Raw genomic sequence first — 49,922 nt, forward strand, 5'->3', positions numbered from 1 at the left:
TTGATTGGGAGAGACATGGAGTGCTAAGAGACACACTGGCTGCCAATAAAGAGATCGCAATCGTTCTTTTTAAACAATACATCTGTGTTTCCTTCTTTCATAAGGATAATTATTGAGTTGAGTGTAGGGGATATTGTTAAAAGTAGTAATTGTTTTTGCTTAGATAGGGCAGAGAAGAGTTCCAAATTCAAGCTGAAACTCAAGGTCTATTCCCATTTAGGTGTTGAGAGCAACATCTCTCAAATAATCCAACAAAAAATGGGACAAACGTGGGCGGATAGAGAGCAGAAATAGCGAAAAGTTCTGTTCGCTGCAGCCTTAAATGAATTAAAAAGTCTTGCAGCCATTCAATAAGAAGATGAGAGTGAAGAAAAAGGCGGTCTTGTGAACCACCTTTTTCTGCTTTTGTTAGAAATTAGACAATCTTAGTATTGGTCAAAATTCTTTTGAATTTCTTTAGGATCTTTTGTTTGTGTTAAGGAGAGCATCAAGAGAACACGTGCTTTCTGAGGATTCAAAGAACCGGAAGAAACAAAGCCGTACTTGGCGTCATCTACTTCTGCGTCCTTAGTTGTGGATCCTGTTGGAACACGAGAAGAACGAACTACTGCGATGCCGTCTTTAGCTGCTTTTTCGATGATTGGGAAAGTAGACTTATGAAGGTTGCCGTTACCGACACCGGCGGTGACGATACCGTCATACTTAGCATCTACCAAAGCTTGAGCCTGGATGCCTTCGACTCCGGCGTGCTGATAAACGATACCGACCTTAGGCAGTTTTTCCAATTTATCTACATTGAACGGAGTGGCTGTTGTGTGGGCTTTAACCGGAGCAGCATCCCAAAGGACTTTGCCGTTATGGATAGTAGCAAGTTGGCCGGCATTCGGGCTCTGGAAAGTTTCAACGCCGGTTGTATTGGTCTTAGTCACATCACGGGCACCGAGAACGCGGTCATTCATTACAACCATAACGCCTTTGCCACGTGCAGTTGGATCACCTGCAACTGCTACGGCGTTGTACAAGTTGGCAGGACCGTCAGCAGAGAGAGCGTTTGACGGACGCATTGCGCCGACGAGAACGATAGGCTTATCGCATTTAGCTGTCAGCTGAAGGAAGTAGGCAGTTTCTTCCATGGTGTCAGTTCCATGGGTGATTACGAAACCATCTTTCTTACCGCATTCTGCATTAATTTTCTTGGCCAATGTCAGCCAAACTTCATCGCTCATGTCTTGAGAGCCGATTTGAGCAACTTGTTCGCTGGAAACGTTGGCGATGTTAGCTAATTCAGGAACAGCCTGAACTAAAGCATTGACGCCTACCTTAGCAGCGGAATAGTTTGTCTGATCTGCAGCTTTAGATTGACCGGCAATAGTACCGCCTGTTGCATAAACAGCAACATTAGGTTGAGCAGCATAAGCTGCACCGAAAACAAGAGATAAAGAAGCGGCAATAAGTGCCTTTGTGAACATCGTAGTCCTCCTCTATGTGGAAATAATTTCTCATTCGTCTAAGTGGTCACGAATGCGAAACGTGAATATTTGTATATTTTTTTAAAGTTTATTACGTACAAATCTGAAATAAAATCACATAAATACGGTATATACGAACAAATAAAAAGGACAATTGTTGGATATTTCCTTAGAAGTTCTGTTCTTTCAAAGGCTTGCCACTCAAGGTCTATATATTGTTAGTTTCGAGATTCTTCTTGAGGTCAAAGCTTCTTTTTACTTTGTTGTTTTGTCGCAAAGATTAAAGAATTTCCTTCTAAACCTCAGAAATATAGAAGACGGTTTTTGCGCCGATTGCTGTACTTTTCCTGCACTTTGTGGTTACGTCTAAAATTTAGAGCTTATTTTTTTCGGACAAGTTAAGAGAGCCTGCGAAATGAAAGAAAGCCAGAGAACTTATGTCGCTATAGACCTTAAGTCTTTTTATGCATCGGTCGAGTGCTATGAAAGAAATTTAGATCCATTGACGAGTTTTTTGGTTGTAGCAGATCCTTCCAGAACTTCAAAAACAATCTGCTTAGCCGTTTCTCCGGCTTTGAAAGCTTTTGGGATTCCCGGAAGACCACGTTTATTCGAGGTTCAGAAAAAGGTCGAAGAAATCAACAAGGCACGAAAATTCAAAGCTGGTTTTTCCGAATTTGAAAGCACGGCTTTTGATAAAAAAGAGTATGAAGCAAATGAGACGAGTAAATTGGATTTCGTTATCGCTCCTCCGCAGATGTCTCATTACAGGGCCACCAGCGTGAAGATCTACGAAACCTACCTGGAACTTATTGCACCCGAAGATATTCACGTTTATTCAATTGATGAAGTTTTTATCGACATCACGCCTTATCTGGAAACCTATAAAACAACTGCACATAATTTGGTTCGTGAATTAATCAGAAGAGTTCTGAAAAAGACAGGCATTACAGCAACCGCAGGTATCGGCCCGAATTTATATTTGGCCAAAGTAGCCATGGATATCGAGGCAAAAAAATGTGAACCGGATAAGGATGGTGTTCGGATTGCAGAATTGAATGAGACGACCTACAGACGTAATCTTTGGAGCCATGAGCCAATCACGGATTTCTGGAGAGTCGGAAAAGGTTATGCGGATTCTCTTGAGAAAATTGGTTTAAGGACAATGGGAGATGTTGCTCGATTTTCTATTAAGAACGAGAAAAATTTGTTTGAATTGTTCGGAGTGAATGCAGAACTTCTAATTGACCACGCATGGGGACTAGAGTCTTGCACAATGAAGGACATTAAGTCATTTGAACCCGATGGAAAAAGTATTGGTTCAGGTCAGGTTCTTCAGGAGCCATATTCTTTTGAAAAGGCCTTGTTAGTAACCAAAGAAATGGCAGATGCTTTAGGTTTAGATCTTTTTTCCAAAGATTATGTAGCCACAAAAATAGTTTTGACGATCGGTTACGATGTAGAGAATTTGAATGAGGCCGAAAAAGGCAGCGGATATCAAGGTCCAATTAAAGTAGATTCTTACGGCCGGAAAGTGCCCAAGCCGGCCCATGGAACAGTATCTCTTTCCCGAGCAACCTCATCTTCTTCGGAAATCAGAAAAGAAATGGAGAAGCTTTTCAAACGTATTGTGAATCCTAGTCTTTTGATTCGCAGAATAACGATGTCCGCGGCTGTAAGTCCTAAGAAATCGGTTTGTGAGGAGTCGGAGGATACGGCTCAGTTAGATTTGTTCGACGGCACGGAAATGGCAGAACTCTTCGACCATCAAGACGATAAGAGGGCAGCGAAGGAGAGAAAGATGAACGAGGCAATATTAGCTTTACGAGACAAATTTGGAAAGAATGCTATTGTCAAAGGAATGAACTTGGAAGAAGGCGCGACCGGCATTCTGCGCAACAATCAGATCGGCGGACACAAAGCATGATCAAAGACTATAGTGACATTATTGACCTTGAGCGTCCGGTTTCGCGTTTTCCAAAAATGTCTCGGCAGGCAAGGGCAGCACAATTCGCACCGTTTGCGGCTTTGACGGGTTATGAAGATGCCGTTAAAGAAGCCTCGCGCTTTGTCGCAGAAAAACCTCTTCTGGACGACCAGGAAATAGAAAGAATAAATCAGACCCTGAGGGAGGCCATCGAATTTGACGATGCGGTGGATCTAATTATTTTTGAACCGGACTCACACAAATCCGCAGGAAGAGTCAGCAGAGTAACGTCCCGCATAAAAAAAATAGATGAGACTGAGCGGAAACTGGTGCTTGAGAACGGCAGACAGATCATTTTAGAGAACATAGTTGGCATCAAAACCGAGGACTCTTCTCTTGATCAGGTGCCTTGGTAATCACGTTTCTTCTAGGATGAAGAATGAGTGGATGCTTTTATCCAGAGCTCCTTAATGATTGTTCGACCTCTCTTTATGGTACAACACCATTAGCGGAGAGACCGCTGAGAAACCTTTTATTTTGAAGATTACTATTTCATTTCGATGACATTGGACAGGTCAACTTCAAAGGAAAAATCCGGGTCAATGATAAAAAAGCCACCGGAAGATTCTTTGCAGATTCGGCCTTCAGCAGGGGAAAATTTTCCTGTCTTTCCGATCAGAATCATAGAGTTACCGCAATAGACATTTCCAAAAGTATCTATGCTGAGGTAGCCTTGACATTCTTTTGAGATGGTTCCGATGAATTCACTTGGATGTTCTGTCCAAACTTCGCCCCAGAGGTTTGCATAAATGGGTCTGCAGAATTGAGAGGAAGCGTATGAGGACTCCAGTGGTATGGAGGCTAGAAGGAAACCGACTGTCAGAGAAGCTATCTTGGACATCAAGGCTTTTGAGAACATAGTGAAGCACCTTAATTCAGTTAGTCTTTGACTGCAGTTCTATCATAGTTGACGTCAGTTCATGTCCATCCAATTAATAAAAACTTTTTAAATCTTGTAAACCGGATAATAGCTAATCGGTTAACTTAATCACGTCTGATAAGTTGATTTTGAACGGTTGATCTTTTACGTAAAAGTCGCCGAAAACTCCTCGACAAATGGGCCCTTTCCCGGAAGGAGGTTGATTAAGCTGTCCAATTGAAAAAGGAGAATCACCGCAATAGACGTTTCCAAATACATCCACATGAAGGACTCCTTTGGTATTGCATGAAGACTTTCCGATTGAGAATGGAGAACCTTCGACGAAAATTGTTCCAAAAGAATCGGAATAAACCGGTTTGCAGTCTGAAGGAGAGGCATGGGCTGGACAACAGGCGACAGAAAATAAAAAAGCTCCAACGGTTGCTGCAAGAAGTGTCTGAAAGAAAGTGGGTTTTGGAAGCACGGCAATCCTAATTGAAAGACCAAAATATAAAGGAAGATCTTATCAAGTGCTCTTACTTTTCAAACCAGCCTTTTTCCAAAATTAGAGATCACAACAAGAAAATTAATGGAAGAAGTTTCCTTTATACGATTTTCAATGAGCTTGGTAAAAGAATGGTTTAGAGGCTCAGAAATTTGTCCAGCTCCTACAATCAAATTATCAGAGTGAAGAACAAGAAGCTTCGGTTAATTCATCCGGAAGTGCTGTTGATGTGAAATCAGAGCTTAGAGAGGGATCCTTTATGGGAGGAGGCGCCGATAAGTCTGCGCTTAGGTTCTAATTAACCCAGAAAATAAATTGGCATCCTTTCTCGGTACCTCGATAAGGATGCCAAATTTTTCTGAAGGCTCTTTTGCTAATTGGAAGCGATGAGCCGAAAAACCTTATGACGACTAAGTTATTTTCCTTCTCTCATCACACTTAAGATAACTCCCTTCTGCCAATTAAAGTAAGGGTTGTACATCAATCTAGCTGTAATTTTGCCGTCCGGTGCGCTTTCCCAGGTCGAATACCAGACATTCTTGGCTTTTTCACACTTCGCTATTTCCTTATCGGAAAGGTCATCTCTGCATACTCTGGACTTTCCGTGTCTACCGTACCAAGGATTTTTGGGGGAGTAGGCCAAGGACATATGCGAGAAGCTTGCAATTCTTTCCTCAGGAATGTAGTCGCTTTTATAAATAATTCTCGGATCGCTCCCGTCTCCTTCAGTACCGTACCAAATGAAGCGGCTCTTTGGATTAGTAAATACTTTGGGAAGAATATGAATAAGTTCCTTGGCGTTAATTACAGAGTCGTGTTCCGTCATCATGACAATAACCGGCTTCGAATAGGTTTTATCTTTCATTGATTCCTGGACGTTGACCATGGATTGACGAAAAGCTTCTATTGCTTCTAACGGAACAGTTTCATAACGGAATGGCGCCACGCCTTGAGTATCGTTGTCAGGTTCTTTATACCAGTCTGTGAATAAGTTAATGAGAGGGATGAAAGCAATCATCTCCGTTTGAATCTCGAAAGCCGGAGAAAATAACACCAAACCTTTAACTTCCGGCCGTTCGAAAGCTAATTTTGTGACTAAGTTACAACCGGTAGAAAAACCGCCTAACCATACTTTTTTTGAAGATTTGGAAAGAAGATTTAATTGTGCCTCAACCGTTTTCCTCCAATCCTCATAATCAGTGTCCAGCATATCGGCAGGCTTGGTTCCATTTCCCGGAAGAAGGATGGCTCTGACTAAATATCCGTTGCGTGCCAATTCTCGGCCGATATCTCTAAAAGTCCATGGCGAATCTCCGAGACCATGAACAAACAGGATTGCTTCCTCATTACTTTTCAATGGCTTAAATTCAAAAGGAGCATTAGCAGTCAGTTCAAATTGCTTATCTTTCAATACAAAGTGGCGGTTTTCGGAAATAAACTCTTTGCACTGTTTTTGATAATCGGCAAAGGAAGTTCCCGAGTAAGGCAATTTTGCTTCGTTCGGCGGATTGACCGAACAGCCCGCCAGCGTAAAAAATAGAAAAGTGAAACTAATAAGTTTGTTCAGAAAAGGGCGGACATCTTTCATTCGCAATACCTAAAGGTTCTTCTTATTTATGAAAAAGGATTACTTAAATCATAAATAAGAGAAAACCCTTAGTATGTAAATAATGTCCGAAAAGGGCAAGAACCTTAATAAAAGTGAAGAGCCTTAGGCATAAAAGCGTTTGAAAATGAGGGAAGTGTTAACTCCTCCGAAGGCAAAATTGTTGCTCATTATGTAATCAGTGTCCAAACGGCGCGGCTCATTCATGATGTAGTCAAGCTTGCCGCAATTTTCATCCGGTTCTTTCAGATTGGCAGTGTGGGCGAACCAACCTTCATTCATCATTTGAATAGCAAACCATGCTTCCAACGCACCGCAAGCACCCAACGTATGACCCAGATAACTCTTTATAGAAGAAATGGGAGTCCCAGCGCCAAAAATTGCTTCAGTGGCTAATGATTCGGCAATATCTCCTCTGGAGGTAGAGGTGCCATGGGCAGAAATGTAGCCAATGTCTTCAGCTTTAAGTTGAGCATTCTTCAAAGCGTTGGCAATACAAATTTGAATTGTTTCTTTCTTCGGCTGAGTGATATGGGTGGCGTCACAGTTGGAAGCAAAGCCAACTACTTCAGCAAGAATATTCGCTCCTCTGTTTTTTGCATGTTCAAGCTCTTCAAGAATGAGTGCACCGGCTCCCTCACCGACAACTAATCCATCGCGGTTTTTATCAAAGGGCTTTGGAGTTTCTTCAGGTTTTTCATTCAAGGTGCTGGTGGCAAATAAAGTGTCAAAGGATGCAGCCATGGACGGGCAGAGCTCTTCCGCTCCGCCGGCGATCATTAGATCCTGCATTCCGAATTTAATGGCTTCATAGGCATATCCAATAGCTTGGCTCCCGGATGTACAAGCGCTGGAGGTAGGAATCACTCTGCCGGTTACACCGAAGAACAGACCGGCGTTTACTGCGGTGGTATGCGGCATAAGCTGGACATAGGTAGTTCCTGAGATGCGGGATGTATCTCCTCCGTCAAGCATTTTTGCGTAAGCCACTACCGGTTGGGTACTGCCAAAACATGAACCAAAAGCAATTCCTGTTTGTCCGTTGGTAATAACTTCATTGCCGAGTAAGCCTGCATTTTCCAGGGCTTTTTCGGTTGCGCGAGTGGCTAACAAAGAAACTCGTCCCATTGAACGAATCTTTTTTCGGGTGTAATGGGCCGGAAGTTCAAAGTTTTCGATTGGAACAGCAAGCTTTGTATTTAAACCTTTAAAGTACTCCCACTCCTCCATATATTTGACGGCATTTTTTCCCTCAAGAAACCGTTCTTTTATGGTTTTCCAGTCTTCTCCGAATGCAGTAATACCGCCAGCACCGGTAACAACAACCCGTCTAGCCATTAGATCATTCCTCCATTAACACTGATGACTTGTCTTGTGACATAAGCTGCGGAGTTGCTCAAAAGATAAGAGACAAGGCCTGCAACTTCTTCCGGTTTTCCCATCCGCTGCATAGGAATAAGCTTCATGGCATGTTCAATAGCCCGAGGATCCATGTCGATCATATCTGTGTCAATCAATCCAGGCGCTACGCAATTTACCGTAATTTTTCTTGAGGCTAATTCCACTGCAAGGGCTTTGCTTGCTCCAATCAGACCGGCCTTCGCCGCACTATAGTTAACTTGTCCGCGATTACCAGTCATGCCTGACACTGAACTAATGACAACAATGCGGCCTCCGCTTCTCAGGCGAATCATCGGCATTACACAGGGATGGATGACATTGTAGAAACTGTTCAGATCGGTGTTGATGACATTGTCCCAATCTTCATTTTCAAGGGCCGGGAAAGCGGCATCTTTTTTTGTTCCGGCACTGTGAATGATCCCCCAATAAGCCCCATTTTCTTCAATATCTTTTTCCAGAGCTTTTTTTGCGGCTTCACGATCACCGACGTTGAATCCAAGAGTAGAAGCAGGGCAGCCCATAGAAGCAAATTTTTGTTGGAGTTGTCGAGCTTTTTCTTGAGAAGAGTTGAAATGAAGAACTAATTCATAGTCCGGATTATTTGCTAGTTCCCCTGCAATTGCACTCCCAATTCCTCCCGTCGACCCGGTAATCAGTATTCTTTTTTTCTTAGTCATTTTCGGATATAAATTTAGTTACTGAACAGCTTATCGTATTCAATTTTTGTGGGTTGGTATACAGTGATTTTCCCATGGGCCAAGGTTTCGCCTTTTTCAGAGAGGACAGAGCCGTCAAAGGAAGCAAGATTTTTATCTTGAATAATCTTTTGGATTTTGATGGTGAGAACTTCATTCGACGGCGTTTTATCGACGAGAAGTTCGGCTCCTCTAACACTTAACAAAAATCCAACATCGGATAGTTCCATGTCGTCTTTTCTATAGTAGCCCGCCCAGACTCCTATTGCTTGAGCCATCATTTCGATAAGAAAAACATTGGGAATAATTCCATCCTCGTCTTTGAAAAGTTCGAGTCTATCGGCTTTTTTGCAATCACAGCGGCTCTCCGCATGCTCTTCGTCTATTTCCACGAGCTCATCGATAAATCTCATGGGGAGACGATGAGGAAGCCAATTATCAAGTTCATTTTCCGTCATAATGTCCCAATATTAGAGAAGTATTGTTTCCTCCGAAAGCGATATTGTTGGACATCATGTAATGGCCTCGGAGCTTAGTTGGATTTTGAAGAAGGCCGAGTCCGCTGAAGGCTTCGTCCATTTCGCTTTTGTCCTCAAATTGCGAAGGCAACACTGTTTGAGGGTTGTCTAAAAGCGCACAAAGTAGGGCTGCTTCAGTAATTCCGGCAGCTCCCAAAGTGTGACCGGTAAGGTTTTTTGTAGAACTACACGGAACAGAACCAAAAAGATTTCTAACCGCAGCTCCTTCTGCAGAGTCATTTAACCTTGTGGCCGTCCCATGAAGATTCACGTACGCAATGTCAGAAGTTTGCAGCTGAGCCATTGCTAAGGCTTCTCGCATAGCTGTTTCTATCCCGGCTCCCTGAGGGTGAGGAGATGAAATGTGATAGGCGTCGGAAGTCTCTCCCCATCCGGCCAATACAAGATTGGAGGGCTCTTTTGAAAGAACGAGAACTCCCGCCCCTTCTCCGATAGTGATTCCCGCACGTTTTGATGAGAAAGGACGGCATTTTTGGCGCGACATTACTTCCAGAGAAGTAAATCCATGAATCGGAAGTTTGGCTAAGCTGTCAGCCCCTCCTACAATAGCAGCGTCTGCCATTCCCGATTGTATTAATCGAGCTCCGGAAATAATAGAACGTGCGCTGGAAGTGCAGGCTGTACTGATAGTGTAGGCAGGTCCGCAGAGTCCCAAATACGCCGAAAGAAATCTTGAAGGATCTCCTAATTCTTGTGCCCAACCTTGAAAATCTGAAGGCGTCGGCTGCTTTGAAATGACGGCATTTACATATTCGTTTGCTTCATTTGAACCGGAGGTACTGGTTCCCATAATGACAGCAACCCGATTTTTAGAAAACTTACCAACTAGAGAATGAAACTTGTCAGAGTCATGTTGTAAGGCCGCAAGAATAAGGCGGTTATTTCTGGAATTGTGACGCTTAAATTCATTGGCAATGACAGGAAGTTCTCCAAGAACATTCCCATAAAAAGCATTCTTATTGCTTCCTAACCAATGGGTGCTTTCTCTCATCCCCGGGGCGTGATTATCAGACAAATTTTTCAAAATGTCTGGAATTGAGTTTCCAAGGGCATTTACAGAGGAGTAGTAATTTATAAAAATCATTAAAAATAACTTCTAAAGAGATAGGAAATTATTCGAGAGCCTAAGGTTACATTGAACTATCAAGAACTTTCAAGTTAATTAATAGGCAGGTCTTGTATTTCAATTTCATATGAAAAAGAATGATTGGAAATCCTGACGATTTCTCCTTTTCTTCCTTTAGGCCAATTAAATGTCTCAATCGGATTTTTGTCACTGTCAAAGATAACCATTTCGTTTTTATCTTCTTTGACCGTCCAATGATTAGGAAGGCTGCTCTCCAACACTTTCGGCGGAATCCTTACAGCGATAGAGTCAAAGAGAATTTCCATGATGGGTAAAGAATGCACCATCGGGACTTTTTCTTGGTACTGTACTTTTTGGCCGTTGTAGATTATTTGGAAAAGTTCTAATCCGGTAGGCATCAAGCCATCCAAAGTAAGAATTCCGTTTGAGCATTTTTCTACCACCATTAATGTTCCTTTTTCTTGTCCCCATTTGAACTTTAATAAAGAATGCTTTAGAAAGTCCGTAGAACAAGTTGCCGAAGGAAGCGCTGAGGAGATGTCCTTTGTTAAGCGATGCTGAAGCTCCAAAGAATTATTGGTCGTCGAGCATCCGGCAGAAAATAAAAAAGGAAGCAATAGAAAAGCACAAGACAAAAGATATTTTTTATTCATTATTTTTACCATTCAGTCTATGTTGCGCAGACAATAAGACCATTAAGTATGAGGTTGCAATTCCTACACAAACAATTAAACCAAAGTTTTTGATTGCTTCTGTTTTACTGAGTACTAAAACGCCTAAAGATATTAATGTAGTAGCTGCAGATACAGAAATGGCTAAGTAGGTGGATCGATTCACTCTTTCTCTGTTAGCCGAAAAAATCTGATAGTCGGCCCCAATTCCTAAAATAAGAATTAAGGCAAAAACGGAGAAGAGATTGAAGGGCATTCCTGTCAATCCCAAAGTTGCGAGGGCCGCAGCTCCTGATAAAACAATTATTCCCGTTTGGATAATGGATTTTTTCCACCCAAAGAAGTACCAAAACAGAGCCATAAATCCAAAAACTAAAAAGCAGATAAACCAAGAGAGGACCATCCTTTGGGTTCCTAGCCATGTCTGAATATCCTCTCTTTGAGTGATTGGAAAACAAGACGAGAGCTTGGAGCATATAGTTTGTAACCTTTCCTTAGATGTCTCTATAGGAATATAAAACGCCTGTTCATTTTTTAAACTTAAGAGGAACGGCTTCCATACTTGTCCTAAATGAGAATTGAGCCAGCCTTTTGCATCGAGGGTATCGGGAAGTGGAAATTGAGATAACTCAACTCCTGTGTCCTGAAGTTTTTGAGCTACTTCAGGAAAAAGCTTCTCCAGCCGATCTCTAACCTGAAGCTGGCTTTCTAAAGAGAGGAGAGCCGGGTAGATGAATTGACGGCGAGAAAGTTTGCTCTCATTAATCACCAAGGCCGCTTTTTCAATTTGTTGTATAAGTGCATCTTCGGATGGGGCGGTTACAACAATTCCTTTTTGTGAGAAGTTCGCTCCGGTGAGCTCTTTAATTTTGTTTTCCGACTCAGATAAAAATTGGGAGCTTTGATAAAGTCTGATTAAATCATCATCAACTGATAATTTTGGTAAACCTAGAGCCAATAAGAAGATGAACACAATCCCGACGAAGGCTTTAATGGAATTGCTGGAAGAGCAAAACAAGAAAAATGAATTAGTAGCTTCAGAAGTTTTCGAATTGGCTGCCGGCTTTATAGAGAAGAGCGGAAACCAGAGCCAAACTGTTAAAAATGAACCAATCAGTCCGAAGACAGCAAATACACCTAACTGGCGGAGACTGCTAAACGGAGAAATTACCATTAATCCGTAAGCAAGAACTGTGGTTATCAATGCCTGTAAGAGAGGCTTCTTTAATTTTTTTTTGATTGATAAAGGAGATTCTTTTGCAGAGGCGTTTTGTCTGGCTAAGAGATAGTGGGTTGTGTAATCGGTAGAAATTCCGATTAAGCTTATGCACATGACTAAAGTTATGGCGTGTACCGACTCAAAGAAAGTAAAGGTTGCGGCTAGTCCGAAAATCGTGCCGATACCAACTGAAAGCAGGCACAAGAGGATAGGTTTGAGTGTTCTGAAAACAAACAAAAAGAGGGCCGAGAGAAGAAGGACGGATACAATGCTTAAGGTTTGAACGTCTGTCTTAGCAGTATTTTTAGCTTCCTCTTGATGAAAGATACTCCCGAGAAAACAAACCTCAAGATTCGGGTTAAGGCGCTGTTTTTCTTTAATTAATTCGTTAATGGATGAGATCCATCGGCTAATTTCTTTTTCACTTAATGAGGACTTCAAGCGGACATTCAGAACGGCCCAAGGAACGTTTTGTGAGTCAACAGAAGTTAGAAAGCCTTCTTGCGGAGTTAGCTTTGAAGACGGATTATTTTTAGCGGCTGCTCTAGTAAGAAGAAAAGGGTCATCAGTCAGCTCTTTTAAGGATGGCGCGGCAAACGCAGAGAATAGTTCGCTGAGGATTCTTTGACTAATCTGGTCTGCAGAAGCGGTTAAATAGAATTTTTTATCGGGAGCAGATAAGAAGGCTAGCCTGTGCTTGATAAAGAAGCTAAGAAAATCTGCCTTCTCTTGCTCTGTCACGGAGGAGGAGACGGATTCAACAACAGGACTTGATTTTAAGAAATCATCTAAAGAGAGCGTGAAGTCTTTATTATCTTTAACCGCAAAAATAACTGTCCTCGCAAGTGAGTCTTGCAGGGCAGAGTGAATTTGTTTGAGCTCGGTGGAATTCTCCTGTTGCGGGAGCAGATCGAAAATATTTGAAGAAAGATTTCGATCGTATACACACAGGGCTGTATAAATGAAGGCAACAAGCGAAAGCGCTAACCACAATAAAGCAACAAATTCCCGTTTATGGAACTGGCTTTGCAAGGTTGAAGTCTTCTCGTTCATTTTTACCTATCGGGGTTACGGTTCCGAATGTAATCAGTGTGTTGGCTCCTGAAATTTCTTCAATTTGAATATCTTTTAATTGTTTTCCTCCATCAACGGAAATCTCTTTGACTATTTTCGATAAAGGCTCAATTTTGGGAATTAAAGTCATTTTCCAAATCTGTGAGTTTCCCGAGACCGTCACGGAAAAGTTTTTCTCCAAATTGGCCTGATTACCCTCAAAAAGTGATTTCAGCGTCGAAACCATCTTATAAACCTCCGGATTCTCAGAAGCAGTGATTTCTCTGGGCTCTTCAGATTGAGTTTGTAGAAGGACAGACTTGTCAGTAATTAAAGTCTTTTGAAGGAAAGGCTTGGTCTGAATCCAAGCCAATCCTTTGGAGTCCGATAAAGAGAGATGGCCGGAGGATTTGAGAATCAGTCCTTGAGAAAGGGTTTTCGTCTGAAAAAAATCCGCAGAACCTTGACGCAAATGCTCAAAGGCATCCATGACGTATGGAGGGAGCAAATTTGAGGCAAAAACCAGAGAACTCATCGTAAGGCCAATGGCCGCAATAAATTTTTTAAGCATAAGGACTTTCCTTTCCTAATACTTCAAATAAAACCTTAGGACTTGTCAAGCAGCCTTGCTTTTTCTTTAAGTCAAAGGCCATTTGCCGCGACATTCCTGTGGTGAGGATCTTATTTGTCTCCTGGTCTCTGATGAGGTATTCAATTTTTATTTCGTTTTCGTATTCGACGATTTCTGCCGATACCAGAAGAGAGCTTTCCAGCACGGCCGGTCGCCGGTATTTGATTTTGACTTCGATAATCGGCCAGACATATCCGCTTTGCTTCATTTCGGTATAGCCAAAGTGAAGATCTTTAAAAAGGGCTTCTCTGGCCTTTTCAAAAAATTTTAAGTAATTCCCGTGCCAAACCACTCCCATCGGATCTACTTCATGGAAGGATGGGTTAATAATTATTTCTTTTTTAAGACTAATTTGGGTTTTATTTATTGTCATTGTGCAGATCCCAAAAATCATAGAAATTAAACCATTGAAGCGGATAAGAGACTGCCTTTTCTTCTAATTCTTTAACATACATAGAAGAATACTGACGGACGGCATTGATTCTATCTTTTCTTGGAAGGCTAACTTTATCGGTTAAGCGATGGGCCGAGATGAGAATACTATCTTTGTCTCTAACGGCAAACATTGTGTATACGGGACATCCAAGAAGAGAGGCAAGCACGTAGGGACCGATGGGGAAAAGAGCTTTCTTTCCTAAGAAGGTCTCTTCTATTACGCGCTTATCATCGCTTTCTTTCAAACCTAAAGGGATTCTGTCGGCAGCGATTGCAATCCAGGCCCCGGCTTCTATTTTCTCTTTTAAGGAAATAATGGTGCTCAAGTCAATCTCATCGATTTCTATCAAATTTAATTGACTTTTCGGAGCACTTTTTTTCATAAAATTTTTAAAGTTTTTAGCGTTTTTATCAAACAACAAGATGTAGATTTTTTCGTGATAATCAATCTCTCCTATTGCACGCATGGCTTCTACAGATCCCAAGTGAGAAACTAATAATAAACGGCCTTCGCGTTTTTGATGAGTGAGCAGGTTGTTGACGGTATCCTCATCTGCAAACTTCACAGGAGTGTTCAGCTTGGCTCCTTCTGTCCACACAATGATCTTGTCGAGCAGGGCATCTGCGAAAGACAAAAAGTGATTTAAAGAAGAAAAGGGCTTTTTCTGATGCGACGGATGAGAATAATCGAAGACTCGTTGTTGAAAATCTTGGCTTGCTTTTCTTTGATTTTTGCCAAATGCCCAAAAGCAGGTAACCACAGGGGCACAAAAGAGTCGAAAAATCTGCCTTCCTCCTAATTTATAGACAGCCAGGAGAAAATTGACTCCCAGGACTCCTTTTCTTTCTTGAATTTTCGCCCAGTGAAGAGAAGGACTCTTCTCCGAGCGGCGAGCAAGATTACTTCTAACGTGCGTAAGAGACTCGAAAAATAACCTGGTGTGCATCTTACTGATTAGCCAGTTATCTCTAAGAACTTTGAAGTTGCTTACTCCGTCCTGCGGATACGTAACACGGACGGGCAGAAAGATCATTTCCATCCCTGACCAGTAGAGACGAACTAGGATGTCGGTATCGAAATCCATTCCCATCCCGATTTTGGAAGATTGCGCAACTTCTAAGGTTTTACGGATGGGATATATGCGAAACCCGCACATGCTGTCCTTTAGAGAGAAAGACAGCGTTTCGACAGCTACCCAAAAATCAGTAATTTTTCGTCCAAGTTCTCGGCTCTTTGGGACTGATTGATCATAGATAGGGTAGCCGCATACACAATCCTCAGGATGGCTTTCGGACTTGCTCAAAAAAGAGGGAAGGTCTTCTATTGCATGCTGACCGTCAGCGTCGATTTGGGCTGCGTGGGTGAAGCCTAGCTCTGAAGCCTTATGCAAGCCTGCGATAACCGCCCCTCCTTTTCCTTTATTTTTCTCCAGTGCGACTAGTGTAACGTTCGGAAAGCTTCTGACCGCTGATTTGATTTCTTCAGCCTCGGCGCTTGGACTTCCATCATCAACAACAACACAATCTTTAATAAAGGGCTGAATTCTGGCCAGAACGTCTGCAAGCACTCTTGAATGCCCATAGCATGGGACAACGGCGCAAAATTTTACTGCGTTAGAGGGCATTAAGAAACTTTTCCTTGGCTGACAGTTATCCATTCATTGTTCTTAAAAGATTTATAAGTGAAGGATAAATATTTTTCATCAAAAGATAAATGAAGGCGGATTAAATCCCGAGGAATCATTGGGACGGTAAATTTAATTTGGCGAATGTTTTTCACTGTTCGTTCGCAAAGCCCGTAAGCCCGAGCAAACCGAGTGACCCAATCTAGTTGAGCAACCCCAGGCAAGATCGGCTGAACGGGAAAATGTCCCTTAAACCAAAGAAGAGTAGGGGCAAGAACAAATTCCAAGACAATTGAATTCTCAGTTTTTTCTATAACAGCGACATCTGCCGGGATAAGGCTATTCATCAAAAAATCTCCTGAGTTCTCGTATCAAAATTTTCCCTTGATTATTTTGAGGCCATGATGGTGTAATGCGCCAGAAACGAGGCAAAGCTAAAAGAGGAATCTTATCTTTCAACTCATTTCTTAGAGACAAGATTTTAGCTGCAGGAAGTCTTGAGACCTCTTTGACCATGGGGTCAAGCAGTACGGCACCTAAGAATGTTCTGCCATCCCTTTCCAAAGGAACTACTTTACAGGGCCTTGAATAAAACTGAGTGATTGTTTTTTCAACATTAGTCAGATTTATTCTTTCTTCTCCGATTTTCAGAATATTGTCTTTTCTTCCTTTTAATAGAAATTGCCGAGGGGTATGAAAGTCATATTCGTCCTCAAGAATAAGAGAAGGCAAGACACGACCGGTTGAAACCAAACGGTTCCCAACGATAGAGAGATCCGAGAAAAGAGTCCACAAAGAACTCAGTTTTCCATCGTGAGTAAATCGATAAGCAATGACGCCGGCCTCTGTACTTCCATAAATTTCCGTAATCTCGCATCCTAGCCAAGTCTTCACTAGGGAGGCGGCTTTTTCCGTGAGAGGAGCGCCGGCTGAAACCACTCTTTTTATAGGGGGTGGAAGAAGGGCCGGATCCAGATTCGAAAGAAATGAGGGAGTGGAAATAAAAAAAGAATTAACCTTAATCTTTGAACAATCTTCGGGTACTTTTATTCTCTTGTCATAAATAGCTAACCCGTGAGACATGGCAAGCCATATATTGAATGTAAGACCATATTGATGTTCGGAATCTGCTGTAGAAGCGACCGCTTGAACTTCTGACTTCGGAAGTAAACAAGTCGTTTGAGCGGCTTCTAAATCAAGTTGGCCTATGGTTTTGGTAATTTTTTTCGGAGCACCGCTTGAACCTGAAGTAAACAGTTCAACAATGTTGTTTCTAAAATCGGACTGAGTTGGAGTTTCAGAAGAGCTATCAGTCAGAATCTCACGCAGGTCTTCTTCCCTTACGCATAATTCTGCCAAGGCATGTCTTTCCTTTTCGAGAATGGCATTTTGGGGAATAAGAACCGGAACATTACCCGAAAGAACAATGCCCATGAAAAGGCATAAAAAACTATAGTTGCTTTCCGTCGTAATCAGGATTCTGGCTCCGGAAACCTCAGAAAAATGCTTGTATACCTTACGGACATCCAGACTTAACTCTTTACGGGTTCGTTTCGGATTGATAGTTACTAAATCTTCAGGAGGCCCTGAAAGCCAATTATTAAACGTTAAAACTTCAGACATTTAACACCAATTTTCGATAAACCCATTCTCCAAGAAGGAGGGCACCTATGCAAATGTAAGAAAAGCAGCCGTTCCAAAGAGACCATAAAACGAGGTTATCTTGCGAAGCCGTCCAGGCTGCGATTAACCCGTTAAAAATAAAGAAGAAACACCAAATTTTTGTGACGTTTTTTAGATACGGAATTGCTTTAGCCGGAAGATCCTTTGTCATTAGCCTGGCTATCCGTTCAATTGCAGAAGGACCATTAACCAAGGAAAAACCGAATATAGACAAAAGGGCAAGATTTACGAATACCGGATACCAGAGAAAAACTTGCACCTTGTCTAAAATTAAACTTAACACGCCTAAGGCAAGGCCTATCAGACCGGGAAAAAGAGAAAAGTTAACTGCTCCTTTATTCCTTAAGGCAAAAACACATTGCATCAAGAAAAAAAGCAGGGCAATTCCGAAGAAGAATCGAAAGTCGTTATGCCGGGCCAGAAACAAAACCAACAACGGAAACAAAGTGACGACGATGGAGGTGACAGCCCTGGCACAGAACAACAATCGATTTTTCCACATTTGCAGTTATTTTTGCTCTTTCTGTTGCTCAGCCATTAAACGTTCCAGGACGTCAACAACGTCTTGGACAGTTTTGACAGCCTGGAATTCTTCAGGTTTAATTCGTTTCCCGGTCTTCTTTTGGAGACTGACAATCATATCTACGGCATCGATACTATCGAGGTCTAGATCCTCGACTAAGCGGCTGTCCGGCTTGATATCCTCCGGATTTAACTCAAACAGCTCAGCCATTGAGTTTCTTACTTCTAAGAAGAGTTCTTCTTGGTTTTTCATTATTTTTCCTGTTGTTTTTTAATAAATTCGGCAAGTTTAGTTACAGAGGCAAAGTGCTGTTTGATGTCATCTGTAGGTTCGGTTAGCTGGATTTTGAAATGGTTTTTAACCGCAATTCCCAATTCCAGAGCATCGATAGAATCAAGCCCTAGGCCTTCGCCAAAAAGAGGAGCATCTGAATCGATGTCTGCCGGTGTTAAATCCTCGAGATTAAGAGAGTCAATAATGACCTCTTTAACTTCGTTTTTTAATTGTTCAATTTCCATTTTTATGCCAATAATTAATAGTCAGTTGATAGTTTTGTAAAAGGTCTTAATTCATCACCAATCTTTCTTGTCAAACGTCTGCTGGCTAACGAGAAACCTTCTTCCTGAGGTTTAATAAATCGTTCCGGGTCTATTTTTTCAATGAGTTCAAGCCGGACGGAGGGGCGGGCTTCAGGTATCTGATACCATTCGCTTGACTTATCAAGCCATTTTTCAGTGCATTTAATCCCAATAGCTTGGATAGGAGCGTTACAGCGCAAGGCTATATGCGCAACTCCTCTTTTTAACTTCATGGGCTGACCCGGGACGGTTCTCGTGCCTTCCGGAAAGATAAGGATACTGTGTCCTTTTTTCAGTCTTTCTCTGCAGTCTTCAAGAATTTCTTCAGAGGCGTTATTTAATAGGTAGTCGGCTGCGCTAACAACTCCTTTTAGAAAGAAGTTTTTTGTAAGCTGAGCCTTGACTAAACAGTCAACTTCCGGCAGCTCAGAGGCTATAAAAACATAATCTAAAAGGGTCGGGTGGTTAGCAATAATAATGCAGCCTTTCTCCTCCCGAAGTTTTTTGATGTTTTCGGTATCGATATCTGCAATTTTGAGTGTTCTAACGCAAGTTACGAACAGTCTGAAACTGCTCGAGATGGCCTTACGAGCCATTGTTGTTCTTTTTTCAGAATCTTTGACGAAAACATTCAAAAGAGGGAAATAAGTTGAAGTAAGTGCCAAAGCGCCGATTCCAAAAACTGACCAACAAAAACCTGAAGACAATCTTCTGAGTTGGAATTTTACAAATGAGTCTTTTTCTCTCATAGCTTTGCCCAGGTTATTGTCGAACGGTCGGTTTTCGTTTGGAATACATTTTCCGGAGAGAGGAGGCCGGCAGCTAAAGAAAAGGCAGGATTTCTTTTTGCGGTTTCGTTGAGGATGAATTCAATTGAAACGTTTAATCCGTTGCCATTTGAGAGTACCAAGCCAAGTGCGTAAGGATCCGTACGGGCCTCTTCTTCAAGAGCACCTCCCAGAATCTCAGGAAGAGAGGATTCGAAGTCTACGACAAGAACTTTTTTCTTCCCAGCATCTAAGAGAGACAAAGCCTCTATCAGCGCAGAATGCAGTGAATCCGTTCCTGCTGCAATTGAGGTAACAGGGCCATGGAATTTCTGTTGAATACTGGTCATAGCCGAGGCAGCATTATGAACAGACATGCTGAAATCAGTCGGAGAAATATCAGCGTTGTTAGCTAGGTTCGAGAAAATTTTCTCACTGCGATTTAATTCGCCGTGTCTTGAAGAAAATACCAGAGAATCGACAGAATGCTTTTTCATTAATGAGGTTGCGACTTCTACCGCGGCCCTGCAGCCTTTGCTCATTCTTCGAGCCGACATCATTGGAATTTTCTGTACTTCTTCTTGCGCAAGCGTTCCGTTGATAGACTGGGTTTGTGAGTCCAGAATTAACCAGTCAGATATGTCAATATTACGCTTAATCAATTAGTTATCCTCCCTTGGAACGGGACTGAGTTTTTCTTTTTATTATATGTAAAGGCCATTGCCTGGATATTAAATTCTCGTTAAAGCCGTACATAGTGGGGAAAACACCCACCTATTGAAAGCGATGAAGATTAAGTTCCTTTGAGACGCTTCACAAGTTTTGATTATTTTTATTTTGTTCGGCAAATTAATAAGGTATGTCCGGTTCCTAACGGGCCGACTTCCTCCTCGATAACTAAACCAGCATCCTCGATGCACTTTTCAAATTCAGAAACTTGGTAAAAGCGGCTCGTGCCGTTAGCAATAGCTGTGAAATACAAGGACATGGCCGCTAGACACAAGTCTCCGATCTCGAAGGGCTGGTTTCCGATAAAAGGCTCAAGAATCAGCAACCGAGAATTGGGCGCTAAATTCATGCGAACTTTTTTAAGAATGGAGGTGATTTCATCCTTATGAAAGCAGTCAAGAAATTGGCTCATTAACCAAACATCGGCGTCTGAATATGGAAAGCTTTTTATTTTCAGAACATCTAGGGCGACAGTGCTGATTTGGGACGACAATCCATGCTGTTGAATATTTTTTTTAGCAACAAGGCATTGTTCGGGAAGATCATGAATTTTGATTTCGACTGTCGGATCCATAGAGGCATAAAGCATCGACCATTTTCCCGTGTTTCCTCCGACGTCAAAGATTTTCTTCGGGGCAAAATGCTCTAAAACATATTTTGCAAGATCTTTGAAAGCGGCATCGGAATAGAAGTGGTCAAAGTCGAACCAACTTTTTCTTGCCGGCTCGGGAAGCGTAGTGAGGGCCGGATAAATGGTCGGCCAGTTTCCAAGTGACTCTAGACCTGCCGGGCGCTGCTCCAAGAAAGATTTATCTAAATTTTCCAGGCCTCTGTAACAGACGTCTCGGGTAAATGCGAAATTAACTTTGACGAGAGGATCATTCAAAAGAAACCAACCGGTTTTGGCTAAATAATAATTACCTTCCTTGTGTTCAACCAGGTTTAAAGCCAAAGCAATTTGAAGCAGAGTCTCAACAGCATATTCAGTCAACTTGGTATGTTCAACAACGGCAGCGAGCGAAGCCCCGTTTTTTCCGGAATCTTCGAGGAATGACAAAATCCCGAACTTTAATAAGCACGATGATGCTTGAAAAAGAAAAGGAGCAATGGCTAAGGCATGAGCATTATTAAGAGCTTCTAATGAATTTATTTTCTTACTACATTTCATTGTTTGCTTTTAAGGATTGAGTTTTTTCTTGTGATGCTTTTTTTATTGACCCCTATGCACTCCTAGCTCAGAGGACATTTGAGTCTAATTTTTCTTCACCGAGAAGTATAAAAGAGTTGGATTGACAAGTGGTGATTTCAATCAAGAACTTATACTTTAAGTTTGGATGCTTAAATTGTACGAGCGTTTAAAACTTGCCATCAGTGCAGCGAGAGGCAATGATTTGGATAAGCAACTATTGAAATAAAAAATAGTATTTCTTTTTTTTTGGACTTCAAACAAAGGGGTAAGTCAACTTAGCAAATGACTGGATTACATCGGGTTTTGATTGAGTTCGTATAGCGTAAACGGACCAGAAATCATACTCCTCCCGAGTTTGTAAAAGGAAAAAAACGAGCGCAGACTTGGGAGGAGGAGAACAGCCTATGAGTTGCTAGTTTTACTTAGCTTCGTTGTTGATGGTAAGACGAACGAGTTCTTTCTTGATGGACAGGTCTAAATTTCGAATCCAGTTATTCAAGTGTCTATCAACAGTTCCGTCAGGTCGCATCAAAGTTGATTTTTTATTTGGAGTAATTGTATAGGTTTCTCTGTCGTATTCGATGTCCACTACACCGGTATGTTGTCCTTTAACGTAAGTAGCTTGGATAGTTTTGGAATTGACTTCTTTCATTACCCAGCCGCGAGAAGAGCCGGCAAGGTAGATTGCTTTTTTAATTTCTTTTAATGTGGGGGCATGTTTACTTGAACCTGTCGGATTGCTATTCCCAGTAGCAATCAGAGGTTGAGATGTGCCGCACGCTGTTAAGAATGCCACAGAACCTAACGCTGTAATAAGAATACGTCTTTTCATTTTTCTATCAAAATAAAATTTATGGAGAGGTGAGGTGTAAGAACTGGAAGTATAGATTACTTCTGTAAATAATTGTTTCTTCTTCGGCATACTAGAAAGAACCGAAGAGGCGGATTGCAGAAATAGAAGCAAAAGCTAAGTAAAAAGTAGGAGCCTTTAATCTATGAGAGGCTCCAATTGAGAAAAGTATTCGGCTTTCAAAATCAGTGTTTTTGTCCAAAGTGATCAGGCACGTAATGTCCGCCTCTGCCGTCACTTCTCATATGGTTGCCATGCTGATCGTAATAGCCGCCTCTGCCATCGCTACGGATATGATTTCCGTCAGGAGTGTAGTAACCACCTCTGCCGTCGCTTCTGGTATGGTTGCCGCGCTGATCATAGTAACCGCCCCGGCCGTCACTGCGGGTATGGCTGCCATCCGGATGATAATATCCACCTCTGCCATCGCTGCGGATGTGTTTTCCATCGTTGGTGTAGTATCCGCCTCTACCATCGCTTCGGTAGTGATCCATGGCTTGAGCAAATGGAACGGCGATAAAAAAAGAAAAAAGGCATGCTGTCAATAAAATTTTCTTCATATCTTGGGACCCCATTTTTCTTCAAAGTGTAATGATTCTTTTTGTCTCCATCTATATTTAAGGCCGACAGGAATATTTTTTTTAAATAATTAACGTCTTATCCAAAGGATATCAAAGGAAAGAAAATTAAATAGTTAATGCATTACCGAACATTGAAAAGTACCTGAAGGATTTTCAGGTATCTCTAGTTGTTAATCCGAAACTGATGTCGCTTTCTTACAGATAATTTCAAAATGTAAAACTATCATTTTGATGTCTTCTTTTTGCCTGTAGGACCATGGAATAGATTTTTATGCTCAATCTAAGAATTCTTTCAACAATTAATGGCATACTCAAAAAATTAGCTGAATGTAATTTTTTGAAAAAGAATGCAAGAGACTACCAATCCAAAAACCCTATACGACAAAATCTTCGATGAGCATGTCGTCAGAACCGAGACAGACGGGACATCAACTCTTTATATTGATCGCCATCTAGTCCATGAGGTGACCAGTGCTCAAGCCTTTGAAGGATTGCGTTTGGCCGGAAGAAAACTTTGGCGCAACACCTCCATCGTTGCTACTGCCGACCATAACACTCCTACAACCGGTTGGGAAAAGGGCATGGACGGTATTACCGATCCAATTGCTCATCTTCAGGTCAGCACGTTAGATAAGAATTTGGCGGAAAACGGCTGTGCCGCATACTTCCCATTCCTTAGCAGAGGACAAGGCGTGATTCACGTCATGGGGCCGGAAGAGGGTGCTATCCTCCCTGGAATGACTGTTGTTTGCGGGGATTCTCATACAAGTACTCACGGAGCTTGCGCTGCTATTGCTTTCGGTATTGGTACCAGTGAAGTAGAGCACGTGATGGCTACCCAGACGCTTCTGACCAAGAAAATGAAAAATATGTTGGTCAAGGTTGACGGAAAATTAAAGCCCGGTGTCTTTGGTAAAGATTTAGCTTTGGCAGTCATTGGAAAAATCGGTACAGCCGGCGGAACAGGCTACGCTATTGAATTTGCAGGAAGCGCAATCCGCGAACTATCGATGGAAGGAAGAATGACCCTGTGCAACATGGCAATTGAAGCCGGAGCACGATGCGGTATTGTTGCCGTCGACGAGAAGACAATCGAGTATATGAAGGGCAGGCCCCTTGCTCCGGAAGGTAAGCAATGGGATCATGCAGTTGAATATTGGAAGACGCTTCATTCAGATGAAGGAGCTAATTTCGATACCGTTATTGAAATCAATGCTTCCGAAATAGTTCCAATGGTTACTTGGGGCACTTCTCCGGAAATGGTCGCTCCGATTACCGGCTCAACCCCTCTTCCTGAAAACCAACCGGATCCGGTCAAGAGAGAAGGGTGGGAACGTGCCTATAAATACATGGGCTTGGAACCGGGAACTCCGATGACCGAAATCTATCCGAATTCAATTTTTATCGGTTCCTGTACTAACGGACGAATTGAAGACCTTAGGGCAGCTGCTTATGTTGTTAAGAAGTTAGGCAAAAAGGTTGCTCCGAATATCAAATTAGCTCTGGTTGTTCCGGGATCCGGTTTGGTAAGAGAAATTGCTGAGAAGGAAGGGCTGGATCAGATTTTCATTCAAGCCGGTTTCGAGTGGAGACGTCCGGGCTGCTCCATGTGTTTGGCTATGAATGCGGACAAGCTCTCCGAAGGGGATCGCTGCGCTTCCACAAGTAACCGCAACTTTGAAGGAAGACAAGGCAATAAGAGCCGTACTCACTTGTGTTCTCCCGCAATGGCCGCTGCTGCTGCTATTGAAGGTCACTTCGTAGACGTACGCAAGATCTTTTAAGGAGTAATTATGGAAAAATTCACAGTTTTAAAAGGCATTGTTGCTCCTTTAGATCGCTCCAATGTTGATACAGACGCAATCATTCCTAAACAATTCTTGAAATCTATTTATCGCACCGGTTACGGCCCGAACCTTTTTGACGAATGGAGATATTTGGATAAAGGGGAGCCTGGGAAACCAATTAGTGAAAGAACACTTAACCCTGATTTTGTTTTAAACCAACCGCGATATCAGGGTGCGAGTATTCTTTTAGCCCGCAAGAACTTCGGATGCGGTTCTTCCAGAGAACACGCAGCCTGGGCGTTAACGCAATATGGCTTCAGAGCCGTTATAGCCCCAAGCTTTGCGGATATTTTCTACAACAACAGCTTCAAGAACGGTTTGCTTCCGGTCATTCTTCCGGAATTTACGGTTGACGCTCTTTTCCATGAAGTCAATGCCAATAACGGTTATGAGCTGACGATTAACCTCGCAGAACAGAAGGTCATTGAGCCAAATGGTACGGCCCATGATTTTGAAGTTCCTGAATTCAGAAAATTCTGTCTGCTTAACGGGCTAGATGACATCGGCATCACCTTGCAGCATAAGGATGAAATTGAAGCTTTTGAAAACAGAAGGCTTACTGCTAAGCCTTGGTTAGTGAAGTCTATTTATTAATAAGGGATTCAAATGACAAAAAAAGTTGCTGTTTTAGCCGGTGACGGTATCGGCAGTGAAATCATGGCGCAGGCCTTAAAAGTGCTGAAAGCTCTTGATCTGGATTTAACCTATGAAGAGGCTTTGGTTGGCGGCGTAGCTTACGCAGCTTACGGTCATCCGCTTCCGGAATCCACATTGAAACTTGCCAAAGAAAGTGATGCGGTATTGTTCGGCGCTGTCGGGGATTTCAAATACGATAACCTCGAACGTCATTTAAGACCGGAGCAAGCCATTCTTGGTTTAAGAAAAGCCCTCGGACTTTTCGTTAATCTGCGTCCTGCCGTTTGCTATAAAGAATTAACCTATGCTTCCAGTCTGAAACCTGAACTGGTTTCCGGCCTTGATCTCTTGATCGTCAGAGAACTGACCGGCGATGTTTACTTCGGTCAGCCAAGAGGAAGAAGAAAGAGCCCGGACGGATTGTTCGCAGGAAGCGAAGAGGGCTTTGACACCATGCGCTACTCCGAGCCCGAAGTTGAAAGAATTGCACATGTAGCATTCAAAGCTGCTCAAGGCCGCAGCAAGCACTTAACCAGTGTTGATAAAGCTAACGTTTTGGAAACCAGTCAGCTTTGGCGCGACACAATGAACCGTGTTGCTAAAGAATATCCGGACGTCACTTTGGAGCATATGTATGTAGATAATGCCGCTATGCAGTTGGTTCGAGCTCCTAAGAAGCTCGATGTATTGGTGACAGGCAACTTGTTTGGCGACATTCTGTCTGATGAGGCTGCCATGCTTACCGGTTCTATCGGTATGCTCGCTTCTGCAGCTTTAAATGAAAAGAAACAGGGTTTGTTTGAGCCTTCTCATGGTTCGGCACCGGATATTGCCGGCCAGAATATTGCAAATCCTCTAGCTCAAATTTTGTCAGCGGCCATGATGCTCCGCTATTCTTTAGATATGCCTGAAGCTGCCGACAAGATTGAAAACGCCGTTAAGAAGGTGTTGGCCGAGGGCTATCGCACAGGTGATATTTGGAGCGAAGGCTGCAAGAAAGTTACTTGTTCCGAAATGGGTGATGCAGTAGTGGCTGCTTTACGGTAATTAAAAACTCAAATTAGTAAATCTCTCGGAGGTTATCGATGTTGAAATTAGGGATGGTAGGTTGGCGAGGAATGGTTGGTTCCGTCCTCATGGACAGAATGATGGCTGAAAAAGACTTTGACTTTGTCGGCACAACATTCTTCTCAACAAGTAATGCAGGCGGCAAAGCTCCGGATGTACCTAATGCTGATCCTGTTTTGAAAGATGCCGGTGATTTGGACGCTTTGGCAGCATGTGACGTGGTTATCACATGCCAAGGCGGTGATTGGACAAAAGAGCACTTCGGCAAGCTGAGAGAAAAAGGCTGGAACGGCTACTGGATTGATGCTGCAAGCACACTCCGCATGGAAAAAGACGCCATCATTGTTCTTGATCCTGTCAATATGGACGTTATCCAAAAAGGCTTGGGGTCCGGTGTTAAAAATTATGTCGGCGGCAATTGCACAGTTAGCTTGCTTTTGATGGCTTTGGATGGTCTTATTCAGGCTGATTTGATTGAATGGATTACTTCCATGACTTATCAGGCAGCCAGCGGCGCAGGCGCTCCGAACATGCGTGAACTTCTCAAACAGATGGGCGATTTGTACGGGGTTGTAGCCGACGATTTGCAGGATCCGCGTTCTGCCATTTTGGCTATCGACAGAAAAGTCACTGAAGAAATGAGAAGCCCGGAATTTCCTGTTAAGGCCTTCGGAGTTCCTCTTGCCGGAAGCTTGATCCCATGGATTGACAGAGAAGTAGAACATGGTCAGAGCCGTGAAGAATGGAAGGGCGGAGCTGAAGCCAACAAGATTTTAGGTCTTCCGGCTATCGGCGAAAAAGGCTGCTTGCCAATCGACGGTCTTTGCGTTCGCGTTGGTTCCATGCGCTGCCACTCTCAGGCTTTAACAATTAAGTTGAAGAAAGACATCTCCTGCGAAGAAATTGAAAAGATTCTTGCCGGTGCCAATCAGTGGGTTAAAGTTATTCCTAATCATAAGGAAGAAACTATTCACGAACTTACGCCGGCTAAAGTCTCCGGAACGCTTTCCGTTCCAATCGGCCGTATCCATAAGCTCAACATCGGACCTGAGTATGTTACCGCCTTTACTGTCGGCGACCAGCTCTTGTGGGGTGCTGCTGAACCGCTCCGCCGCATGCTGAGAATTCTTGTTGACTTCAAGAAAGCCTAAACATGAGAGTTGCCCTGGGGCTGGAGTATGACGGGAGATTCTTCGAAGGTTGGCAAACCCAACCTTCAGGAAGAACGGTCCAAGACCATCTCCAGGAAGCCATTTTTAAATTTACCGGCGAAAAGGTAAATGCCGTCTGTGCCGGAAGAACTGATGCGAAAGTACATGCTTCCGGTCAGGTTGTTCATATTGACACCGAATGCGAGAGAAATGATTTCTCTTGGGTTCGGGGTCTCAATTCTTACTTAGAACCTACCGTAGCGGTGCGTTGGGCACAATATGTGCCGGAAAGTTTTCATGCGAGATTTTCTGCCGTTTCCCGCACCTACCAATATTGGATTTCTAATGAGCCTGTCCGTTCTCCTTTATTGGCGGGAAGAACAGGATGGGTTTTCCGTCCGCTTGATGAAGAAAAAATGCAGGAGGGAGCTAATTACCTTCTAGGCGAACATGATTTTTCTAGTTTCAGAGCTGCAGGGTGTCAGTCCAAGACTCCTATTAAAACAGTCAACTTTATAAACATTGAGAGAAGAGGACGGTTTATTAAAGTTGAACTCCAAGCCAATGCCTTCCTCTACCATATGGTTAGAAACATTGTTGGTTGTTTGGTATACATCGGGTCTGGCGCTAGAAATCCTGAATGGATGGCAGAAGTGCTTGCCGCCAAAAAAAGAGAAAAAGCCGCGCCTACATTTTTTCCATCCGGTTTATATCTGACCGGTGTCGGATATCCCGAAGAGTTTAAGCTTCCTCAGTACGGCGCTTCGCCATTCTAAGTTAAGAAAGTAAGCAAAAAACGAAAAGCACAGCTTGCCTGCTTGCGATAAAATTCGGGAAATTGTTTTGGATTTGAACATGAGTTGGATTGATAAATTTCTTCCTCCAAAGATTAAGCGTACCGACGGAGAAACCGGTAAGAAAGACATGCCTACCGGCGTCTGGATTAAGTGTTCGGACTGCGGAGCCACTTTGTACGCTCAAGAATTAAAAGAAAATCTCAATGTTTGCCCGAAGTGCAATCATCACATGCGCATTAACGCCAGAGAGCGCTTGGATTTCCTGTTGGACAAAGAGGGAAGAACTGAGATTGGCTCAGAGGTTCAGCCTTTAGATCCGCTTCGTTTCAATGACAGCAAGAAATATACAGATCGTGTAAAACAGGCTAAGGCTAAGAGCAATGAGACGGATGCTTTGGTTGTCATGAGCGGTTATATGAACAACATTCCCGTTGTTGCTGCGGTTTTTGAATTTGATTTCATGGCCGGCTCTATGGGTTCCGTTGTTGGAGAAAGATTTGTCCGAGGCGTACAGGAAGCCATTCGCCGTAAGTGTGCTTTCGTCTGCTTTACTGCAACCGGGGGTGCCCGCATGCAGGAAGGTTTGTTCTCTCTGATGCAGATGGCTAAGACAACTGACATGATTGCCCGTCTGGCCAATGAAAAACTGCCTTTTATTTCAGTTTTAACCGACCCAACCATGGGCGGCGTATCAGCAAGTTTTGCTTTCATGGGCGATATCGTCATGGCTGAACCGAAGGCTTTGATTGGTTTTGCAGGGCCGCGTGTTATTGAACAGACTGTCAGAGAAAAACTTCCGGAGGGCTTCCAGCGTTCCGAATTCTTACAAGAAAAAGGTGCAATCGATATGATTGTTCACCGTAAAGATTTAAAAGAAGAGATTTCTAAGCTTATCGCTCTTTTGCAAAAAGAGTCTATAGACGTATTGGAATAATTTTATGCCGCCTTGTAGGCGGTTTTTTATTTATGCAAACATTAGAACAATGGCTCTCGTTCATTGAGCATCTTCATTCCAAGACCATAGATATGGGATTGGAACGAATGAATAAGATGATTAAGAAAATGGACATCAAGTTTGATGTTCCGGTTTTTACGGTCGGAGGTACCAACGGCAAAGGATCGATCTGTTCTTACCTCGAACATATCCTTCAAGCACAGGGTTACAAAGTCGGGGTTCACACTTCGCCCCATTTAATTCGTTTTAATGAAAGAGCTAAAGTCAACGGACAATACGTTGCAGATGAAGAATTCTGCAAATACTTTGAAGAAGTAGAAAAAGCCAGAGGCGAATTGACGCTTTCTTACTTCGAATACACCTTGTTGGCTATTCTGAAGCTTTTTCAAGAAAAACATCTCGATGCGGTAATTTTGGAGATTGGCTTGGGCGGCCGTTTGGACGCTGTTAATACTGTTGATCCGACTGTTTCAATTATTGCCAGCATAGGCATAGACCACACAGCATATCTAGGAAATACCCGTGAAGAAATAGCTTGGGACAAAGCTCACATCTATCGTCATGACAAACCTGCAATTTGCGGAGACAAAAATCCTCCGGAGACTTTGATTTCTTATGCAAAAGAAGTAGGCGCATTGCTGGAAATTAACGGTAAAGATTTTGAAGGAACCAAGACCGGTGATAATTCCTGGAACTATGTCGGTCCCAAATGGAAGCTTAATAATTTGCCTCTTCCTTCTATGAAGGGGATATACCAAATTAATAATGCATCAGCTGCTTTGGCAGCCCTTGAAGCCGTTGAAGATCAAATTAAAGTTGATCGAAGCAGTATCGAAACCGGCTTGAAAACAGCCCTTTTGTCCGGACGATTCCAGAAAATTCAGAGTAAACCGGAAATTATTGTTGACGTGGGACATAACCCGCATGCTGCGGTTCAGCTTGCCGAGACTTTAAAAGCCAATCCGATTGGAGGGAAAACCTATGCAGTCTTTGGAATGCTTTCCGACAAAGACAGAGAAAAGGTTTGCGCCATTATGGGAACTTGTGCCGACTGTTGGATGGTTTGCGATTTGCCTGGAGAACGAGGAGGAAAAGCGGAAGATTTGCAAAAATATTTGATAAAAGAAGGAGTTACGGACGATCAAATAAAAATTTTTGCAAATGTTGAAGATGGTCTCCAAAATGCGCTTAAGACTGCCCGGAGCGCTGATAGAATACTCGTGTTTGGTTCTTTTGTGACGGTAAGTGCAGCGCTTACCGCCTTAAAAGTTCCTGTGTTGTAAGAAGGTCAATGGAAAGAAGTTAAATGGGTCTGTTTTCTAAATTCAGCAAAAAGCCCGATGAGCCGCAAACTCATGAAGAACCGGGGATGAGCGGAAGTCTTAACAGCGATGCTGTCAATAAAGAATTCGCAGGTAGGGAGCCTGGTTTTAACCAGCCCAAAAATCCTCTAAATTCAACTACTCAGATTCTGAGAACCAGTCCGGCTGAAACTCAAAATCAACCCTCTTTTTCTGAATCTAGATCCGAGACCAGTTTTCTTTCTTCCGGTCCCAGAGGAGATGCCGGGCAGCCTCCCGTTACGCCGGCTCCTCCCTCTCAGGAAGTACCTCTGTCAGCACCTAAAGAATTCGTTCCGACTCCAAGAAAGGTTTTCCCTGAACAGAAGCCGAGCAAAGAGACAACTGAACAAATCAATTCTTCTCAAGAACAGTACAGACAGATTAAAAGAATTCGGGCCCGCCGCAGACTCATCGGTGCGGTAATGCTTTTAGCTTTAGTTGTGGTTACAGTTCCTTTCTTATTTGATAAGGAGCCTCCACCCCCGACAGTAACTATTCCACTTAGAATACCGAGCCAAAATAGTGTGGATGTGGCCAGCATTCAGGTTCCCGGCAGTTCAGCCGCAGTAACATCCGCTGTTGTTCCTTCTTCTGAGGACAAGGCGGCCAAGCCTGCTGCTCCAACTGATGCTGGGACTGCGAAACCTGCTTCTTCTAAGCAAAATCCTCCTGCTCAAGCAAGTAAGAAGGACGAGAAAACTCCACAAAAAGCAGATAAGGGTCAGCAGAAACCTGAAAAGAGTGAAGCTAAAAAACAGGATGCTAAGAAAGATCAGCCGAAGGCTAAGTCTCAAGAAACTGCAAAACCTGCAGCTGCAGCGAAGGGCAGTTATTATGTTCAGGTTGCAGCTATTTCTAATGAAGCACGAGCCAAAGAGTTGCTTAAGAAGATTCAAGGGGCAGGAATTCCGGGATATGTTGAGCCGGTTGCTGTTAAGAACGGTAAAATTTGGCGTGTTCGAGCTGGTAACTTCCCGACCAGCAAAGCTGCTGAGGATGCAAGAGCTCGTGTTGGTCTGTTAGGATTAACAGGAAAAGTTGGTCAAATTAAATAATCTATGAGTGAACTCGACTGGGTTTTAGCCGTAATTATTCTCATCTCGACGATCATCGGAGTTTCCCGCGGAATGGTGCGGGAAATTTTTGCACTGATTGGTTGGGTCGCTGCATTTTTTGTCTCTTTGTATTATGCAGGAGACGTTGCACAGATGCTGCCATTGGAGACGGTTGGACCGATGCTGAAGATGTTTTTAGCAGTGGTTCTTATTGTCATTGCCTGCGTTTTTGCCGCAGGCCTGATTGGTAAGCTTCTGAGACATATTTTGTCCTCAATTTCAATTGGGGCAGAGGACAGACTTTTAGGGTGTCTGTTCGGTTTTTTAAGGGGACTCTTGATCGTAGGATTGCTAGTCTATCTGGGAGGTTCGACGGAGTTCGTATCCAAACAGATTTGGTGGAAAGACTCGAACTTGGTTCCCTACGTAGAGAAAGGTATTGTTCTTTTCTCTCCGTATATCCCTAAAGAATTGTTTAATTTACAGAAATAATTTAATCCTTAATCTCGGAGAAAAGTATGTGCGGCATTGTTGCCCTGTATTCATCAAGTCCTGTTAATCAGAGACTTTACGATGCATTACTGCTCTTACAGCATAGAGGACAGGATGCGGCCGGTATTTGTACTGTTGATGGCCGAACATTTCATATGCATAAAGCCATGGGTCTGGTTCGTGATGTATTTAGAACCAGAAACATGCGTGATTTGCTCGGCAACTGCGGTATCGGTCAGGTTCGCTATCCTACGCAAGGCAATGCAGGTTCTAACAACGAATCTCAGCCATTCTATGTGAACGCTCCATATGGCCTGGTGATGGCTCATAACGGCAATCTCACCAACGCAGAGACCCTGCTGTGGGAGCTTTACGATCACGATCGCCGTCATATCAACACCACCAGCGATTCGGAAGTATTGCTCAATGTTTTTGCCAATGAACTTCAATTAGCAACTCAAGGCAAGCACCTTGATGAAGATTGTCTTTTTGATGCAATTAAGTCCATGCACAAGAGACTTAAAGGTTCTTATGCCGTTGTATGCATGATTTCCGGTCATGGGTTGGTTGCCTTCCGTGATCCACACGGTCTGCGTCCTTTATGCATCGGCACTAACACAGCCGAAGACGGAACCACGGAATATATGGTAGCCAGTGAATCCGTTGCCCTCGAAGGCAGCGAATTTAAGCTTCTTCGCGACGTTGAACCGGGCGAAGCTATTTGGATTGATGAAAAAGGAAACTTTCATTCCAGACAGTGTGCCGAAGACGTCAATATGGCTCCGTGCATTTTTGAGTATGTTTATCTTGCCCGTCCTGACTCTACGATTGACGGTATTTCCGTTTATGCAGCAAGACTTCGTCTGGGAGAAAAATTAGCGGAAGAAATCAAGAAAACGATTCCATTGGACGAAATCGACGTTGTAATGCCGATTCCGGACTCTTCCAGACCTGCAGCTGCCCAGTTAGCTAAGGTTTTAGGACTGGAATATCGTGAAGGCTTCATTAAGAACCGTTATGTTGGCCGCACCTTCATTATGCCTGGTCAGGCTATCCGCAAGAAGAGCGTTCGTCAGAAGCTCAATGCAATGCCGGTTGAATTCAAAGATAAGAGAGTTCTTCTTGTTGATGATTCCATCGTACGCGGAACGACAATCACTGAAATTGTGAAAATGGCCCGTCAGAGCGGTGCAAGAAAGGTTTATGTTGCCAGCGGTGCGCCCCCGGTTCGTTTCCCGAACGTATACGGCATTGACATGCCGACCACAAATGAGCTGATCGCCGGCAATGGCAAAGATGTTGAATCCATCAGAAAAGAAATCGGAGCGGATGCTTTGGTTTATCAGACAATTGAAGGAATGAGGGAAGCCGTCGGCGGTTTGAATCCTGCAGTTCCTGACTTTGATTGCTCTTGTTTTGATGGAAGATACGTTACCGGTGATGTCTCTCCTGCTTATCTGAACTTCATCGAAGGACAGAGAAAAGCAGCTAAAGAAGCAAAGAAGAAAGCTGAAAAAGAAGCCGAAAAAGAAGAATAGATTTCCATAAAATATTTAATAAAGGCGTTTGGAGAAAATCCGACGCCTTTTCTTTTCACGGAAAGCTCTGGTTAAGCATGGAGACAAAGTCCGTTCTCCTAGCCAGAGGTGCTGGACATCTATTTTGCAGAAGAGTCCGTCAAAGTTCTCACGAGTTCTGAGGTCAGTTCTTTTGTTAAAAAAAAACACTTAGATCTGAATATCTTGATTTTTATTTCTTTATAAAGCAGCAAAACCTTTTAGTGTTTTTGATGGGGAAAAAAGTTCGCGTTCTACACTTTTTAAAGTTCAGAAACTCTTTTTTAGGCGCGTACTTGCGCTGTGAATAAAGCGTTATTTTTCAAATAATTAATGACTGAATGGAATTCTGTGTTGACCATTATGGTGTACCTCCAATGGAAGGAAGGACATTATGAGAAATAATTAACATAATTGTTACAAACGGGGCAGAAGGGCCCTACGTTTAAAGGCGGTGTTATTGTGAAAGAATATAGAAGACAACTCGCTCTTTTTGGAATGACGGTAATCGTTGCAGCCAGCCTGGTGGGATGCGATGACAAAAAAGCTCAAACAGAAACTCATAGAGCATCCCCGGTGCAAGTTGTAGAAGTAATCCGGCAGGATGTACCCGCGGATCTAACCTTCGTTGCGAAGACGGAAAGCTCTCGTGCCGTAGAGATTTACAGCCGTGTTTCCGGTTTTTTAGATAAGAGACTTTATCGTGAAGGCGGAATGGTTCAGAAAGGTCAGGTTCTTTTTGTTCTGGATAAACAGCCGTTTGAAGTACAGCTGAAAGAAGCTGAAGCAGCCTTGGATTCCAGCAAAGCTGCCCATTTAGTGGCAAAGCAGAACTTAGACCGTATTCGCCCTTTGGCTAAGTTAAAAGCTCTGAGCCAGTCCGACTTAGACAGCGCTGAGGGCCAGTTCCAAACGACACTTGCTCAGATTTCAAATGCTCAGGCACAAGTTGAGTCTGCGAAGCTCAATCTTTCCTACTGTACCATTACTTCACCGGTAAGCGGTTATGCGGGCTCCGCTCTGCAGACCGACGGAACGTATATCAACACGGGCAATTCACATTTGACCACTGTGTATGCTATGTCGCCGATGTGGGTGACTTTTTCAATGTCGGAAAACCAAGAGGCAAAACTTAGTAAGGAAGTTGCCGATGGGATCATGAAGGTTCCTGCAAATGACAGGTTCATTGCAGAAGTTGAATTGGCAGGAGGTCAGATTTACAAATATCCGGGCCGTTTAACATTTGCGAGCCCTGACTACAACCCAAATACCGGGACTTTTGAAATTAGAGCATCTTTTCCAAATCCGGATAATATCTTGAAACCTCAACAGTATGTTCGGTTGATCGTAAAAGGCGCCACATATCCAAACTCTATCATTGTTCCTCAAATTGCGGTCCAGCAAGGCGGTAAAGGACATTTTGTTTGGGTCATTAATTCAGAAGGCAGAGCACAATACCGTCCTGTTACCGTCGGTTCTTGGATCGGCAGTAACTGGTTAATTACAAACGGTCTTGAAGCCGGAGACAAGGTGGTTACCGAGGGCGTCTTGACTCTTGGTCCGGATGCTCCAGTCACTATCGTCCAAAGCACGAAGCAAGAAAAAATCAGTCGCCCTGTACAGGATCAGGTTGCAAAGAATATGCCTGAATTCGTTCAGGATCCAGACCAGTTGATTCAAACGGATCCTTTAACCGGTAATTTGACATCTTCATCCAGTACGGCATCTAAGAATCCTGTGAAAGCTGCTCCTGAAAAAGAAATCGAGGAAAAAGCAGCTCCTTCTCCAACCAAGAAGTAAACCTAGGAGGAGAGTATGTTTTCTAATTTCTTTATTAAACGGCCGATATTTGCGATCGTCGTTTCGATCGTGATTGTGCTGGCCGGTTTGCTTTCGATGAAAGAGCTGCCGGTTGAACAATACCCGAATATGAGTCCGGTTCAAATTATGGTCACCGGTGTTTATCCGGGAGCCGATGCGGAAACTGTTGCACAGACGGTTGCTGCCCCAATCGAGACGCAGATTAACGGTGTGGACAACATGATTTATATGACGAGTTCAAGCTCGTCCTCAGGTGCATGTGCTATTACCGTTTATTTTGCTATCGGAACCGATCCGGACATGGCACAGGTTCAAGTTCAGAACCGTGTCAATATCGCACAGCCGAATTTGCCGGAAAGCGTTATCACCAACGGTTTGACGGTTGAAAAGCGTTCTGATTCTATTTTGATGTTGGTCGGTATTTACGGCACCGACGGCCGTTATACCCGTGACTACATTAACAACTATGCCAATGTCTATGTTCTCGATGCTCTGAAGAGAGTGCCGGGTGCGGGTCAGTCCCAGGTGATGGGTACTGCTGATCAGGCCATGAGAATTTGGCTGAATCCGGACAGAATGGCTTCTTTAGGCATTACAACTACGGATGTTGCGAATGCAGTCAGAACGGAAAACCAAAGATTTGCAGCCGGCAACGTTGGTGCATCTCCATCAGAACCGGGAACAGTTCAAACTTTCCCTATTATTGCGCCTTCTCCTTCAACCGATGTTTCCGGCTATGAAAACATCGTTGTCAGAAGCGAAAGCGAAGGAAGCGCAATTGTTAGAGTTAAAGACGTAGCGGATGTCTCTTTAGGCATGAAGAGTTATCAAGTCAACACTAACATGAATGGCTTGCCGACTACCTTTATTGCTATTTACTCACAGCCTGGCGCTAATGCTTTGGATGTGGCTGATGGTGTGTACAAAGCACTCGAAAATCTGAAGAGTCAGTTCCCCGACGGTATCGACTATAAGATCGCTGTAGATACCACCGATTTCGTCAGAATTTCTATCGACGAAGTTATTAAGACCTTGTTCGAAGCGGTTTTGCTCGTTGTCGCCGTTATTTATTTGTTCCTTCAGAGCTTCAAATCTACTGCTATTGCGTGTTCCGCTATCGTAGTTGCTTTGACCGGAACATTTATCGGTATGCTGCTTCTGGATTTTTCCATCAACATTCTGACGTTATTCGGGTTGGTGCTGGCGATTGGATTGGTGGTTGATGATGCCATTGTGGTGGTGGAAAACGTCGAACGCAACATGAGCGACTTCGCCATGAACCCGATCGACGCAACCGAAACCGCTATGGCCGAAGTTTCCGGACCTATCATAGCAACCGTGTTAGTGCTGGCCAGCGTTTTCGTACCTGCCGCTTTCATGGGAGGGACGACCGGAATGCTGTACAAGCAGTTCGCTATTACCATCGCCATCTCCGTGACGATTTCCGGTTTTGTGGCTTTGACCCTGACTCCTGCACTTTGTGCTGCTTTGCTTACTCACAGACAGGCTCCTACAAAGGGTTTCTTCCATTGGTTCAATAATTTCTTCATCAGAATTACCAAAGCATATGGAAGGTGGACAAAAGCCTTGTTCCGTCACACTATGATTGTTTTGGCATGTATGGCCATCATCTTTTTGGCTATTTTCCAGATGTTCCGTGTGGTGCCGACAAGTTTCGTTCCGGCTGAAGACCAGGGCTATGTGATGGCTGCCATTATCATGCCGAATTCGTCAAGCTTGGAAAGAACTACATCTGTTCTGGAAAAGATAGAAAACAATATTAAGGATGTGCCGGGCGTACAAACATCAAACGCCATTTCCGGATTTTCCTTGATTGACGGCGGTTTCAAAACCAGTGCCGGTACATTTTTCATGACTTTGAAGCCGTTCTCAGACCGTTATAAGAATTCTGAGACAGCGCGTAAAGAGAGTTCGGAAGCTATTGTCGCGGAACTTGCCAGAATCGGTATGACCTCACAGCTTGACGGTTTGGTAGTTCCATTGAATCCTCCGGCTATTCCAGGCTTAGGCAATACCGGCGGTTTTGAATTCTGGATCTCCGATACCGCGGGTGGATCGGCTAAACAGCTTCAGGAAGTATTGGATAAGTACCTGCAAGAAGCTAAGAAGCGTCCCGAACTGACAGGTTTGACCTCTACTTATTCTGCATCTAACCAGCAGCTTAAGATTAACTACGATCGAGACAAAGCTCAGCTGCTTGGGCTTACATCTGCTGATGTGTTCGATACATTACAGGCTCAGTTCGGCAGTGCGATTGTCAGCCAGTTCAGTCAGTATTCTCGAGTATGGTTCGTTATAGTCCAGTCTGCTCCCGAATTTCGAGTAAAACCGGATGACGTTGGCAAACTCTATGTTAGAAATGCCAGCGGAGATATGATTCCGCTGTCCTCCGTCATAACGACTGAATACACTAACGGTCCGACGCTGCTTCCTCACTACAACGGTTTCCCGGCAGCTCAGATTATCGGCAATACAGCCCCTGGGTATTCTTCCGGACAAGGTATGGCTGCTATGGAAGAGGTTGCCGATCAGGTTCTTCCAATGGGGTACAAATACGGGTGGACCGGCATCAGCTATGAACAGCAATCTGCAGGTTCATCGTCTGCGATTGTGTTCGGATTCGGTTTGCTTCTTGTATTCTTAGTGCTGGCAGCTCAGTATGAAAGCTGGGCACTTCCGGGCTCAGTTATTTTGGCAGTTCCATTCGGCGTTATCGGTGCTCTGCTTGCAACTTGGATGCGAGGATTAGACAACGACGTTTACTTCCAAATCGGTATGCTGGTCATGATTGGCTTGGCGGCGAAGAACGCTATTTTGATTGTTGAATTCGCTGTTGAACTGAGAAACAAAGGGTTGGATCTTCTGACCGCAGCTATTGACGCCGGTGAGATTCGTTTCCGCCCGATTATCATGACCTCTCTAGCTTTTATCGGCGGTACGCTTCCTCTGGCTTTGGCTACAGGTGCAGGGGCTGCCTCAAGACACTCTATCGGTACGGGTATTGTCGGCGGCATGATTGGCGTTTCCTCTTTGGCGTTACTCTTCGTCCCAATTTTCTATATTTGGTTTGAAGGGTGGGCTGAAAAGAGAGGAGGAAAGTCTGCTGTTAAGACGGCCGCTAAGCTGTCTAAGCGCGGCATTTCTATGACTGAAAAACTACGCCGTGCCATCTTAAGAAGAGACGGAAGCTTGTACGATCCGAGGGCTACCGTCGCTGTTTCTCCGGAAGGACAGGTAACGATTACTAATTCTCCGGGCTTTAATCCAGCAACTATTCGAGATGCGGATTACGGTGTGCCGGGAGGAGACGTTGACACAGTTCCTGCCACTCCGGAAAAGACTTCCGCTAAGGATGAGAAAAAGCCGGAAGACTCTGAGAAAAAAGAACCTTCTTTCAAAGACCCAGAGTCTGCGGGCAAAACTTCATCAACCGTTCAGGAAAACAAGGATAAATGATGAAAATTAGATTAATCGCATTGATGTCATTGGCCGGTGTGATTGCGCTGAGCGGTTGCACGGTTGGACCGGACTACAAGAGACCGACGTTGGATGTTCCTCTTGAGTATCGGCAGATCAGTAAAGAAGTTGAAGATAATGCTCAGTGGCTCACCGCACGCTGGTGGACTCAGTATCAGGATCCTGCGATTGATGCTCTCGTTTCAAGCGCTATTAAAAACAACAGGACGCTGCAGCAGACTATGTCGAACGTAGAGAAAGCGGCTGCGGCAGTCACCGTTGCTAGAGCAGATTTGTTCCCGCAGTTGAATTATCAGGGCGATGCGATGCGTCAGCGCCAGAGTATCAACACTGCTATGGGTGAAGCTCTCCAAGGGAAACCTTTCAGCACGAAAGAAGTCTTGGCCAGTGCATCATGGGAAATCGACCTGTGGGGTAAAATCCGCAGAAAAACTGAAAGTGCTACGGCAACTTTAAGGTCTATGGAAGCCGCACATAAGGCTGCGTTGTCCTCGGTCATTACGTCTGTCGTCACCACTTATCTCAGCATTTTGACAGTAGACGAACAGCTGGAAGTCGCAAAAGAGACAGCCAACAGTTATTATCAGACCTATAGCTTGTTCAAAGTTCGTGCTACTCACGGCAATGTATCTGATATGGAAGTTGCTCAAGCAAAGAGTCAATGGCAGAGCGCTAAAGTTGAGATTCCGGTTTTGCAGCAGTCCAGAGTTGAGCTCATGAACTCTCTTTCTATTCTGACTGGAGTAGACGTAGGTGATATGCCTAAGTTCAAAAGGTTAAGAGCCTTGAAGGTTCCGGCAATAGGGAAAGGAATTCCGAGCAAACTGCTGACTGAGCGGCCGGATATTGTTGAGGCAGAAGAAAATCTGAAAGCGGCAAATGCTGATATCGGAGCCGCGAGGGCGATGTATTTTCCGTCAATATCTCTCTCCGGCGGTTTGGGATTCTCTAGTGAAGAACTTCATGATTTGATTAAATCTCCTTCAAGGGTTTGGTCTGTCGGCGGCAACATAACCGGTCCTATTTTCCATTGGGGCGCTGTGGAAGCAGGTGTAAAACAGGCAGAAGCTCAGCAAAAAGGGTTAGTGGCTGCATATCGTTTAGCAGTGTCTCAGGCCTTTGCCGATGTTGATAATGCCCTGAGTAAACGCCAGAAGGCTCTGCAGGAGCTTAAAGACAGAACTGGCTTGGTGGCTAGTTTGAAGGAGTACAAGAGATTAGCAACTGCTCAGTACCAAGAAGGCTACACCGGCTACTTTACTGTATTGCAGGCTGAGCAATCTCTGCTTCCTCAGCAGCTTCAGCTCGCGCAAGTTAGAGCCAATACATTAAGCTCTATTGCATCGATTTATCAATCTTTAGGCGGCGGATGGATTGATTTAGCTCTTCAAGAGGAAAGACAAGCAATTGCAGATTTGGAAAGAGAAGAGCAACTGAAGAAAGAAATTCAAGAAGCATCTCCTGAAGAAAGAGAAGAAAACTCAATGATGTAAAACTCAGCGAGAGTAAAAGAGGTCATGCTGGCGGCGTGGCCTTTTTGTTTTGTTTAGCTCAACTGGGAATAGGAAGGTGGAATAAAAAAATTCTCCGGATCCGTCAAAGATCCGGAGAGGCAAGATGCGGTTGACCAGGAGCCAAAATAGACATAGGAGGAAAAAATTCTTGACTCACTACCGTTTGATTTGCCAAAACGCCGCTTCTCTTCTCTGAAACGACGATAAGTAACTGCTTCTACGACCTTGGTAGAGTATTCCTTTTGAGAAAGTAATTCAAACTAAATTTGCAAAAATTGTTAACTTGGATTTCTTTGATAACTATTTGAAAATAAATTAAATATTTATCATTCATAGTTGGGTGTAAGAGAAATTTTCGACAACAAAAAAGCCTCTTCGGACTTGCAAAAGAGGCGCAATGTAAAAAGTATGGTTATCTTGAAGCCGAATCTTTATCTTTGATTTCAGCTATCTCACCATTATCGGTCTCCAGGCTTGTTCTGTACGGTTCCTTATTGGAGACTTTCTGAATTAAATAGTTTGCTTTAATACGGCAATCTTTAATGAAGAAGAGGGCTCTGTTAAAAGTCGCTTTGACTTCTGCTAACAATGCTTTTGACTTCTCAGAAAGTAATTGTTGAGTTGAACTTTCTGAGGTGGATATTTCTTTGCTATCTAGAGTTAAGCGGATTTCATCGATCGAGCGGAGGTAATCTTTGTAATTATCCAGATAGAAAGCTAGAGCATGAGAAAAATTGTTGCCTAACATTCCTGAGAGGAAGAGACGAGAGACTTCTTTATACTCGGACAAGAGCCGCTGGAATCGGACGTAAATCAATCTTTCTTCCGGTGTCATTCTTTTCAACTGGGTTAAGAAAGCCTGTCTTGCACATGGCTGGTAGTACCACATGTACATCAAGTCCAGAGAGATGATGAAGCACTCTATTTCCAGCGAAGGAGCTTTAGCTGACAGCATTCGGACGAATTCTGACGGTTTCTTCATGAGCTGAAGAATGTCTTTCTCCGGAAAAGACAGCTCCAGATGAGTGAAACATGAGAATAAGGAACTAACGGCCATTGAAAAGTCGCTTGTTCTTAGTCTGTAGTTATTTCTTCTGTCGGCAAAGCTTTCGATGACGCCTGCCACGGTATCTGAAGCGAACTTGGAAACGATGGCAGCAGCCGGAACCAAGATAGCGGCAGCTGACATACCTGTAATCACAGGAAGAATCATGGCCAGGATCACGTTATAGACCATGGCTACCGGAATTGCCAAAATGCTGCGGAAAAGGTTTCCGACGACAGCCGTTTTAGGAAAACCTCGGAATATATTGTGCGAAGAAATATAAAGTCCGTTAGCAAGCGCAATGATTGAGAAAACAAGTAACGGCGCTTTATCTACCGTAATGCCGAGAATGTGGCCTAACAGAACATTTCTTGTAAATCCTTCTAGCAGCACGACTGACAGGCCGGTATACATTAGGGAATCACTAATGCGTGACCAATTAATCAGTTGTCTCCAATCAATCCGAGCGCCTTTTTGGAATCCACCTCCGGAAATAATTGCTTGGATAATATTCCGAATACCTGTGATGCTGAACCAAATTAATGCCCCGAACCAAGCCAAGACCCACCAGTTCTGCGTAAGCATAAAGGTAAGAAACGCCGGTAGGAACCCCAAAGTAACTTTAATTACATTGAGTACAGTTGTATTCATATACGCGAATGGAGCTGCGCGAGTCTCTTTTTTTGCTTCTTTTGATTCATTAGGTACAAAACCATTTTTTAAGGGGTCAGTTCTTCCTCCCAAAGTGATGATGTTGCCCTCATCAGAAATATAAGTATTTGCGTAACTGGCCTTCCAATCTCTTTTTCTTTTTAGCCCGAAACAAAGCCAGCCCATAGAATGTCTGATCCATTTTTGCAGTTTGGACTGATGAAGAGGTTCCTCATAAATATCGGAGAAGGAGAGGGGGACGCTCAACGGAAGTTTTATCGGGTTGAGTTTGCCTTTCTTTCCAATGAGTTTTTGAGCACTTCTGGGAAGAGTCTCCGGCACTGCCAAGCCCATGCCGAATCTGGTCCCGAGTGAGTTTGTGGAGTCGGTTCCGAAACGGCTTCCGAGAGCTTCTTTGCTGTAGAAGTTAATCAGTTTGGGAATGTTTTGAAGGATTTCGTTGAGCTTTGCAAACAACTGAGCATCATGCTTGATATCTTCTCTCTGTAGAAGTTTGAGAATAATATGCTTGATTTTTAAAACATTTTTTTGATTGATGGCAGCTTGAAGGTCATTGATCTCTTCTAGATGGGTGAGTCTGCCGTTCAGCCAATCTTTAAGGTTGAAGACTTCTAAGTGTGTAATTAATCCTTTGTTATCCCATAAAAGTTCAAGTACGTCCTTAGCCTCTAAGAAGCTGGTGAGGAGAGTGACTCGTGAATTGGGCCTAAGCTTCTTGAGAGCGCACAAGAACTCCTCAATCGTATATTTGAGAAAATCGGGCCTGTCGTCGTCCTGAGGAACAATCAAGTTAGGAATATCGGGATTCTGTTTAGGATGTATCCAACGCAGATAAATTGTCTGCGGAGAAAGGGCATCAAGTTTATCTAATTCTTCCCGGAGCAGTTCCTTTTTATCTTGGTCAACTGTTTCCATTTCTTCCTTGATCGCATCTGCCTTTGCCGTAAGCAAAGGAAGAAGAGAGATATGGGCAAACTCTGCTAAGTGCACCAAGGATATTTGGGAACTTGCAATGAAGTTCATGAACTTCTGTTCATCTAACTCAAATTCAGGTAGTTTGTATTCAGAGCAAATTGAAGGAACATGGACCTGATTGAAGTGATGCAGTGTTTTGATAACCTGTTTGGAGGCCCATTCTTCCGCTTTTCTTCCTTTTTCAAGAAATACTCTGGTTTTAGGATCCTGCAAAAACTCCATAACGCTGTGAGGCCCGGTAAATCCTCTCGGCGTCCAAATAAATTCAACATATTTCCCGTTATGTACGGCTTTGAGCTTGATGCCGATGCGTACGGTAATTCCCATGATGGAAGCTGCTTCCATCAATTCAAAGGCGACATTCGGATCAATAAAGTTGTAATAGACAACGGACAATCTTCTGATGCCTTTAACTCTGGCATCCATAACGAGATAGGTAGGATTTTTTCTGCCGCGGGTTGAGGAATCATGGACGTGATCATCCAACGTCTTTTGGTTCCATTCTTCCGGCATTTCCAACAAGAAATACTTGGTCAGATAATGGCGGACAATTCTTGGATTGCCAGCGGCTGCCTTTTGGAAGTCATGGATTAGTTTTAACTGTTCTTCATCATTTCCGCGAGCTCTCACAAGATCTTTCATGATTTGAATGAGGACGCGGGAGGTATTGAACTTAAACGAAGTCTGAGCACTATAGACAACTTCGTTGTGCAAAGTTTGTAAGGCTGCTAAACGTTCTCTTGAACCATCGTTGTTTCCCAATCTCTCCAAAAGATTAATTACGGCCAGAGCCATTCTGACCTCGTGCGTGTCCACCATGTTTTGGATGCCGTGAGGATGGAGAGAAGTAGACAAGACTTCTTTTTCTGCTGACGTGGAAAGACCGTTGTCCAACACGTCATTAATCATTTTTAATAGTTCTCTGTCTTTTTTATCAAATTGGATAGAGGCGTGCATTTTTTTCTCTTTCTATTAATGCTTTTATTGTACTAGAGCACGTTGGGAGCCAATTTCCTGAAAGGGATTTCACGGATGAAAACAAAAAGTTAAGCCTGATTTTCAAATGAAAAAAAGGACCGGGACGGACCCGATCCTTAACCCTTTTTTTCTTAGGAGTTTACTTGCTGATTATTTGTTTTTTTTCAAAGATGCTGTGATAGCGTCAGCGGCTTCAACACCGGAAATAATAGCCCAGGAGTTCATCATAGCTGTCATGGAGTCTGCACCGTTAGCGCCGCCGACAACACAGCCTGCGCCGTAAAGGCCAGGAATTGGTTTGCCGTTCTTGCCGATAATCTGCATATTAGCATTGGCTTTTAAGCCGCCTAATGTAGTAGCAAAACGCGGTTTTTGTTCAACGATGTAGTATGGGGCCTTGATTAATTCTTTCGGATCTTTGCGGCCGAACTGAGTATCTTTGCCTGCTTCAGCCATCTTGTTCCATTCGGCAACTGTGGCTTCCAAGTTCTTAGCATTGATGCCCATAACTTCGGCAGCTTTTGCCAAAGAGTCGGATTCAACCATCACCGGTTTGCCGTTGTTGACGATCTTCAGCCATTTGCGAAGTTCGGCTTCATCCGGAACCAACTTGTCTTCCAAGCTCTTAGCAAGATAACGCTTGTAACCGGCGGCGTCCATAACTAAGTACATGATCTTGTCTTTCTGAGCGACTGTGATATCAGTCAATTCACCCAAAGAGGCTCTTTCATTAATGATGCGCTTGCCGTCGCTGTTGACATAAATAGCGCCTGTGTCATTAATAGTGGCTGTGGAGCTTGCTGTAGCGGCTAAACCGTGGTTAGGTGTTGTTTCAACGCCTTGAGGATAGACCTTGACTAAGTCCATGTTGATGTCCTTAGCACCAATCTTGCGGGCCATTTCGTAACCTTGACCGGCATCGCTATCCAAACCATAGAAGAGGAATCCTTTGAGAGTCGGAGGAAGCATCTTGGTGTTGGCGCCGAAACCGCCGGATGCAAGAATTGTGTCTTTAGCGTAAATCTTGATTTCGTCACCGGCTGCGTTAACGGCTTCAACGCCGCGTACGCGGTGATCTTTGTAGATAAGTTTAGTGGCTTTAGTTTCCATTAAGATCTTGCCGCCATGGTCAGTCAAGATGGCAGCCATCGTCTTAATGAAGTTCGGAGAGCGGCCAGTTACGCCCAACTGTCTTTCGGCAGAGTGGTCAGGATACTGCGTTGCTGCAGGGCCATAAGGAATCTTCAAATCATCGATAAGCCAATCGACAACGCCGCCGACTTTATGGGTAACCATATTGACGAGAACCGGATCGTTCTTGTTCTTACCGACTTTCATGATGTCTTTGAAGGCCAATTCAGGAGAGTCTTTCGTTTCCTTCATGACTTCTTTTTGATAGCGGGAACCTGTAGCGATCAGAGTACCGGCATTCAAAATGGTATCGCCGCCGAGAGTCGGCATTTTTTCGATAAGAATTGTCGGGAGGCCGTTGAGCTGTGCACGTACGGCAGCAGCCATACCTGAAGCACCGGAGCCGACGACGACAACGTCAGTCTTGTAGGTAACTTCCATGCCGCTCGGCTGTTTCTTAACGGGCTTCTTATAATATTCGGAAGGTTGTCCGCCTGCGGCCTTAACTGCGTTTGTAGCAGCAGCCTGAATAGCCATGCTGGTCAATGTAGCACCTGCGACATTGTCAACTCTGAGAGATTGAGTCTTGACGATTTCTGCAGGAACTCTTTCCATGGCAGCATCCGATACCATGGCAGTTTCACCGCTCTTCAATACTTTGACTGAAGCGATTTTGCTGTCCTTGATCACAACTTGAACTGTCAAGGGGCCGTTTTTGCCGTTTGCAGTTCCTTCATATGTGCCGTCTTTTGCTGCAGCTTGTACAGTTGCTGCTAAAGCGAAAGAGACGGCTGTAGCGATCAATAACTTTGTGGGTCTCATGTTTTCTCCTGATGGGTATAAAACGTTTCTGATTGTAAACAACCCTGAGGTTGTTACTATTGATGCAAACCCTTACAAAGTCAAATTTCAGTTCTATTCTCAATTTTCGCTTGGTGGAATTCGACCTCAAATCTTTCCGAATATGATTGAAAAAAAACGGGGTGAGATATGAATTTCATTAAAAAGACATGGGGGTGGATGTTCCTTCTGCTGGCGGTGGGTACGTTCGTGTTTTGCTATTTGGGCTCTCCGTACTGGGCGGTTTATTCAATCAAACAAGCTCTTGCAGATAGAAATCAAGAAGTCATTGACTCTTATATTGATTTTGATAGTTTAAGGACAAATCTAAAAAATCAATTAACGAATCAAGTGGAGATGCAGTTTGCGGAAAAACAACAAAAACCAATTAATCAGGTCATTCAAGCATTTTCTTATGAAGCAATCGATAACCTTGTCGATCAGTATGTGACGCCTGAAGGCATTGAAGATTTGTTTTCCGGTACGAACAAGCTGCAAACGATAAAGAAAGAATTCGAACCGAAAGAAGAATCCACGAGCGCCAAGCAAACCAACACTCAGAAAAAATCTCCTTCTAACGTTACTTGGTCTTTGAATTACGGAGACAATACCAACCAATTTTTGGCAATCATTAGACCCAATCAAAAGGAGAACGATAAAATTGAAGTTTCTCTTGTAAGAGAAGGCTTTTTTGATTGGAAGGTTAATAACATTCTTCTGCCGTTCAAATTTAATTAATTGAAGCTATGCCATTTTTGTTTGCTCAAAACGTCGTTCCTGCCGTTCCTGTTTGGGGAGAAAAGGATATTTATTTTCCAATTAACCGTGTTTATTGCATCGGAGCTAATTACTGGGATCATGTCAAAGAAGTTGGCGCTGAAGGAAGAGAAAGACCTTTCTTTTTTGCTAAACCGGCCGATGCCGTTCAAGTTTGCAGAGAGGGAAAGTCAATTGATATTCCTTATGCCAGAAATACGGAAAACCTTTGCTTGGAAGTTGAACTGGTAATTGCTATCGGCAGGAATGCCCCGGAAGCCGGAGAGATTCCCGTCGCGGAAGCGGATAATTATATTTATGGCTACGGAGCGGGGATCGATTTTACCAAGAGGGATTGGCAAAATATTCTTAGAGAGCATCGTCAGCCCTGGGAACTAGCAAAAGGATTTGATGCTTCCGCAGTTATTTCTGAAATCCGAGACAAACATAGAATGCCGGATATGGACGAAGCCGTTCTTTGGCTCTATGTTAATAATCAAGAACGCCAAAGAGGCAATACCAAAGAGATGATCTGGAAGATTCCTGAAATTATTAACGAGCTTTCTAAGAATTTCCGCTTGATGGCCGGAGACCTAATTTATACAGGTTCTCCAAAAGGAAGCGGCCCTATTGAGGCCGGACAGTCCTTTGAAGGAGGAGTAAACGGTGTCGGGACATTCCGAGGCTTGATTACACCAAGACCTTAACTTACCGGAGTGACTTTTACCTGAATTTGATCCGGTTTTAATCCTTTTCCGGTTGGATCAAGTTCCATATCGTATTTGCTTGGAAGGATAGGGGTTCCGTCAATGAGCCCCGTCTCGCCAACCAGTGCCGCAATAGCGGTTCCTAATTCCGCAACCGCACCTGCATAGAAATAGCTGCTGTTGTATCTCAATACAGAAGTGAAATTCTTCGTTCCAACTCGATAAAGTTTCTTTGAGTCGTTTGAACCGGCGGGATAGAAAGGAAAATCGACAATAAAGACCGGAAGATCGGATGGTTCAGCTTTTACTCCTGCCGCAGGTTTTACACCATTGTTCTGGAGTGTCTGCCAACGGTATTTCGCACTTGTACCGCCGCCGAAACGTTTGGCATTTTCTTCCGAAATATCAGCCTGCATTACCATTGGCGCACCTTCAATCCAACCATGTTTAGACAAATAGTTGGCAATGGAACCAATGGTATCAGCCGCAGAATTGTTGATATCAATTTTACCGTCGCCGTCGAAATCCACTCCAAACCTTTTAATAGAGGAGGGCATGAACTGAGGCAGGCCTACGGCACCTGCATAAGATCCTAAAATCTCCCGAGGTTTAAATTGATTGTTATTAATAAAGACCAGATACTCTTCCAATTCTTTTTTGAAGAAGTCTGCTCTGCGCTTGTAATCAAAGCTTAGGGTAACAAGAGAGTCCAATACTTTCCAGGATCCCGTGTTTTCTCCGTAGCGAGTTTCAACTCCGATAATTCCGACGATAACCGCCGGATCCACGCCAAATTCTTTTTTTGCTCTCTCTAGAGTTGCTCGGTTTTCTTCCCAGAAACGGGCACCAAGATTTAATCTGTCGCGTCCGAGGAAAATGGCTCTGTATTTTTCCCAGTCACGCCGAGAGTCTCTTGTGCCGGGTTTAAACTTCTTCGGAGTCATGAGCCGTTCGATTTTCGGCTGATATGTTGCCTCGTCAAGAACTTCTGCCATCCATTGACTGTCCAGGCCTCTTCTGCGGCTTACATCGGCAATGAATTTCTTCACGTCCGGACGTTCGCTGTAGCGCATGGCCTTTTCCGCTGAAGTAGAAGACATAGACTGAGCAAGCGCCAGCCCGGAAAAGACAGATAAAGAGACAACTCCAGCTAATAGTAATGGGCGTCTAAACATATAACATTACCTCCGATTACTCTAGCCTAAATCATTCTTGTACAGCAGACAATAAATCAAATAGACGATGAGACAGTTACACTGAATGGATTATAGTCGTTAGGAGACTAAATACATGGTATAAACCATAACATAGTGTTCCTTAATGTTGCGGAAACTTCTCTATGGGAGGAAGCCGTGAGCTTGCTAGAATTCCTAAAAAGCGAAGAAGATTAACATTTATGGCTAAAACAGCATTCTTTACTCATGAGGCTTTTCTTAAGCACAAAATGGGAGATATGAATCCGGAATCTCCGGCTCGGTTGGAGAAAATCAACGAGCTTATGTTTGCTTCAGGTGCCGATGATTACATTGAAAAGCATACAGCCGTCAGAGTTTCCCTCTCTGATATGTTATCTGCGCATGATCCTGACTACATCCAGTATTTATCCCGCATGTCTCCGCAAGAGGGAGTAACGGTCATTAATGAGGATACGGCAATGAATCCATATACATGGGAGGCGGCTCAATTTGCAGCAGGGGCTGCATGTGCCGCCGTCGACGGTGTTATGGAGGGAAGGTTTCAACGAGCTTTTTGTGCAGTCCGTCCACCCGGACATCATGCACATCGGGATCATTCCGGAGGTTTCTGTTTCCTTAACAATATTGCTATAGCCGCTTTGCATGCACTGGGTGTCTATCACTTGAAACGTGTTGCTGTCGTTGACTTTGATGTTCATCATGGGGACGGGACTTCCGACATCCTAGGCGGACGGGAAGATGTCTTAATTTTGGACGGATTCCAAAACGCTTTATATCCCTATGCTCACTTGCATCATTGTCCCTCTAATGCGATTTATTCAGCGTTTGAGGAAGGCACCGAGGGAGAGGCTCTCCGTAAGACGATGGATGAAGTTTGGTTTCCGGCTTTAATGGATTATCAGCCGCAGCTGATTTTAGTATCGGCCGGATTTGATGCTCATCGTGAAGAGGATCAGGCCCAATTACTCATGATTGAGAAGGACTATGCTTTTTTAGGTCGCCGTTTGGTGAACGTGATGGAATCGCTGCCTGACTGCAAAGGAGTGGTTGCTTGTCTCGAAGGCGGATATTCCATGTCTTCTCTGTCCAGAAGCTGTGTTTCCTTTGTCAGACAACTAGCCTCATAGAGTTTTTTGATCTTTGATTGAAGTGGATTAACGCGGCAGGTAAAAAAAGCGGTTGAAAGATTACTTCTATGCTTTCCGAA

The 49,922-nt window shown here is 43.7% G+C and carries 43 protein-coding genes; 18 read left to right on the forward strand and 25 right to left on the reverse strand.

All coding sequences use genetic code 11. From position 1 onward, the window contains the following. Positions 1-425: 425 nt before the first annotated feature. Entirely contained in the window at positions 426-1,469 is a 1,044-nt protein-coding gene (gene ansB, locus RDK53_RS07315) for an L-asparaginase 2 (protein WP_308513969.1), read from the reverse strand. A 415-nt stretch (positions 1,470-1,884) separates the two neighbouring features. On the opposite strand from ansB, the gene RDK53_RS07320 reads away from it, so the two are divergent. Beyond that, a complete protein-coding gene (locus RDK53_RS07320) occupies positions 1,885-3,396 on the forward strand; it encodes a hypothetical protein (protein WP_308513970.1) in 1,512 nt (503 codons plus the stop codon). After that, a complete protein-coding gene (locus RDK53_RS07325; RefSeq protein ID WP_308513971.1) occupies positions 3,393-3,812 on the forward strand; it encodes a YolD-like family protein in 420 nt (139 codons plus the stop codon). Before RDK53_RS07320 ends, RDK53_RS07325 begins: the two co-directional genes overlap by 4 nt. A 131-nt stretch (positions 3,813-3,943) precedes the next feature. On the opposite strand, the gene RDK53_RS07330 is transcribed toward RDK53_RS07325, so the two are convergent. The 21 genes from RDK53_RS07330 to RDK53_RS07430 form a co-directional block, all read right to left on the reverse strand. Beyond that, positions 3,944-4,315 (reverse strand): hypothetical protein, encoded by a 372-nt coding sequence (locus RDK53_RS07330; protein ID WP_308513972.1) that lies wholly within the window; start codon positions 4,313-4,315, stop codon positions 3,944-3,946. A gap of 112 nt (positions 4,316-4,427) precedes the next feature. After that, positions 4,428-4,799 (reverse strand): hypothetical protein, encoded by a 372-nt coding sequence (locus RDK53_RS07335; RefSeq protein ID WP_308513973.1) that lies wholly within the window; start codon positions 4,797-4,799, stop codon positions 4,428-4,430. A gap of 436 nt (positions 4,800-5,235) precedes the next feature. Next, positions 5,236-6,408: an alpha/beta fold hydrolase gene (locus RDK53_RS07340; RefSeq protein WP_308513974.1), complete on the reverse strand. Its 1,173-nt coding sequence runs from the start codon at positions 6,406-6,408 to the stop codon at positions 5,236-5,238. A gap of 123 nt (positions 6,409-6,531) precedes the next feature. Beyond that, the gene (locus tag RDK53_RS07345) at positions 6,532-7,764 is read right to left on the reverse strand and encodes a beta-ketoacyl-ACP synthase (protein ID WP_308513975.1); all 1,233 of its coding nucleotides are present in this window, start codon (positions 7,762-7,764) and stop codon (positions 6,532-6,534) included. After that, positions 7,764-8,504: a 3-ketoacyl-ACP reductase FabG2 gene (locus RDK53_RS07350; RefSeq protein WP_308513976.1), complete on the reverse strand. Its 741-nt coding sequence runs from the start codon at positions 8,502-8,504 to the stop codon at positions 7,764-7,766. The genes RDK53_RS07345 and RDK53_RS07350 overlap by 1 nt, the downstream gene beginning before the upstream one ends. 14 nt (positions 8,505-8,518) lie before the next feature. Then, positions 8,519-8,980, reverse strand: a complete 462-nt coding sequence (locus tag RDK53_RS07355) for a hypothetical protein (protein WP_308513977.1) — start codon at positions 8,978-8,980, stop codon at positions 8,519-8,521. Continuing rightward, entirely contained in the window at positions 8,967-10,145 is a 1,179-nt protein-coding gene (locus RDK53_RS07360; protein ID WP_308513978.1) for a beta-ketoacyl-ACP synthase, read from the reverse strand. Before RDK53_RS07360 ends, RDK53_RS07355 begins: the two co-directional genes overlap by 14 nt. A gap of 74 nt (positions 10,146-10,219) precedes the next feature. After that, positions 10,220-10,801, reverse strand: coding sequence for a DUF3261 domain-containing protein (locus tag RDK53_RS07365; protein WP_308513979.1), 582 nt, complete (start codon positions 10,799-10,801; stop codon positions 10,220-10,222). Then, a complete protein-coding gene (locus tag RDK53_RS07370) occupies positions 10,794-13,091 on the reverse strand; it encodes an MMPL family transporter (protein WP_308513980.1) in 2,298 nt (765 codons plus the stop codon). The genes RDK53_RS07365 and RDK53_RS07370 overlap by 8 nt, the downstream gene beginning before the upstream one ends. After that, on the reverse strand, positions 13,051-13,662 hold the full coding sequence (locus RDK53_RS07375; RefSeq protein WP_308513981.1) for an outer membrane lipoprotein carrier protein LolA: 612 nt from the start codon (positions 13,660-13,662) through the stop codon (positions 13,051-13,053). Before RDK53_RS07375 ends, RDK53_RS07370 begins: the two co-directional genes overlap by 41 nt. After that, entirely contained in the window at positions 13,655-14,095 is a 441-nt protein-coding gene (locus RDK53_RS07380; RefSeq protein WP_308513982.1) for a thioesterase family protein, read from the reverse strand. The genes RDK53_RS07375 and RDK53_RS07380 overlap by 8 nt, the downstream gene beginning before the upstream one ends. After that, a complete protein-coding gene (locus tag RDK53_RS07385) occupies positions 14,082-15,782 on the reverse strand; it encodes a glycosyltransferase (RefSeq protein WP_308513983.1) in 1,701 nt (566 codons plus the stop codon). The genes RDK53_RS07380 and RDK53_RS07385 overlap by 14 nt, the downstream gene beginning before the upstream one ends. Beyond that, entirely contained in the window at positions 15,782-16,129 is a 348-nt protein-coding gene (locus RDK53_RS07390) for a hydroxymyristoyl-ACP dehydratase (RefSeq protein WP_308513984.1), read from the reverse strand. Before RDK53_RS07390 ends, RDK53_RS07385 begins: the two co-directional genes overlap by 1 nt. After that, the gene (locus tag RDK53_RS07395) at positions 16,122-17,405 is read right to left on the reverse strand and encodes an AMP-binding protein (RefSeq protein ID WP_308513985.1); all 1,284 of its coding nucleotides are present in this window, start codon (positions 17,403-17,405) and stop codon (positions 16,122-16,124) included. Before RDK53_RS07395 ends, RDK53_RS07390 begins: the two co-directional genes overlap by 8 nt. A 568-nt stretch (positions 17,406-17,973) precedes the next feature. Continuing rightward, complete coding sequence (locus RDK53_RS07400) at positions 17,974-18,240, reverse strand: acyl carrier protein (protein ID WP_308513986.1); 267 nt, start codon at positions 18,238-18,240, stop codon at positions 17,974-17,976. Further along, entirely contained in the window at positions 18,240-18,500 is a 261-nt protein-coding gene (locus RDK53_RS07405; protein ID WP_308514010.1) for a phosphopantetheine-binding protein, read from the reverse strand. Before RDK53_RS07405 ends, RDK53_RS07400 begins: the two co-directional genes overlap by 1 nt. Positions 18,501-18,520: 20 nt before the next feature. Beyond that, positions 18,521-19,231, reverse strand: coding sequence for a lysophospholipid acyltransferase family protein (locus RDK53_RS07410; RefSeq protein ID WP_308513987.1), 711 nt, complete (start codon positions 19,229-19,231; stop codon positions 18,521-18,523). An 80-nt stretch (positions 19,232-19,311) separates the two neighbouring features. Beyond that, positions 19,312-19,995 carry a beta-ketoacyl synthase chain length factor gene (locus tag RDK53_RS07415; protein ID WP_308513988.1) on the reverse strand — a complete coding sequence of 228 codons (684 nt, stop codon included), beginning with the start codon at positions 19,993-19,995 and terminating at the stop codon, positions 19,312-19,314. Positions 19,996-20,165: 170 nt separating this feature from the next. After that, complete coding sequence (locus RDK53_RS07420) at positions 20,166-21,230, reverse strand: methyltransferase (protein ID WP_308513989.1); 1,065 nt, start codon at positions 21,228-21,230, stop codon at positions 20,166-20,168. Between the two features lie 439 nt (positions 21,231-21,669). Continuing rightward, on the reverse strand, positions 21,670-22,083 hold the full coding sequence (locus RDK53_RS07425) for a hypothetical protein (protein WP_308513990.1): 414 nt from the start codon (positions 22,081-22,083) through the stop codon (positions 21,670-21,672). Positions 22,084-22,286: 203 nt separating this feature from the next. Beyond that, on the reverse strand, positions 22,287-22,661 hold the full coding sequence (locus RDK53_RS07430; RefSeq protein ID WP_308513991.1) for a hypothetical protein: 375 nt from the start codon (positions 22,659-22,661) through the stop codon (positions 22,287-22,289). Between the two features lie 368 nt (positions 22,662-23,029). Here RDK53_RS07430 and leuC point away from each other — a divergent pair, with 368 nt between their 5' ends. The 13 genes from leuC to RDK53_RS07495 all read left to right on the forward strand — a co-directional run bounded on the left by leuC (position 23,030) and on the right by RDK53_RS07495 (position 40,394). Further along, the gene (gene leuC / locus RDK53_RS07435; protein ID WP_308513992.1) at positions 23,030-24,466 is read left to right on the forward strand and encodes a 3-isopropylmalate dehydratase large subunit; all 1,437 of its coding nucleotides are present in this window, start codon (positions 23,030-23,032) and stop codon (positions 24,464-24,466) included. Between the two features lie 9 nt (positions 24,467-24,475). Beyond that, positions 24,476-25,123 (forward strand): 3-isopropylmalate dehydratase small subunit, encoded by a 648-nt coding sequence (gene leuD, locus RDK53_RS07440; RefSeq protein WP_308513993.1) that lies wholly within the window; start codon positions 24,476-24,478, stop codon positions 25,121-25,123. 12 nt (positions 25,124-25,135) lie between these two features. After that, positions 25,136-26,212 carry a 3-isopropylmalate dehydrogenase gene (gene leuB / locus RDK53_RS07445; protein ID WP_308513994.1) on the forward strand — a complete coding sequence of 359 codons (1,077 nt, stop codon included), beginning with the start codon at positions 25,136-25,138 and terminating at the stop codon, positions 26,210-26,212. 41 nt (positions 26,213-26,253) lie between these two features. Further along, positions 26,254-27,384, forward strand: a complete 1,131-nt coding sequence (asd, locus tag RDK53_RS07450) for an aspartate-semialdehyde dehydrogenase (protein ID WP_308514011.1) — start codon at positions 26,254-26,256, stop codon at positions 27,382-27,384. A 2-nt stretch (positions 27,385-27,386) separates the two neighbouring features. Beyond that, complete coding sequence (gene truA / locus RDK53_RS07455; protein WP_308513995.1) at positions 27,387-28,160, forward strand: tRNA pseudouridine(38-40) synthase TruA; 774 nt, start codon at positions 27,387-27,389, stop codon at positions 28,158-28,160. A 79-nt stretch (positions 28,161-28,239) separates the two neighbouring features. Next, positions 28,240-29,115: an acetyl-CoA carboxylase, carboxyltransferase subunit beta gene (accD, locus tag RDK53_RS07460; RefSeq protein ID WP_308513996.1), complete on the forward strand. Its 876-nt coding sequence runs from the start codon at positions 28,240-28,242 to the stop codon at positions 29,113-29,115. Between the two features lie 32 nt (positions 29,116-29,147). Next, positions 29,148-30,419 carry a bifunctional tetrahydrofolate synthase/dihydrofolate synthase gene (folC, locus tag RDK53_RS07465; protein ID WP_308513997.1) on the forward strand — a complete coding sequence of 424 codons (1,272 nt, stop codon included), beginning with the start codon at positions 29,148-29,150 and terminating at the stop codon, positions 30,417-30,419. A 23-nt stretch (positions 30,420-30,442) separates the two neighbouring features. Beyond that, on the forward strand, positions 30,443-31,534 hold the full coding sequence (locus RDK53_RS07470; RefSeq protein ID WP_308513998.1) for an SPOR domain-containing protein: 1,092 nt from the start codon (positions 30,443-30,445) through the stop codon (positions 31,532-31,534). A 3-nt stretch (positions 31,535-31,537) separates the two neighbouring features. After that, entirely contained in the window at positions 31,538-32,026 is a 489-nt protein-coding gene (locus RDK53_RS07475) for a CvpA family protein (RefSeq protein WP_308513999.1), read from the forward strand. 26 nt (positions 32,027-32,052) lie between these two features. After that, a complete protein-coding gene (gene purF, locus RDK53_RS07480) occupies positions 32,053-33,564 on the forward strand; it encodes an amidophosphoribosyltransferase (protein ID WP_308514000.1) in 1,512 nt (503 codons plus the stop codon). Positions 33,565-34,044: 480 nt separating this feature from the next. Beyond that, complete coding sequence (locus RDK53_RS07485; protein WP_308514001.1) at positions 34,045-35,382, forward strand: efflux RND transporter periplasmic adaptor subunit; 1,338 nt, start codon at positions 34,045-34,047, stop codon at positions 35,380-35,382. Positions 35,383-35,397: 15 nt separating this feature from the next. Next, positions 35,398-38,880, forward strand: coding sequence for a multidrug efflux RND transporter permease subunit (locus RDK53_RS07490; protein ID WP_308514002.1), 3,483 nt, complete (start codon positions 35,398-35,400; stop codon positions 38,878-38,880). Further along, positions 38,877-40,394, forward strand: coding sequence for an efflux transporter outer membrane subunit (locus tag RDK53_RS07495; protein WP_308514003.1), 1,518 nt, complete (start codon positions 38,877-38,879; stop codon positions 40,392-40,394). Before RDK53_RS07490 ends, RDK53_RS07495 begins: the two co-directional genes overlap by 4 nt. Positions 40,395-40,827: 433 nt before the next feature. Here the strand turns inward: RDK53_RS07495 and RDK53_RS07500 are convergent, their stop codons facing one another. Continuing rightward, a complete protein-coding gene (locus RDK53_RS07500) occupies positions 40,828-44,064 on the reverse strand; it encodes a hypothetical protein (RefSeq protein WP_308514004.1) in 3,237 nt (1,078 codons plus the stop codon). A gap of 171 nt (positions 44,065-44,235) precedes the next feature. After that, a complete protein-coding gene (locus RDK53_RS07505; protein ID WP_308514005.1) occupies positions 44,236-46,038 on the reverse strand; it encodes an FAD-binding protein in 1,803 nt (600 codons plus the stop codon). A 168-nt stretch (positions 46,039-46,206) separates the two neighbouring features. Between RDK53_RS07505 and RDK53_RS07510 the strand changes: the two genes are divergently transcribed. Further along, positions 46,207-46,794, forward strand: a complete 588-nt coding sequence (locus RDK53_RS07510; protein ID WP_308514006.1) for a DUF2939 domain-containing protein — start codon at positions 46,207-46,209, stop codon at positions 46,792-46,794. 8 nt (positions 46,795-46,802) lie between these two features. Next, positions 46,803-47,519 (forward strand): fumarylacetoacetate hydrolase family protein, encoded by a 717-nt coding sequence (locus RDK53_RS07515; RefSeq protein WP_308514007.1) that lies wholly within the window; start codon positions 46,803-46,805, stop codon positions 47,517-47,519. On the opposite strand, the gene mltB is transcribed toward RDK53_RS07515, so the two are convergent. Next, a complete protein-coding gene (gene mltB, locus RDK53_RS07520) occupies positions 47,516-48,694 on the reverse strand; it encodes a lytic murein transglycosylase B (RefSeq protein ID WP_308514008.1) in 1,179 nt (392 codons plus the stop codon). The two genes, RDK53_RS07515 and mltB, sit on opposite strands and share 4 nt — an antisense overlap. A 221-nt stretch (positions 48,695-48,915) precedes the next feature. Here mltB and RDK53_RS07525 point away from each other — a divergent pair, with 221 nt between their 5' ends. Beyond that, on the forward strand, positions 48,916-49,842 hold the full coding sequence (locus RDK53_RS07525; RefSeq protein ID WP_308514009.1) for a histone deacetylase family protein: 927 nt from the start codon (positions 48,916-48,918) through the stop codon (positions 49,840-49,842). Positions 49,843-49,922 lie beyond the last annotated feature (80 nt).

The organism is uncultured Turicimonas sp. (assembly GCF_902477955.1).
GTDB lineage: Bacteria > Pseudomonadota > Gammaproteobacteria > Burkholderiales > Burkholderiaceae_F > Turicimonas.

Bases quoted from the DNA above. Each gene is read 5' to 3' on its own strand.
- RDK53_RS07390 (WP_308513984.1), bottom strand. From the start codon at position 16,129: ATGAATAGCCTTATCCCGGCAGATGTCGCTGTTATAGAAAAAACTGAG.
- RDK53_RS07365 (WP_308513979.1), bottom strand. From the start codon at position 10,801: ATGAATAAAAAATATCTTTTGTCTTGTGCTTTTCTATTGCTTCCTTTT.
- RDK53_RS07350 (WP_308513976.1), bottom strand. From the start codon at position 8,504: ATGACTAAGAAAAAAAGAATACTGATTACCGGGTCGACGGGAGGAATT.
- RDK53_RS07395 (WP_308513985.1), bottom strand. From the start codon at position 17,405: ATGTCTGAAGTTTTAACGTTTAATAATTGGCTTTCAGGGCCTCCTGAA.
- RDK53_RS07425 (WP_308513990.1), bottom strand. From the start codon at position 22,083: ATGAAAAGACGTATTCTTATTACAGCGTTAGGTTCTGTGGCATTCTTA.
- folC (WP_308513997.1), top strand. From the start codon at position 29,148: ATGCAAACATTAGAACAATGGCTCTCGTTCATTGAGCATCTTCATTCC.
- RDK53_RS07495 (WP_308514003.1), top strand. From the start codon at position 38,877: ATGATGAAAATTAGATTAATCGCATTGATGTCATTGGCCGGTGTGATT.
- RDK53_RS07360 (WP_308513978.1), bottom strand. From the start codon at position 10,145: ATGATTTTTATAAATTACTACTCCTCTGTAAATGCCCTTGGAAACTCA.
- RDK53_RS07380 (WP_308513982.1), bottom strand. From the start codon at position 14,095: ATGACAATAAATAAAACCCAAATTAGTCTTAAAAAAGAAATAATTATT.
- RDK53_RS07345 (WP_308513975.1), bottom strand. From the start codon at position 7,764: ATGGCTAGACGGGTTGTTGTTACCGGTGCTGGCGGTATTACTGCATTC.
- RDK53_RS07510 (WP_308514006.1), top strand. From the start codon at position 46,207: ATGAATTTCATTAAAAAGACATGGGGGTGGATGTTCCTTCTGCTGGCG.
- RDK53_RS07355 (WP_308513977.1), bottom strand. From the start codon at position 8,980: ATGACGGAAAATGAACTTGATAATTGGCTTCCTCATCGTCTCCCCATG.
- RDK53_RS07325 (WP_308513971.1), top strand. From the start codon at position 3,393: ATGATCAAAGACTATAGTGACATTATTGACCTTGAGCGTCCGGTTTCG.
- RDK53_RS07370 (WP_308513980.1), bottom strand. From the start codon at position 13,091: ATGAACGAGAAGACTTCAACCTTGCAAAGCCAGTTCCATAAACGGGAA.
- leuD (WP_308513993.1), top strand. From the start codon at position 24,476: ATGGAAAAATTCACAGTTTTAAAAGGCATTGTTGCTCCTTTAGATCGC.
- RDK53_RS07490 (WP_308514002.1), top strand. From the start codon at position 35,398: ATGTTTTCTAATTTCTTTATTAAACGGCCGATATTTGCGATCGTCGTT.
- RDK53_RS07525 (WP_308514009.1), top strand. From the start codon at position 48,916: ATGGCTAAAACAGCATTCTTTACTCATGAGGCTTTTCTTAAGCACAAA.
- RDK53_RS07505 (WP_308514005.1), bottom strand. From the start codon at position 46,038: ATGAGACCCACAAAGTTATTGATCGCTACAGCCGTCTCTTTCGCTTTA.
- accD (WP_308513996.1), top strand. From the start codon at position 28,240: ATGAGTTGGATTGATAAATTTCTTCCTCCAAAGATTAAGCGTACCGAC.
- RDK53_RS07400 (WP_308513986.1), bottom strand. From the start codon at position 18,240: ATGAAAAACCAAGAAGAACTCTTCTTAGAAGTAAGAAACTCAATGGCT.
- RDK53_RS07420 (WP_308513989.1), bottom strand. From the start codon at position 21,230: ATGAAATGTAGTAAGAAAATAAATTCATTAGAAGCTCTTAATAATGCT.
- RDK53_RS07375 (WP_308513981.1), bottom strand. From the start codon at position 13,662: ATGCTTAAAAAATTTATTGCGGCCATTGGCCTTACGATGAGTTCTCTG.
- RDK53_RS07500 (WP_308514004.1), bottom strand. From the start codon at position 44,064: ATGCACGCCTCTATCCAATTTGATAAAAAAGACAGAGAACTATTAAAA.
- mltB (WP_308514008.1), bottom strand. From the start codon at position 48,694: ATGTTTAGACGCCCATTACTATTAGCTGGAGTTGTCTCTTTATCTGTC.
- leuC (WP_308513992.1), top strand. From the start codon at position 23,030: ATGCAAGAGACTACCAATCCAAAAACCCTATACGACAAAATCTTCGAT.
- RDK53_RS07430 (WP_308513991.1), bottom strand. From the start codon at position 22,661: ATGAAGAAAATTTTATTGACAGCATGCCTTTTTTCTTTTTTTATCGCC.
- RDK53_RS07330 (WP_308513972.1), bottom strand. From the start codon at position 4,315: ATGTTCTCAAAAGCCTTGATGTCCAAGATAGCTTCTCTGACAGTCGGT.
- RDK53_RS07515 (WP_308514007.1), top strand. From the start codon at position 46,803: ATGCCATTTTTGTTTGCTCAAAACGTCGTTCCTGCCGTTCCTGTTTGG.
- ansB (WP_308513969.1), bottom strand. From the start codon at position 1,469: ATGTTCACAAAGGCACTTATTGCCGCTTCTTTATCTCTTGTTTTCGGT.
- RDK53_RS07320 (WP_308513970.1), top strand. From the start codon at position 1,885: ATGAAAGAAAGCCAGAGAACTTATGTCGCTATAGACCTTAAGTCTTTT.
- leuB (WP_308513994.1), top strand. From the start codon at position 25,136: ATGACAAAAAAAGTTGCTGTTTTAGCCGGTGACGGTATCGGCAGTGAA.
- RDK53_RS07340 (WP_308513974.1), bottom strand. From the start codon at position 6,408: ATGAAAGATGTCCGCCCTTTTCTGAACAAACTTATTAGTTTCACTTTT.
- RDK53_RS07475 (WP_308513999.1), top strand. From the start codon at position 31,538: ATGAGTGAACTCGACTGGGTTTTAGCCGTAATTATTCTCATCTCGACG.
- purF (WP_308514000.1), top strand. From the start codon at position 32,053: ATGTGCGGCATTGTTGCCCTGTATTCATCAAGTCCTGTTAATCAGAGA.
- truA (WP_308513995.1), top strand. From the start codon at position 27,387: ATGAGAGTTGCCCTGGGGCTGGAGTATGACGGGAGATTCTTCGAAGGT.
- RDK53_RS07385 (WP_308513983.1), bottom strand. From the start codon at position 15,782: ATGCCCTCTAACGCAGTAAAATTTTGCGCCGTTGTCCCATGCTATGGG.
- RDK53_RS07470 (WP_308513998.1), top strand. From the start codon at position 30,443: ATGGGTCTGTTTTCTAAATTCAGCAAAAAGCCCGATGAGCCGCAAACT.